Source organism: Corynebacterium pelargi, assembly GCF_014635485.1.
GTDB lineage: Bacteria > Actinomycetota > Actinomycetes > Mycobacteriales > Mycobacteriaceae > Corynebacterium > Corynebacterium pelargi.
This window is the reverse complement of record NZ_BMCX01000005.1, coordinates 43,303-98,451: the sequence shown is the minus strand read 5'-3', so window position 1 is coordinate 98,451 and position 55,149 is coordinate 43,303. Positions and strand designations below refer to the sequence as shown.

Genomic DNA, 55,149 nt, shown 5'->3' with positions numbered 1-55,149 from the left:
CGGCCACTGGCACATTGCTTTTTGCGGCCGCACCTAATAAGAGGCGGTGGATGCCCTGGGCAGCAATGCCCACGAGTGCCGCGAAGCCAAAAAGCAGCAGCACTCCGGCTTGGAGCACCGGGATGTCTTGGGCCTTGGATGCCCCAAGGGTGAGTCGCCCGATGCCGGGAATGGCAAAAATTTCTTCTACCGGCACGGCTCCGCCGGTGACTGCTACGATGACCAAGGCGATCTGATGCACCACAGGGGCAAGGGCGCGCCGAAGCACTGCGGACACAAGGCGCGGGCGTGGGGCGCCGGCATCGAACCAACTGCGCACCCAGGGTTCGCGCATGGCGTGCTGGAGGGAATCGGAAAGCAGGCGAGCGATCACACCGCCGGCGGGTAAGCCGAGCGCGATCGAGGGCAACACGGCATGGCTCCAGGAGCTAAAACCAAGGGGCGGGAAGATCTTGAGCCAGATGCTAAAGACCAAGACCAAGATCACCGCGATGAGAAAGCTCGGAAAGGCTGTGAGCAGGGTCGGCACCGTCAGTGCTGCCTTGCGGGTTGTGCCGGTGCACAGCGCGCGAAGCTGCGGGGCAAGAATGACGAGCACCACGATGAAGGCCACCACCATGGCAAAGCCCATGAGGGTCAGTGACACAAGAAATGCCGACCACGCCGAGCCTGCGACCGGTGTGCCAGACACCCAACTCAAGCCCAGATCACCACGCACCAGGCCAGCGAGCCAGTGGCCGAGCAGATGAAGCGGGCCTTGATCCAGGTGGAGTTCTTTGGCTACCGATTCGAGGTTGGCCTCGGTGGGGGCAAGCTCTGCATAGCGCGAGCGCAACACCATCAGCTCTGCTTTTTCCTGGCTGATCCATGGCAGCAATCCCACCAAGGCCAACATGCCGGCGTAGGCGAGCAGGCGGGAGCACCAGGGGACGAGGTCGATGCGTGGTGAGGGTCGGTGCATTAGTTCAGGCGAGTGTTCTTATCAATGAGGTAGCGGGCGTAAGGGTCGGCCACGACGCCTTCGACCTTATCGCTGCCGATAATGACGCTTTCTTCCACCACGGGGATCACGGCGCCGGTATCTAAGATGGCCTGTTCTGCTGCCACAGCGGCTTGTTGGCGCTGTTCACCTGCCTTGAGGCCTGCTGCCTTGGCAATGAGCTCATCTACCTCGGCATTACAAAGCTGCGCCATGTTGTATTCGCCTTGGCAGGAGAAATCGGAGTTGAAAAAGCCCACCGGATCGCCGCTATCGAGCAAGACGCTGCGCGAGAGCAACACGGCATCGAATTTGCCGTCTAAGGCGTCTTGTTCCAGGTTGGCGTAGGAGCGCACCTCTTGTTCCACCTCAAAACCCGCGGCCTCAAGGTCCGCGGCGATGCGCAGGAGTGCCTCAGGCAATTCCGGGCGATCGGAGTAGGTGGCGATGGTGATCTTCTTCTTGTCCGGATTTCCAGCCTTGGGCAGGGTCACTGGCTTTTGGTACTGCTGAGCCCACGGCACCGCGCTGCTGAGCAGACGATCGGTGGCCGGGTCTTGGTCTAAGAACACCTCTTTGGCGATGGCTTGTTTGTTCATGGCCTCGGCTGCTTTTGAGCGCAGGGCTGGATCGCTAAAGGCGCCGTTGCGGGTGTTGAGTAGGAGTTCCGCAATGCGTGGCTGCTGCACGGTGATGAGTTCTTGGGATTGCAGTTGCTTCATCTGCGCCAGCGGAATGGCTTCTACCACGTTGGTGTTCTGCGAACGCAGCGCGGCGGTGCGGCCATTGCCATCGGGAACAAAGGAGGCCTCAATGCCCTCAGCTTGTACCTCGCCATCCCAGTACTCTTCATTGCGGTCCAAGGTGGCGCTGCTATCGGCGTTGAGTGAGCGAAGAATAAAGGCGCCGGTGCCGTGCTCAATGGGATCTACGCGGGAGCCATAGGCCTCGGGGGCGAGGATGACTAATTGCGAAGAGCTCAAAAGCTCCGGCATCAGGGGTGCTGCCTTATCGGCGCGCACCTGCACAATTTGTTCTTTGTCCGTGGAGACATCGCGGGCCTCAAGGTTGAGGCCATTGATCGGCCGCGGCGCCGGGTTGGCGTTGGCGGCGGCCTGGAGTGCGGTGACCACGGCTGCGGCATCCAGTGCGGAGCCATTGTGGAACTTCACCCCATCGCGGATGGTGAATTCCCAGGTGCGCTCGTCGCGCTGCTCCCAGGAGGTGGCCAGCATGGGGATGATGCTGCCATCGGGTTGCATGGAGGTAAGCGTTTCGGCGCTTTGCCAGCGGGTGAGCATGAAGGCATCGTCGGAGTGTGGCGAAAGCGCAGCTTTGGGCACACCGGCCATGGCCACGTGGATGCGCTGGGCGCTGTTAGCGCTATCGCCGGCATCGCTAAAACAGCCGCTGAGTAGGAGGCAGATGCCGCCGAGGGCGCCGATGCGTAGGGCTGGGGTGCGTGGGTGCATGAGTGTCTCCTAGGGGTGAATGTGTGGGGTTGCGCGCAGCAGTTGTTCCAGGATGGGGCTGCCCTGAGGGCTTAAGAGGTGGTCCCAGTCGCCTTCATCGCTGATGTGACCTTCTTCCATCACAACGGCGCGTTGGCAAAGTTGCTGTGCGGCCAAAAGATCATGGCTAACGAAAAGAATACCAATATCATTAAGGCTTGAGAGCATCTGCACCGTTTCCTCTTTGAGGTCGGGATCAAGGCCGGTCAGGGGCTCGTCGCAAAGCAAAAATTGTGCACCAATGGCGAGCGCGCGGGCGATGGCCACCCGCTGTGCCTGGCCGCCAGAAAGTTCATGGGCTTTGCGGTTGAGCAAGGCAGTACTCAAATCCACCTGCTGCATCGCATCGAGCATCCTTTGGCGATGATCCCCCGGCACCTTCAATTTGGCCAAGGGGCGCGCCAAAAGCGTTTCCACCCGCAGCCTTGGGCTCAAGCTCCCGGCAGCATCCTGGGGAATCAACTGCACCATGCGCGCAAGGCTTTTCGACGCACCCCCACGCACCTCAACCTCACCGGAATCCAAGGGGATGAGCCCCATCACTGCGTGCAGGAGGGTGGTTTTACCGCAGCCGGAACGACCCAGCAGCGCCAACCTTTGCCCAGCGAGCAGACTCAAGCTGACGTTGTGCAGGATACAAGTATCACCTGCGCGCACATTGACCTGCTTGATGTGTAATTCCGGTGTTAGTGGCTGCATCGCGACTCCACATACGAGGCCATGGTGGTATCGGCGATGATCTCGCCATGACGGATCTCCAGCGCACGCTGGCAAATATTCGCAGCCAACGCAATATCGTGACTAATAAATACCAGGGTCTGCGCCTGAGTCAGTGCGTCCACCACCTCGGCTTGGGTAATGGCATCCAAAGCGGTGGTGGATTCATCTGCAATCAGCACCTGTGCCTGGGTGCCAAGCGCCATGGCAATCGCCGCCCTTTGTAATTGCCCACCCGATAACTCACCCGGATAGGCCTGCATAAAACGGGAGGTAGGCCGAAGCCCCACGCGCTCAAGGAGGTCGTGGGCGCAGAGATCACCAAAGCTCAATTGCTGGCCGATGCGAACCAAGGGGTTTAATGCCGTGCGGCACTGTTGCTGAATCAGGGTTACCGGCGCGCTGCGCTCGATCACACCCTCTACACCGATGGTGGCGGGCAAACGCCCGGCAAGCGCTTGGCTGAGCAATGATTTGCCACTGCCGGAAGGTCCGAGAATGGCAAGGGATTCGCCCTGGTCAATATCGACGTTGCCTTGCAGCAAGGTGCAGCTTGGATCCGCCTTGGGGTAGAGGCGAGCATCGAAATGGAGCAGGTGAGACACTTCCGCATTATATGACAAGCAATGTCAGTAACACTAGAGGCGGGTGTACCTGCTAGCTGGCCTTCACCGCACGGCGCAGCATGGAGGCCAAGCGCCCGAAGAACACATCGATGATCCAGGCCAGCACAATCACCAGCACCGATCCGGTGAGCATCTCAATATAATCCCGAGTTTTGAGCCCGTGGAAAATCAAACGCCCAAGGCCGATATCGGCCGTATATGCAGCCAGGGTGGCCGTAGCAATGACCTGCAAGGCGGCGTTGCGCAAGCCGCCCACAATCACCGGCGCGGCAAGGGGCAGTTCAATGCGGCTAATAAGCTGCGCCTCGGTAAAGCCCATCGCCTTGGAGCCATCAATAGTATTGCGATCCACCGCGGCAATACCCGAATACGTACCGGCCAGCACCGAGGGGATGGCCAAGATAACTAAGGCCAAAAGCGGTGCCTGTAACCCGATGCCGAAGATGAGGCCGAAAATGGTGAGCAAGCCAAGGGTGGGTAGGGCGCGAGCAGCACCGGAGACGCCGCCTACCAGCAGCGAGCCTCGGCCGGTGTGGCCGATGGCGGTGCCCGCGGGAATGGCGATCAATGCGGCGATGAGGACGGCCAAAAAAGAGATGCCCAGGTGTTGGATCATGCGCGCGGCATACTCTGGCCAGGCGGTGGTATCTGTTAGGGCCGCGAAAAGGTCATCGATCCATGTCATGCTTTTGCCTCCCAGGGGGCGAGCACGCGGCCGATGAGCAGCGTGAGGGCGTCGAAAAGCAAGGCAAGCAGCACGACTAAGACGATGCCGCTGAGCACCTCGGCATAGATGCCGCGCTGAAAACCATCGGTAAACAGCGTGCCCAGGCTTGGCACACCGATGAGCGCGCCGATGGTGACCAGGCCGATAGTAGAAACGCACACCACGCGAATGCCCGAGATCAGCACGGGAATTGCTAGGGGAAGATCAACCTTCCACAACAACTGCTTTGGGCTCACACCCTGCGCTAATGCCGCGGTGCGAACATGGCTTGGCACGGAGCTAAAGGCATCCGTTGCCGTGCGCACCAAAAGGGCAATGCCATACAGCGCAAGGGCCGTGGTGACGTTGGCAGTGGAACGAAGCGGAAAGCCGACGATGAAGGGCAAGATCACCAGCATGGCCAAAGCCGGCACCGTATAAATCAGCGCCGTGCTCGCCACGAGGATGGAGCCAATGCGCTTGGTGCGAGCCGCCAGCATGCCGAGTGGGGTCGCTACCACCACGGCGATAAGGATCGCCGGCACTGCAAGCGCGAGGTGTTGCAAGAGCAAGCTCCACACCTGCGGCCAGGCATGAGAAAGCCAGGTCATTCGATCACCCCGATTGGTTTGCCGGCGGCGTCGACTACCACGGTGCGCCCGCCGAGGGTGGTGGTGCGAAGTTTGCGCTGGTTGCTATTTGCCCCAACAAATTCGGCCACAAAGTCATTGGCTGGTTGGGCTAATAATTCCGCCGGGGTGCCGGCTTGGGCGATGCGCCCGCCTTTTTCCAATACGATCACTTCATCGCCGAGCCGGAAGGCCTCGTCAATATCGTGGGTGACCAGCACGATCGTCTTATGCAACCTATCTTGCAATTGCAAAAGCTGCGTTTGTAGCGAATCGCGCACAATCGGATCGACGGCACCAAAGGGTTCATCCATGAGCAAAATATCTGGATCCGCCGCCAGTGCCCTGGCCACACCGACGCGCTGCTGCTGGCCGCCGGAAAGTTGGGCGGGGTAGCGCTTATAGAGCTCTTCTCCCAGCCCAACGGCCTCCAGCGCGCGGGTGGCGCGACGATAGGCCTCTTGTTTGGGTTCCTTATTTAATAGCGGCACCGTTTTGGCATTGTCCAGGATGGTTTTATGCGGCAGCAGCCCGCCGGATTGGATGACGTAGCCAATGGAACGTCGAAGGGCAACCGGGTCGGTGCTGGCGATATCTTCTCCTCGCACGGTGATGGTGCCCTCACTGGGCGTGACCATGCGGTTAATCATGCGCAGGAGTGTGGTTTTGCCGCAGCCGGAGGAGCCGACGAGCACGGTGATTTTCCGCTCCGCAAAGCGATAATTGAAGTCTTCCACGGCACGGATTTGGCCATAGTGCTTGCTCACATGCTGGAATTCGATCACGGCGTGTCCCTTCGAAAGCTAGAACCATAAGCGTAGTGGAATTTGTTGAGCTCTCGCAGATCTTCGCCAAAGAATAAATTGTCTGTTACAACTAGACAAAGCGGTATGGTTCATGCTTGGCTATAGCGCATGTCTACTCCAGCAATCGCCGCAAAAGCTTATCGACGCCGCGTGATCGCCACCCTCATGTTCGTCCAAGTAATGGCCGGATTAGGCCACGGCGTGACCTTCTCCATGGGCTCATTATTGATCTCAGAATTGCTGGGTTCCGCCTGGGGCGGCACCGCGCTCGCATTCACCATGGGCGGCGCAGCGCTATGGGCAGTCCCGCTCGGGCGAGTGGTAGCCAATAAAGGCCGCCGCGCATCACTGACCCTAGGGCTGAGCTTGGGCATCCTCGGCGCCATTAGTGCCTTAAGTGGTGCGCAATTAGGATTCGCCCCCTTCGTGCTGCTTGGCTTCTTATTGCTTGGCGGCGAGGTAGCCACCAATTACCAGGCGCGCTTTGCCGCAGTAGACGTAGCGGTGGGCAAACACCGCGGCCGCGACCTTTCTTTGGTGATGTGGGCAACCACCGTCGGTGCAGTCGTAGGCCCGCAGCTTATTGGCCTCACCGAAGGCATCGGCGCCCACTTCGGGCTCGTGCAATTCGCAGGCGCCTACCTGCTGTGCATCACCGTGCAGGCCCTAGGCATTGTGCTGCTGCAATTCGGCCTGCGCCCCGAACTCAAACCAAGCGATGTGCCGCAGCGCCAAAAAATTCGCGTGCGCGACAATGCCCAAGCCGGATTCGCCATGGCTACTGTCGCCGTATCCCACTTCGCCATGATCGGCATCATGTCCATGACGGCAGTGCACCTCCACCACCACGGCGCCGGTCTTGGGTGGATCGGCGTAGTGATCTCCGGCCACGTGGGCGCCATGTATGCGCTCTCCCCACTTTTTGGCATCCTCTCCGACCGCGCCGGCGCATCCAAAGCCATCGGCCTTGGCGTACTGCTCAACGTGACCGCCGCAGCGGTGGTGGTGATCTTTGCCCAAAGCCAGGTCGGCGTCTTAATCGGCTTGATCCTGCTGGGCTTTGGCTGGTCCGCCACCTTGGTGGGCGGCTCAGCGCTGCTGGTGCGCGTCACCCAGCCCGATGAGCGCGCTGCCTACCAAGGCCGCAATGACCTGATTATGAATATCTGCGGCGCCAGCGGCGGCATTCTTGCAGGCCCGATCGTGGCGGCCTTCGGCCTACCCATCCTCGCCGGTGCCATGGGCGTGCTCGTGCTTGGCCTCGCACTGCTTGGCCCAATCTGGGTGAGGGCATCGCTACAGTCGAAGCCATGAGCTTCCACGATCTGCTTATCGACCTCAGCGAACGCCCCCTTGGAGTGCTGCAATCCATCCAGGATGCGAATTGCAGTCTCGAATGCGCCAACGCGCACTTAGGTGGGCACCCCAACTCCATTGTGTGGTTGCTGTGGCACACCGGTAGGGAACTCGATATTCAGCTCGCAGAACTCAACGGCCTCCCGCAGATCTGGCAGGAGCAGGATATAGCGGCACTCACAGGGCTCGATGCCGGCATGGGCTATGGTCACAGCAGGCAAGAGGCCCTCGCGGTGCAGGTGAGCACCCAAGAACAATTCGATGCATTGCTGCGCTATGTGGAATTAACATTGCGCGCAACCAGAAGCTACACCGCGGCATTAGCTGAGGAAGAAGCCTCAAGCATCCTCGAAGGCGAAATTACCTATGGCGTCAGGCTGATATCCATCATCGACGACGCCATCCAGCACCTGGCACAAATTCAGTACATCCTCGGGGCTCAAACAGCAGGCCCGCAGAATCGCTGCACCACTGCATCATAGGCGCGAAGGCTTAAATCCAAATCCTCCAAGTGCAGGTACTCGTCGTGGGAATGCAGTTGCGCATGCACCGCACCAAGGGTGCGCTCAATGGCGTGAGCGGCAAAACCGTAGCCAACCCCACCGGCGCGCCGGGCAAAGCGAAGATCCGAACCACCCGCGGCGATCGTTGGCACCACCTGCGCACCGGGGAAGAGCTCCACGAGCACTGCCTCAAGTGCCTCATAGAGGGGATGATCGGTGGGAGAGATCGTCGCCTCCTCGCAGATGAGGTGCTCAATTTCTACATCGATGCCCTCAAGTGCCTCAAGCAGCATCGCATCCACGTCTTCATCGCTTTGCCCCGGAAGTGTGCGGATATCCAGCTCCAACCAGGCATGGCTTGGCAGCACATTAATGGCCTGACCAGCGCGCAGTACTGTTTGGGCGATGCTGAGATGCGAAATGGCATCACCATAGGCGGCCAATTGCCCAAGTGCCTCGTAGCGCTCACCGCGCAGCACCGCCGCCTCGGTGGCAGCATCAAAGCGGAAGGCCTGCACAAAGCCTTTCCACGTGGAATCTTGGGTCACCTCGGGTTTGATGGCTGCAATACGGGCTGCCACCTGGCCGATCTTCAGAATGGCCGAATCTTTTTCATAGGGCGCGGAACCGTGGCCGGCATCGCCATGCACATGGATTCTGCGCTGCGCCGCACCTTTTTCTCCCACATAGATGGTCAGTGCATCCGAGCCATCGGCGGTGGGCAAGTGGGCGCCACCGGTTTCTGAGAGGCAATGCTGCCAGGAAAAGGCCTCGGGGTGGTGCTTGCGAAACCACGCCGCCCCCAGGCCGCCGCGGGCCTCTTCATCTGCCACACCAACAAAGGTCAGCGTGCCGCCAAGGCCGCCTGCGCGCGCCGCCTTCCTGGTCACCGCAGCCATGATGGCGGTGATAAAGAGCATGTCTACCGCGCCGCGTCCATAAATCTTGCCTTCGCGGATCTCGGCTGCAAAAGGATCCACGCTCCAGCGAGCGCGATCAACTGGCACCACATCGGTATGTCCGAGCAGCGTGAGCGGTTGGGCATCAGGATCGGTGCCGGGGACGGTGGCGACAATACTGACCCTTCCGGGTGCAGATTCATAGCGCTGGATCTGCGCACCTGAACCTGCAAAGAAGGCCTCGAGCGTATCGGCATTGCGAACTTCCTGGCCTGAGGTCGCGGTGAGGTCATTGACGCAGGCGTTGCGAATGAGGTCTTGAAGGAGGGCGAGGGTGTCGTCGAAAAGCTCATGGTGCATACCTTGAAGCCTAACCCGAAGCAAAAAGCTAAACACTGTTCAAGTTTCCGACTAGGATGGCCAAGGAGTGTTGAAACGACAGGCGAAAGGTGACACGAGAATGACTGCCGACATCCTAGAACTTGCACGCGAGAAGGTGCTAGAAAAGGGCGAAGGCCTCAGCAAAGAAGAAGTGCTGGAGGTGCTGCAGCTCGACGAGTCTCGCATTAATGAGTTGCTTGAACTCGCCCACGAAGTACGTCTGAAGTGGTGCGGTGAAGAGGTTGAGGTAGAAGGAATTATCTCGCTGAAGACCGGTGGCTGCCCAGAAGATTGCCACTTCTGCTCCCAGTCGGGCCTGTTCCAATCGCCGGTGCGTTCCGCCTGGCTCGATATTGCCGGCCTGGTGGAAGCTGCAAAGCAGACCCAAAAATCCGGTGCCACGGAATTCTGCATCGTCGCGGCGGTCAAAGGCCCCGATGAGCGCCTGATGAGCCAGTTGGAAGAGGCCGTGGCCGCCATTAAGTCCGAGGTGGATATCGAGGTTGCCGCCTCCGTGGGTATCTTGACCCAAGAGCAGGTCGATCGCCTGGCAGCAGCGGGTGTGCACCGCTATAACCACAACCTTGAAACCGCGCGTTCCTTCTTCCCGAACGTGGTCACCACCCACTCCTGGGAATCACGCCGCGATACCCTGCGCATGGTGGCAGAAGCGGGCATGGAAGTGTGCTCCGGCGGCATCTTGGGCATGGGCGAGACCCTGGAACAGCGCGCAGAATTTGCCGCAGATCTCGCAGAGCTCAACCCCACCGAAGTGCCCATGAACTTCCTGGATCCGCGCCCCGGTACGCCTTTTGAAGATAAAGAGCTGATGGAAACTGCCGACGCTCTGCGCGCCATCGGTGCCTTCCGCCTGGCGCTGCCGAAGACGATCCTGCGCTTTGCTGGTGGCCGCGAGCTCACCCTCGGCGATCTTGGTACTGAGCAGGGCCTTCTCGGCGGTATTAACGCGGTGATCGTGGGTAACTACCTCACCACCTTGGGTCGTCCGATGGAAGAGGACCTGGATATGTTGGGCAAGCTCCGCCTTCCCATCAAGGCCTTGAATTCGAGCGTCTAATGGCTCGCGTAAATAATTCCACCGAGTTGCTTGAGGCACTGCTCGCTGGTGATACCCCGGCGTTTCACCCAAATACCGGCAAGCCTTTCGACGAAGAACAGCGCCTCTCACCATCGGCACGCGCCGGTTTCGAGGCCCCACGCTTTTGCCAACTTTGTGGCCGACGCATGGTGGTGCAGGTGCGCCCCGATGGTTGGGAAGCGCAATGTTCACGTCACGGCAGTGTGGATTCGGTGTATCTAGGTAGGCGCTAAATACCTTCAAGCCTCAAAAGCGTGTGCATCGCGGTTCCTATTTCTTGGGAACCGCGATGTTTCACGTGGAACCTTCCCTGGATCCGCCACAGCGCAGCCCCCAGGGCCGCTAGTGCAAATGACAGCAGTGTGCACTAAGGCGTATCATTGAAAAAACCTTGCTGCCTTGGCACATCGGCGCTATCGCTCATATAAGGTGGCAACCATGAAACTTTCACGCGCAATCCTCGCGGCGGCGGCAACCCTCAGCCTCGCTGCCTGCAGCAATGGTGCTAGCCCGGACAATGACAACGCGTTGGACTTCAAAGAAACTGAGCGTGTCGCAAGTGCTGACGGCACCGCAGCTTCTTCCAAACTCTTTGATGAGAGCAAGAAAGTCTACGTCGCCGGTGATAGCTTGGCCGAACAGTGGGCAGCCGCGAAAAAGGCGGTAGAAGAAGGCGTGCCCATGCTGCAGGGCGACTCCGAAGAAGTAAACAAGGAGATCGACCGCCTAGGTGCCGAAGCTGAGCGCGTGGATGCAGATAAGGCCAAACAAGAAGCGCCCGAAGATCTGAGCGAAGACAATATTGTGCAAAAGATCGTCGAGCTCAAGCCCAAGAAGGATCGCGAAGGTGAGCCGATCCTGATTAACTCCACCACCTCGGTGGCATCGGCTGCTACGGCTCGCGCTATCGGAGCACCCCTGAACCTGCTCATGGGCAGCGATCCCCGCGAATCCGAATTGGTGATGGAAAACCCTGATACCGAGGTGCTCGCCATTGGTCCGGGCTTTGTAGAAGAAGAGGACTTCGATACCCGCCTAGAACTTGCCCACAACGGCGAACTTCCAGGCGGCGGTGGCCTGGTCTTTCCTGGTCGTCGCATGATCGCCCTCTATGGGCACCCCTCCGGTGGAGCCCTCGGCGTGATGGGTGAGTACAAGCCCGAAGATGCCGTAGAGCACGCAAAGGAATTGATTGCGCAATACCAGCCCATGGAATCCCAGCCCGTGATTCCCGCCTTTGAAATCATTGCCACCGTGGCAGCCGCCGAGCCAGGCCCCGATGGTGACTACTCCAATGAGGCTGACCCAGAAGAGCTCATTCCCTATATCGACGCCATTACCGAAGCCGGCGGCTACGCCGTGCTGGACCTGCAATCCGGCCAATCGGACTTCTTAAAGCAGGCCAAGCTGTACGAGGATCTGCTCAAGCGCCCCAATGTTGGCCTGGCGCTGGATCCAGAGTGGCGCATCAACCCAGGTGAGGTGCCCATGCAGCGCGTGGGCAATGTGGAAGCAGAAGAGATCAACGAAACCTCTGAGTGGCTCGCCAACCTCGTGCGCGAGAATAACCTGCCCCAAAAGGCTTTGGTGCTGCACCAATTCCAGGTGCAGATGATCCAAAACCGCGATGACCTCAACGTGAGCTACCCAGAATTGGCCTTCGTGCTCCACGCCGACGGCCACGGCACCCCTGAGCAGAAATTCGATACCTGGAACGTGATTCGCCAGGAACTGCAGCCGGAGATCTTCATGGCTTGGAAGAACTTCTACGACGAAGATCAGCCCATGTTCACCCCAGAGCAGACCTATGAAGACGTCCAACCGCGCCCCTGGTTTGTCTCCTATCAATAATCTCCGCCTAGCTTCGGAGTACCCCGGCCTGAGTGCCGCGAGCCTTCGCACTCCCTGTGGTGATCTGCTCATTGCAGCAGACGATCAGGGGGTGCGCTTTGTGCGTTTTGGCAGCAACTCACCCTTGGCCGCCTGTGTCCATGCGAACCCCTCTGCCACCACCGAGGCGCACCTGCAGGCAGCACTGCAGCAATTGAGGCAGTACTTCCAAGGCGAGCGCCAAGCATTCGATCTGCCCATCGCCATCGACCATGGCACGACGTTTCAGCGCAGCACCTGGCAGGCACTGCGCATGATTGGCTATGGGCAACACTGGACCTATGGCGAAGTAGCCACATATATTGGCAGGCCTCAAGCCACCCGAGCCATCGGTACTGCCTGCGGAGCCAACCCCGTTCCCATCCTTATTCCTTGCCACCGCGTGCTGCCTGCTCATGGAGGAATTGGCGGCTTTGCGGGAGGAACACGCTGGAAACAAGCCCTGCTAGAGCTAGAAAGGTTCAACGGCACTTAGTTGATCTGCAGGTGGTGGAAGTGATCGACAGGGCCATGGCCTTTGCCAACCTGAAGGGCATCGGCGGCTTTCAAGGCGCCGTGTAACCATTCGGTGGCCCACTGCACCGATTGCTCAAGGCTTTGGCCTGCCCCTAAGCGGGTAGCAATCGCAGAGGATAAGGAGCATCCCGTGCCATGGGTATTGCGGGTATGCACCCGCCGATTTTCAATCACATGCACGCTAATCTCGCTGCCATCGTCTGTAGCTTTCAACACCGCATTAAAAGGCTCGCCTGAAAGGTGGCCGCCTTTGACCAGCACGCTGCAACCATAGCGCTGCACCACCTGGCGGCCTTGTTCAATGGCGGTGTGAAGATCCGGTGCAGGATCGCTCGCGCTCAGTACTGCTAGCTCCGGGATATTGGGGGTGATCAGGCTGGCAAGGGGCAGTAAGTGGCGTAGTGCGTCTTCGGCGGCGCGATCGAGTAAGCGGTGGCCGCTGGTGGATACCATCACCGGATCGAGCACCACGGTGGCACAGGGCTGTTGGAGCAGCCAAGTGTGCACGCAATCAATGACCTCACTCGTGCCGAGCATGCCAATTTTGATGGCATCGATGCTCACGTCGTTACTAATGGCCTCAAGCTGTGATTGCACCACCTGTATTGGCGGGCTAAATACATCGATCACGCCTTGAGTATTTTGGCTGACGATGGAGGTGATCACCGACATTGCATAGCCACCAGCAGCGCTGATGGCCTTGATATCGGCTTGGGCACCGGCGCCACCGGTGGGATCGGTGCCGGCAATAGAGACAACGCGCGGTTTTGAGGCGATTGCGGTACTCATGGCCTTAAGGTTAGGCTGCGGCTCCAAAAAGCGCACCGGCTCCATAGGTAAGAGCCAAACCAGCCATACCGCCCACCACCAGGCGCGTGCAGGCACGACGGGGTGAGGTTTGGGCCAACTTGGCAGAGACGAAGCCGGTGATCAACAGCGCCAACATCGTCACCGCCGCCACCGCCAGGGCCGGTTGAGGAGCAAGCCAGGCGGCTAGCAGCGGCAGGAGGGCGCCGAGGATGAAAGAGATGGCGGATGAAAACGCCGCGTGGAGGGGATTGGTGAGGTCTTCGGAATCAATGCCTAGTTCTAGGCGCAGGTGGGCACGGAGGGGATCGGTGCTGCTAATTTCGCGTGCTGCCTGATCGGCAGTGGTTTTGCTGATGCCATAGCTGCTGAGGATCTGCGCCATTTCCTCGCGTTCTTCTTCAGGCAGCTCTGCGAGCTCGCGGCGTTCTTTGGCAATGAGCATGGTTTCAGAATCATGCTGGGCAGATACCGAGACGTATTCTCCAAGAGCCATGGAAACAGCGCCGGCGATGGTAGAGGCAATGCCTGCGGAAAAAACCGCTGTGTCGCTACTGCCAGCAGCAATCACGCCCAGCAGCAGCGCCGCGACTGAGACGATGCCGTCATTTGCACCTAAGACGCCTGCGCGAAGCCAGTTTAATTTGGCGTTGAGTTTGCCATCATGTGGCTCGTTGTGGTCTAGGACGGCCTCGGAGATACCCATGCTTTTAGCTCCTCAACAATGATGTGGTTTAAGCCATAGTCACATGCGGTTGTATTGCTCGCAAGCAATCCGAAGCAACCCTTAGTAATGCAAGGCTGCGCTGCGTTAATGCTGGTGATGGGCCTGCCACGGCGTGTGCTCAAGCCGGGTGATCTCTGCGAGCACCAACTGCCTTGAGCGCGGATCGTAGGGGAGATCCTCGTGGCGCACGATTGCATTGCGATCAACTTGTTGGAGATAAATATTGCGGGCACCATCGAGGAAGCCGGACTCCACCGGCTGGATAATGCTATCGGTGCGCGTGGCAATGCAGCTATAGTGCACCCCTTCTAGGGTTTCGCCCTTGGCGTTCAGCGCCTGGATCAGTTCAGAATCTTTGAGCATCTGAAACCCAGACTGGCCAAAAAATCCACTGATGAGCGAGTCCATGACTTCGCTGCCGCGTTTGGTCTTGCTCAGTGGATTCATCACGCCACCATGCAGTGTGCCGTGGTGGGGCGCGGCGAGGGAAATCAAGTGATGGGTGTGCCTGGCACCGCCTAAATGGTGCATCCAATAACGAGCAATGATGCCTCCTTGGGAATGCCCGACGAGGATCACTTTCTTTGCCTCGCATACCGTGAGCACGGCGTGGATATAGGCCGCTACTTGTTCGGTGGATTCTTCTACCAAGACCGTGGAACGGAAACCAAAGTCTGGGGCGAACACGGCATAGCCTTCTTCGCGCAGGTCTTGGCCAAGCTCCATCCAGTCGCCCTTCGTTACGCCGGTGCCGTGGATGAGAATAACGGGGTAGGGGTGCTGCTTGCTTGGGCGTGCGCGCCAGTCGTCTTCGAATAATCCCCTGGCTGGTAGGCGCGCGGAGATGGGCAAGGTGTGATTCATGATCTCTTTTGGCATGCCCGCTCCTTGTGCTTGAGATGCACGGTCTTAGCCCCCGAGCTTAGTAGCCCACAAGATAGCCCGGTTGAGGCTAACGTCGGGGATAGGATCTATCGCGCTGAAGGCGCGGTGAAAGCACAACAATGCTCAGGCTTGAAGGCTCAAGGAAGGTGAAGCATGACTGGACCGCTGATTTTATCCATCAATGGGAAAACCCCGCGCATTCACAAAGATGCGTATATTGCGCCGACGGCGACGATTATTGGCGACGTGACCATCGAAGCCGATGCCTCGGTGTTTTATGGCTGCGTGCTAAGGGCGGATATCAATAGCATCCATGTAGGCGCGCGCAGCAATATTCAAGATAATTCGGTGCTTCACGTCGATCGGGACGCAGCCTGCGTGCTCGGCAGCGATGTCACCGTCGGACATATGGCATTGGTGCACGGCGCAACCGTCCACGATGGCACCTTGGTGGGCATGAAATCGGCCTTGCTATCGCGCAGCGTGATTGGCCAGGGAAGCTTGATTGCCGCCGGTGCAGTGGTGCTTGAAGGCCAAGAGATTCCAGAGCACAGCCTGGTTGCCGGGGTGCCGGCGAAGGTGCGTCGTGTGCTGGAAGCCGAGCAATATGAGGCCTTTATCCCGCACGCTGGTAGGTACGTCGATATCTCTAAGCTGCATGCGCAGTGTGAGCAGGGCTTAAGCCTGGAGCAGGTGCGCTTTTCTTAGGATTTACGCCAGGATCTACCCCAGGAGCTATGCCAGGATCTATGCCAGGCTCAAGGGGTCTTGCATCAGCCGCTCCATCGCCACTGCTCGCGCTGCTGCCCGGGCATTATCGAGGTGGGCGGGGAAGACCCGAATGGATACCTCTTGGGGTGCTTCTTGGAGCAGGGTGCGGTGAAAGCGCCGCGCTTCGGTGGTGGATTCGAAGGTATCTCCGGCCAGCACCACGGTGTGTGGTGCATGGGTTTTGACCAATTGAATTGAGGCATCGAGCAAGCTGGCGCGGTCGGCCACTTCCAGGGATCGAACCTCTTTATGGTCGATCAAGGCCGCACCGATGGAATCATCGGAGTGCAGTACCACCACATTGCTGGGTTGGTCGGGTTGCTGGCTTTGTAATTCTGCCCCGGCAATGGCCTGGATGGCGGTGCTGATGGAGACGGGGACGTCGAAAAGCTGATGTGCAAGGTCTTGGAGGGCCACGTTGCGCCATCCCAAATTCGGTGCCTGCACATAGCCAAAGCGATTGATGGTTCCCGATGTTGAGATTCCCACGCAGGCCAGGGGGAGCTTGGTTTCGCGTGCTACATGGGCTGCGGCTTCGGCGATGGTGTGGAGGAATTGCTCAGGGGTGTGCTTGGCGGCGGTGATGTGCAGCAGTTGCTCTTTGAGGGCGCTGCCGCGCAAAGAATAGGCGCCGATGTAGGTGGCGTGGGTGCCGATGGCGATGCCTACTTGCACAAAGGGGCTCGGTGCCAGCACCAGGGGGATTTTGGGGCGGCCTGGGCCTTGGACCACGGCGAGATCGGCGCGTTCGCGCACGAGATTTGCATCGAGGAGGGCTGCGATGGCGCGGGTGATGGTGGGCTGGGATTTCCCGGTATAGGTGATGAGATCGCCGCGGGTGATGGGCTGGAAATGCCGGATGAAGTGCAGGCAGGCGGCCGCTGGCAGGGTGGGACGCACGAACTGAGGAGCAGGGTTCGAGCGTGCGAGGGTGTGCATGTGCAAGGATTCTAGCGCCCGATAGACCGCTATGTCTAGTGCCACTGCACCTGTTGGTTTATAGATGGAAAGGGCGCAGCATAAGGCATAGACAAAGCGGTCTGAACAACCTTCCAGGAAGGTAGAAAACCTGCAGCGATAGCGCTAGTGAGACGTGCTCTTTTCGCGCTCGCTTTCATGCTTATTCTTCTTGTTCTTTTTGTGCTTTTGGGTCTTTGAACCACCCAAGGATCCGCGAGCGCGCACAAAGCGGATACCGGAAACCAGCAGCAAACCGCCAGCCATATTGCCCAGCGCAATCCACCACACGAAGCCCAGCCAGGACTGGATCGAGATATCGCCACCGGCAAACATGCCACCAAAGATGTACAAAGTATCAAGCACCGAGTGCAGCATGCCGGTGCCGGCCAGCATGGAACCGCCGATCATCGAGGAGAGCACCTGCGGCATCGTCTCGTCGGAATGCTGGTGCATGCGCGTGACCAAGGTCAGCATCATGCCGCCGAGTGCTGCTAAGAGGAAGCCCGAAAGATCGAGCCCCATCGAGGCATAGTGTTCGCCTTCTTCGATGAAGTAATCGTGGCCACCGGGATAGGCCTTGACCAAAATCCACATGATGATGGCCGCGCCGATGATATTGCCGGCGGCCGTACCAGCCCAGAAGCGCAGAAGGCCTCCCACGGTGGCCTTTCCGGCCACCACCGCGGATACCGGCACTAAGAAGCCCTCGGTAAAAAGCTCTGAGTGTGCGAGCAGCAAAATAACGAAGGCGATGGAAAAGGCAATGGAGCCAAGCAGCTCATTGCCGGTTTCTCGAACCACAATATATTTGGCCAAAAGGCCAATGCCGATTTCTAAACCACCCATGATGCCGGTGGTGATCAAGGCAGTAAATGGGCGCCGAATGCGCGCAGTGCCTTCCTCTACGAGGCGCTCGGTGGCCTCGGATACCGGTGCTTCCTCTTGGGATTGCGACATGGAATCGAGCTGAGACCCCTGGCTCTTCTTGGTGGCGCGGGCGTCGTGGGAGCCCGAGTGATGAACGCTCATGCGAAATCCTTTACTGCTTGAAGCTTAAGATGGTGTGCATATCATACGTGCCAGCGGGCGAGAGCCAAGTTGGCAGAACTGCGGTGGATACTTTTCGTCTATGGTTGCGAGCGTGTTGGGCGTTACACTCAAAAGCCATGAGCGTTCCTGCAACCATGCCACCGATTTCCGAGCTGCGTGCTCGGGCGATGACGTCCGAAGATACCTCACTGCGAGCCGAAGCCTATCTGCGCAACATTAATCGCTTTGGGGCGAATTACACCCTCGACGACGTGGCGGGAGGCCGGCACCGCGAGTATTTGAGCTTTGACCCGGCCCGTGGAGACATCGGCGTGGTATTGCACGACGCCCACAATAAGGTTGTGGGCACCATGTGGGTGACCTTTATTCACGGCTTCGGATTCGTTGCAGACAATGTGCCCGAGATGGTCTTAAATGTGGATCCAGCTTGGCAAGGCCAAGGCGTGGGATCCTGGCTCATCGGGGAGGCCTCCGAGCATGGCCGCACCCACGGCTGGCCAGGCATTACCTTGAATGTGGATACCCGAAGCCCTGCCCGCAAGCTCTATGCGCGCCACGACTTCATTACCCAAACCCATTCCAATGATGCCGCCACGGTGATGGTGAAAGCACTTTCGCCGAAGATCCAAAGCGTGGCCGTGTACTGCGGTTCTGCCCATGGTGCGCGCGGAGAATTCACCCGCGCCGCCAGGGCATTGGGCCAAGGTTTAGCCGAGCGCGAGATCGAGATGGTCTTTGGTGGCGGCAGCGTTGGATTGATGGGAGAGGCGGCCAATGCTTGCCTTGAAGCTGGTGGTCGCGTCCACGGTGTGATGCCTAAAGCCCTGGTGGATCTGGAACTTTCGCACCCAGGTTTAACTGCGCTCGATATCACCGAGACCATGGCCGAGCGCAAAACGCGCATGGAGGAGCTTGCCGACGCCTTCGTGGCCCTACCTGGTGGCATGGGCACATTGGAGGAACTCTTCGAAGTGCTTGTGCGCCAGCAACTCGGGCCTTATACCGGACCGGTTGGGCTTTTAAATACCGAAGAATATTGGGACCCAATGCTGCATGCATTGCGCTCAATGAGTGAGGAAGGATTCATCGCCCCTCGCTACCTCGACGCAATCGTTGTTGCCGATACGGTAGAGGAACTTTTTGAGGCCTTTTCGCACTGGGTAAGCCCAGGGCTGAAGTGGTAATCCTTATCCCCCACAAAGGTACTTCGCAGCATTTGTGCAGTAAATGGGGCTAAAGTACTAGCTACACGTTCTTGCTTTACTTACTTGTGAAGGACCACGACAATGCAGCTTCCTAATAATGAAGAGCGCGTCACCTTCGCGCTCTATCGCGGTTCGCGAGCCTCGCAGCGCCTCTTGCGTTCCTATATGGATGAATACCTCGGTATTACCTATCCGCAACTGCTGGTGCTCAGGCTGCTGTGGGAACGCGATGGGCGAAGCATCAATGGCCTGTGTGCACCTTTAGATCTTGATTCCGGCACCATCTCGCCGCTGCTGCGCCGCATGGAGCACTCAGGCCTGATTCAACGCAGCCGCATTGACCAAGATTCTCGAGTGGTGCGCATCTTCCTTACAGAAAAAGGCAAAGCGCTTGAGGCTCGCTGCGAAGCAATGAGCCAAGAGATGAGCGGAAGCTTAGGGTTTAGCGAGGAAGAAGTGGCGGTATTGGAAAAGATCGTGGATCGCTTTATCCATCCCTAACGCGCAACCCTAGCGCGCAACTCTAGCGCGCGCCCTTGCGGCGTTTGCGCAAATACGGCAAGGCGCTGGCAATAAGCAGCACACCTAAAAGCCTGATGATCTGAATGGCTACTACCACCGGGCCTGCTCCGCCTTCATCCGATAATGCCAAGACCGTCTCAAGCGCACCGGGTGAGGTAGCAAGATAGGCCTCAAAATAGGAGATGTGCAAAAACTGCATCAATGGCCAAGCACTCAACGCACAGCCAAGCAGCAGCACCACAATAAACACCAGCGTGGCGGGAAGCTGGCGGGCAAAAGATTTGAGTGATGCCACCGAAAGCGAACCGCCGCACATCCATCCAATGGATAAAAACGCAAAGGTCCGCACTGCCTCCGGGGGAGTGAAATCAGCCGGCGGAGCCAGCGTGCCCACAAGCAGCATCAACAGCAGCGGCCCTAATACCGAGGGCACGGGGATATGCAGCTTTCTACCGATCACCTCACCAAAAGCAGCAATGAGCAGCACGGCAAGCAGCGCCCACCACGGTTGGTCAAGGTGAGCATGCGTGGCGTTAGCAGGAGAATGCTGCCCGGAAGTCAAAAGCCAGTGGGCAACCAGGGGCAGCGAAAGGCTTACCGCCAACAACCTGAGGTATTGGCTTAAGGCCACATAGCGAAAGTCTGCACCGAATTCCCTGGCCAATAACGGCATGATGGAAGCCCCGCCAGCCAGCATGGACAAGATGCCGGTTTGGGTGGAAATCGCCGCTTGGGAACGCGCCAAGAGCACTCCACCAATCACACCAATGCCTAAGGTGATGATGGTGATAAGGATGCCGGGCAGGATATAGGCACTTAAAGTTGCAGGGTTGCTAGCAAGCAGCGGCAAGGCGGCGAGAATGCCGATAAATCCACGGCCAAAGCTGAAGAGGTGTTTATTCATCACCAGTTCTTTGGCGGTGCTTAAGGCCATCGCCGCCGAGACGACGATGCCACCAAGAATCCAGGCAGCAGGCACATGATAGTGCTGCAGCACCCACCCCAACGCGATTGATGCAGGCACGACGATAGCCCAGCGGAGAGCGAGGTTCGCATCAGGCATGTGAAAGCGGAGGGGCATATGCTCGACAATAGTGCCCGAAAGTCAGGAGGTGGCCATGCTAGAACTTGGAGCTGCAAGCTGGGCGGTACTCATTGCAGGTGCCGCAGTGGCGGGTTGGATCGATGCCATCATCGGCGGCGGTGGGCTCATCTTGATCCCGCTCCTGCTCGCAGTATGCCCTGGTCTTGCGCCTGCCTCAGCGCTGGCCACCAATAAAGTAGCCGGGTTCTTTGGCACCAGTTCTGCTGCGATCAAACTCAGCCGCCACGTCCCACCGCCACGAGGCTTTGCGCTGCGCTTTGTTCCCGTGGCCCTTGTAGCCGCAGGTGCCGGCGCCTTGGTGGCAAGCTCCTTAAGCCGCGAGGTGATGCGCCCGATAATCATCGTGTTGCTGCTGGTAGTAGGCGTGATCGTGGCAAGCAAACCGCAATTCGGCACCAAGGCCGGGGCCATGCGCCCGCGGCTTGCCTTCGTGCTTGCCGCTGCCATTGCGCTTTACGACGGAGCCTTCGGCCCCGGTACCGGCATGTTCTTGCTCTTGGCGTTTAGCAGCTTTTTGGGAGCAAATCTTTTACAGGCCGCACCAATGGCAAAGGTGGTCAATGCCGCCACGAACCTTGGCGCCTTATGTGTGTTCATCATCGGCGGCCATGTGTGGTGGAGCCTCGGGTTAGTGCTGGCACTGGCAAATATCTGCGGCGCCCAACTAGGTGCCCGCACCGTGCTTCGTGGCGGCGATCGCCTGCTAAGGATCGCCCTGCTGGTGACGGTGGTGGTAATGAGCGTGGTCTTAGCCATCCAGCAATGGGGCTAGCAGGGCTTTGGACTTGCGCTTAAGAGCGCAAAGCACGATTGGTTTTGGCCGTGGCTTGGGCCTGCAGCGGATCCTCCGGCCAAGGGTGTTTGGGGTAACGCCCGCGCATCTCTGCACGCACGCCCTGATATGGCCCAGCCCAAAAACTGGCCAAATCATCGGTGAGCGCCAAGGGGCGCCCAGCCGGTGAGAGCAAGTGGAATAACACTCGCTGCCCGCAGATCAGCGGGGTTTGTGTCAGCCCAAAACACTCCTGCAGCTTCGCAGCCACCACAGGGCGGTCTTGATAGTCGATGCTGGCCTGGTTGCCGCTGGGCAACGAAAGCGTGGCTGGCACTAATTCATCCAAATGTGCGGCCTCTGGCCAGGGCAGTATGCGTTTGAGCACCGGCGCCATGGCAATCTTTGCTGGGGGCACGCCTTGAGCCAATTGCGCAATCTCTGCTTCTAAAACGGAGGCGCTCATACGTTCAACATCCGGCCAGGGATCGCCAACGTGCTCGTATAAGAACTTCAGGCGATTCCACAAAGACTTCGCCGCAGGCTCAAAGTGGAAGATATCTAAGCCATGTTCTTGAACATGCTGGGTCAGGGCTGCTTTGGCTTCTTCGGGGTTGAGGCTACACGGGGTGCTGCTGAGCAGAATCGCACCGAGTGCGCGCTCGCGGGTGGCCTTGATGCGGCCTGCTTCAATGGTGGCGGTGGTGCGCTCTTGTACCCCGGCGATTGCCTCTGCTTCAGCTTGTTGCAGTGGTGCTGCAGCGCTGATCAACGCATCGCCTTGAGCATTCAAACGCAGCCCAGCCACCGCAATCCACTCACAGCCGGCCAGTGCAGTGATCTTATCCAGGCGTGCGCGCGTGCCGGAGGCCAAAAGAAATTCACCCTCCTTGGCGCTTGCACGGGCAATGCGTTGGGGAAACGCATGCGCAATCACCTGACCTGGGGTGAAATGTGTGGTGCTCGGCGGTGCCAGCGCAGCCAGGCGCCGGGCCTCGCGTTCGAGCTCCTTACTCGGATTGATACGGCTGAGATCCCCGGCTGCATCTAAGCTGATTGCCGCCACCGTGTCAGCCGCCTTCTCGCCGCATTGGAGTAAGGCGCTGCCAAGCCTGGGGGCAAGCGGCAACGAGGCCAAGGCGCGGCCATGCTCGGTGGCAACGCCAGTGGAACTAAGAGCGCCCAAGACATGCAAGGTATCGCGGGCATCTCGCACGGCTGGTGCTGGGGGAGGGGATAGGAAGGGGAAGGTGCCAAGATCCGTGGTGCCCCAGCAGGCCAGAGTGAGCATGGCTTGGGTGAGATCTGCTGCATTGATCTCTGGGGTGCTGTGAGGAGCAAAGCGGGAAAAATCCTGCTGGCTATAACAGCGGATGACGCTGCCGGGGCCTTCGCGGCCAGCGCGTCCGGCACGCTGCTCGGCAGATGCTTGCGAGGTACTTAAGGTGACCAGGCCGTTGATCCCGCGGGCAGCATCGCGCTTGGGTACTCGAGCAAGCCCAGTATCAATAACGGTGCGCACGCCGGGGACGGTGATAGAAGATTCGGCAATGCTTGTGGCCACCACGATGCGCTGGCCTTCATAGCCGAGTGCTGCATCTTGTTCCCTGCTGGATAATTGCCCGTGCAGGGCAAATACCGCCAAGGATGTGCGCTGCGCTAGCAGTTCGCAGAGGATATGCACCTCGCGCTTGCCGGGAACAAAGACCAACACGCTGTGCTCGCTCTTGTGTGCTGCCTGCGCACTTAGCGTGGCTACCTCTTGGAGAAAATCACGGCTCACGGCCGTGCGAGGATGCGTGCTGGGAACATAGCGGATGCTGAGCTCATGAATGGGGGCATGAGCCTGCACAATGGGGGCATCCATGAGCCGGGCAAGCGTCTGTGCCTCTAGCGTTGCAGACATCGCTACTATCACCAGGTCATCGCGGAGCTCACGCAGCTCAATGAGCATGCCCAAGGCAAGATCGGTATCGAGTTGGCGTTCGTGGACCTCGTCGAGCACCACCGCCGAAACCCCTGCAAGCTCCGGGTCGTGCAAGAGGCGGCGAAGCAACACACCAGGGGTGAGAAATTCCACGCGGCTACCGGGGTGCGATTCGCCGCGGATACGAAAACCAACACGATCGCCAATGCGCGAGCCGTCTAGGTGTGCAAGGCGCCTGGCTGCAGCGCGCACCGCCACCCTGCGTGGGGCTACCACAAGGACGAGCCCTTCTACCTCGTTAGCCAACAGCGGTGGCACAAGTGTGGTCTTGCCGGTGCCCGGCGGGGCTTGCACTACTGCGGCGTGGTGCTGCGCGCAGGCAGCTTGCAGTTTTCCTATGACATCTGCAACCGGTAGCCCTGTGCCGATGCGCTCGAGATGAAAAGGACTCACTAGTGCTTCTGTACTTCCTTGGCGCCTCGCGCGCGCAGATCATTGCTTTGTCGTGTGAGTGTGCGCATGAGTGCTCCCATCGGAATCTAGTCGAGGCAATTCTAACCCTATGATCAAGGGCGTGCCTACGCTGTTTCATACCCCACTACCTGCGCGCCAACCTGCCCAGATCAAAGAAGGCCTGGTGTTTTTACCCGAAGCGCTTGGTATTTCGGTGCAGGCACAACTGGTGCATGAGGCCCGCGAGTATGCAAGAAGTTTGCAGCGCACACCTTTTGCCATGCAGCGTCCACACACCCGCACCGGGCAGATGAAGGTATATATGTTTCAACTCGGCAGGCACTGGGGCTATGAGTATGGGCGATATGCAAGTGAAGTCGAAGGCCAATCAGTGCCGCCGGTGCCCAAGCATTGGGTCACACTTGCCCAGGGGTTGTTGGCGAAGGCGGCTGCGCTCGATGAGGCGCTAGCTGCATGGGTTGGGCACTATCGAATCGAAGCGGCCTTGGTTAACTTCTACCCAGAGGGTGCCTCCATGGGAATGCACCAGGATGCCTTTGAGCACTCCAATGCCCCGGTGGTGTCGCTTTCCATCGGCGACGAGGCGATTTTTCGCGCAGGCAACAATGAAACCCGCACCAAGCCCTATGAAGATCTGCGGCTGATGAGCGGCGATGTGGTGATCTTCGGCGGCCCATCGAGGGCGATGTTTCATGGTGTGCCCAAGCTTTTCCCAGACACGGCACCAAGCGATTGTGGGTTGCAGTCCGGGCGAATCAATATCACCTTCCGCCAGGTTGAGGTGTAGTACCGGGCGCACGCAAGCGTATTGCCGTGCAATAGTAGAGCCATGATCTACGCAATCACCATGGGCAACAATCCCGCCGAGCAAGCAGCCAAGGCGGCAGCAGGTGGCGCGGCATTGCTGCAGGTGCGGCTGAAAGACGTCAGCACCCGCGAACTGCTCGACGTGACCTTAGCGGTGGCCAAGGCAGTAGAGCAGGCCAATCCTGCCACCAGGGTGCTTGTCGACGACCGCGCCGACGTCGCCTTCGCCGCCATGCAAGCGGGAGGCCACGTGCATGGTGTGCACCTCGGACAGGACGATCTTCCCGCCCACCATGCGCGCGCATTATTAGGTGCCGATGCCATCATCGGGCTGACCACCGGCACGCTTGCATTGGTAGAGCAAGCGCAGCGCTACCACGAGCAACACCCAGGTGTGCTGGATTATCTGGGCGCTGGCCCATTTCGGCCTACTCCCACCAAAGACTCCGGGCGCCCGCCGCTTGGTGTTGCAGGCTACCCGCCGCTGGTGGCTGCCACGCAGCTACCCATTGTGGCCATTGGTGATGTGCGCGTGGGGGACGTCGAAAAGCTAGCTGGCACAGGCATTGCCGGGGTGGCGATGGTGCGAGAAATCATGCAGGCGGACGATCCCGCAGCCGTGACTTCGCAGGCCATGGCCGCTTTTCGCGCCGGGCAGCCTAACGCAGACGATACTGCTTGGTGGTTGCGCTCAACGCATCGTAAACGTTGAGCTGGGCGGGCTGGCCAAGGTCAAGGGCCAATTTGAGCGTTTCCACCGCCATCATGGAGCCGATCACATGCGCCACGGGACCTAGCACCCCAATGGCATTGGAAGGGGGATTGCTGGGCGGCTCGGGGTAGAGATCGCGCAAGGAATGCCCAGGTGGGAACACCCCAACTTGTCCGCCGTATTGCAGCACGCTGCCCCATACGCAGGGCATATCCAGGGAAGCATCGGCGATAAGATAGCGAGTGCGGAAATTATCGCTGGCGTCGATCATGATGTCGGCATCAATGCGGGTATCTGGCTCGAAAGTGCCGGCGAGATCAATGGTGGTATCGCCTAATGCCTGCAGTTTCTTCTTTGCCGTTTCGGCCTTGGGCTGGCCCACATCTGGCCTGGAGTAGAGGATCTGCCGATTAAGATTGTGCAATTCAATGGTGTCGTGCTCGTACAAGGTGATGCGCCCAATGCCGGAGGCAACCAGGCCAAGCAGCAGGGGAGAACCAAGCCCGCCGCTGCCAACGATGGCAACGTGGGTCTGCGCTACCTTTTCGGCATCCCAACCAGACAAGACGGTGGTGCGCTCAAGGCGTTTGGCCTCAAGGTCGCTGACGTTCTTAGTGGCGTTTGGGTTGTGTGCGGGGCTTGCTTGATTAGAGGACGGCATCGCGCCAGGCCCTTCCTTCCATGGGAGAACTTGCTTGGGCGTGATCGCGCACGGGAATTCTTCCTGCTCCTGCGGCGTATTCGCCTGCTTGGATTGCAAGGCGCATGGCGTGGGCCATGGCCGTGGGGTTTTGGGCTCGCGTGACGGCACTGGCGAGTAGGACGCCATCGCAACCCAATTCAATTGCGCGGCAGGCTTCTGAGGCGGTGCCAATGCCGGCATCAACGAGTACCGGCACCTCAAGCTGTGTGATCAACTGGATATTGTGCGGATTCAAAATGCCCATCCCGGTGCCGATGGGAGCACCCGCAGGCATCACGGCACTGGCACCGGCGCTTACTAGCCGGCGCGCTGCCACCGGATCATCGGAGGTATAGGCCAATACGTGCATGCCTTCTGCTGCGAGCGTTTCGCAGGCAATGAGCAGCTCGTTGGTATCGGGTAAGAGGGTATCGTCATCGGCGATTACCTCAAGTTTGACCCAATCGCAGCCCAAAGCCTCGGCAGCTAAACGGGCGGTGAGCACGGCCTCGCGTGCGGTATGGCAGCCAGCGGTATTGGGCAAAATATGCACCCCGGCATTGCGCAGCATGCCATAGAGATCGCCCTTGGCGGGGGTGTGCCGGCGCATGGCTACCGTGGCAACTTCTGCACCGGAGGCAATGAGTGCCTTTTCCATGGAATCCACGCTGCTCATGCCGCCGGTGCCAAGTAGCAGGCGGGAAGTAAGCGTGCGTCCTGCAAGCTCCCAGGTCATGGCATTAGCCTCCTTGGACGGCGGTGAGGATCTCTACCGCATCGCCTTCACGCAAACTATATTGAGCCCAATTTGCTTTGGGTACTACTTCCTCATTCACCGCCGCCGCTGTTCCCGCGGTATCAGCAGTAATCAGCGCCACCACCTGCTCTAGCGTGGCATTTGCATCTACATCGTGGGTGTTGCCATTGAGTTGAATCTTCATAGGAATCGCTCCGGGTTCATCGCTTGGATAAATGCTTGGTCTTGTTCACTCGGTTCTACGCCGGTGAGCTGATCGGCACCAAGGCGCGCAGCCAATGCCGCCAATAAGATGCCGTGGCGGAAATAGCCCGTAGAAATCACCGAGGAAGTCTTTGGATCACGCCCAAATAAGGGCACATCATCCGGTGTGCCGGGGCGTGCTCCCGCTGCAACCTCTTTGATGCTCAACAGTTGAATATCGGGCAATACCCGCGCAGCATCGCGTAGTAGATCTAATACGCCGCCTGCAAGCGGCAGCGGCTCTCTATCCTCGCGGCTGGTGGCACCTAGGACCAACTCGTCGCCGCGCGGTACGAGGTACACGGGCCGGTCCAGCACAAAGCCACGTACCACCTTTTCTAGCAACGGCTCCGCGCCTTTGGTGCGTGGCATATTCAGGCGCAAAATATCGCCATACACAGGGCGAAGCGGCAGATCGAATAGCTCAGCAGCACCAAGACCTGCGCACACGATGGTCTGAGGCCCAAGGTCACCAGGCTGTGCTTTTCTTCGCTCCACCTGCACCTGCTGCAGGAGCCGGGCCATGAGCACGCGAGGGTTGATTTGATGATCCCCCGGAATTGCCACCGCACCGGCAATGCCAGGCGATAGTGCCGGTTCAAGTTTGCGAGCCTGGCTTGGGGTGAGCTTTTCGGCTTCGGCCCCATAGCGCTGCTGCAAATCGAATACATCGTGGAGGTGCCCCAGATCGGCGCGATCGCCAGCAACCACCAAGGTGCCGGAAGCAATCAGCGCATCCTCAGCGCCGATCAGGGCGAGGAATTCTGGGTACTCATCCGCCGAGGCAAACATGAGCGGATAGAGGGGATCTTGCTCAAATTGCATTTCTGCCGTTGGGGCTAGCATGCCCGCGGCAAAATGCGAGGCCTGCGAGGCAGGATCGGGGTCAATCACGCGGACTTCATGGCCGCGTTGCTGCAAGAGCGCAGCGGTAGCTAGGCCGATGAGGCCAGCACCAATAACGGTGTACATCAGATACCTTTCCTCCGGCGGGGGTGCCGCATCAGGTTCGAACGGTCGGCAATGGCATTGCCCTCTCAGCCCTTGGCGGGCTCCCGTAGGTGTGCGATTGCCAGCATAGCGCGCCTTGGTATTTGCCGCGCCAGCCCCCAGATACCCCCACCAAATACCCCCGTTGCGTGCACGAGCGGGAGGCGACGTGCCTACACTCGTGGAGGAAAGTAACCGGGAGCTCCGATCATGCGAGGAGCTGAGAGGACGCTGGAGCATACGAGGCGTCGACCGGATGAACCTGTCCGGGTAATGCCGGCGAAGGGAAAGGATAACCTCTCATGGGTGCAGTGACCCCACCATCAGCAAAAAAGAACGCCTCTACCAAGGACACCGCTCCAGATACGGTGACTACGGGGCCGATCTATCGCAGCCACAAGCACTATGAAGAAGTCACCTTCGATGGCCAAACGCTTCGTATTCCGAGCCGTCGAATCGAGCTGACCACCGGCGATCATTTCGATGTCTATGACACCTCGGGTATCTACACCGAGGAATCGCCCGAAATTGATCTTGAGCGCGGCCTGCCAAAAACGCGAGCGCAATGGAATTACCCGCCGGCTTCGCCTGCGAGCGAGGCGCAGCCAGAAACGCTGGTGCGTACACAATTGGCGTGGGCTCGTGCAGGCCACATCACCCCGGAGATGGCCTTTATTGCCGCGCGCGAAGGTTTTGCACCTGAGTTCGTTCGAGATGAGGTTGCCGCAGGTCGGGCGGTGATTTGTGCGAATCATAACCACCCGGAGATCGAGCCGATGATCATTGGCAAGGCCTTCGCGGTGAAGGTGAATGCCAATATTGGTAATTCTGCCGTGAGCTCTTCTATTGCCGAGGAAGTAGAGAAGATGGTGTGGGCTACCCGTTGGGGTGCCGATACCGTGATGGACCTTTCCACCGGCAAGGATATCCACGAAACCCGCGAATGGGTTTTGCGCAATTCACCTGTGCCCATCGGCACGGTGCCGATCTATCAGGCACTGGAAAAGGTCAAGGGCGACCCGAACCAACTCACCTGGGAAATCTTCCGCGATACCGTCATTGAGCAGGCAGAACAGGGCGTGGACTACATGACGGTGCACGCCGGCGTGCTTCTGCGCTACGTGCCCCTGGCCGCCGAGCGCATCACCGGCATCGTCTCTCGCGGCGGCTCCATCATGGCCGCGTGGTGCCTCAAAGAACACCGCGAATCCTTCCTCTACGAGCGCTTTGCTGAGCTTTGCCAAATCCTCGCCAAATATGACATCACCTTTTCGCTTGGCGACGGCCTGCGCCCCGGTTCCATCGCCGATGCCAACGATGAGGCGCAATTCGCCGAGCTGCGCACCCTTGGCGAGCTAACCAAGATCGCCCAAGACCACGGCGTGCAGGTGATGATCGAAGGCCCAGGCCATGTGCCCATGCACAAGGTGGCGGTGAACGTTGAAGAAGAAGAAAAGTACTGTGCCGAAGCCCCCTTCTACACACTCGGACCACTGACCACCGACATCGCTCCAGGTTATGACCACATCACCTCGGCTATCGGTGCGGCCATGATCGCCCAAGCCGGTACCGCGATGCTGTGCTACGTCACCCCCAAAGAACACCTGGGTCTGCCCAACCGCGACGATGTGAAGGTGGGCGTGATCACCTACAAGATCGCAGCTCACGCGGCAGATCTGGCCAAGGGGCTGCCCGGTGCCCAAGATCGCGATGATGAGCTTTCGCGCGCACGCTTTGAGTTCCGTTGGCACGACCAATTCGCCCTGGCACTTGATCCGGACACCGCGCTGGAATACCACGATGAAACCTTGCCGGCGGAACCCGCAAAAACCGCGCACTTCTGTTCCATGTGCGGACCGAAGTTCTGCTCCATGCGCATCAGCCAGGATGTTCGCGACTACGCTGCTGCGCACGGGTTGGAGACCGTGGAGGCCATCGAGGCGGGGATGAAGGAGAAATCCCAAGAATTCGTGGCCGAAGGATCAAAGGTCTACGTGCCACTGACAGAAAAGCCTGCGGATTAGTTTGGTTTGAGAGGATCGGGGAGAGTCCGGCGAGGATCGCGGCGAAGATGGCCTTGCCGGACTTCGCGTTCATACCAAGCCCCAAAGGAAGGATCGCCAGCTCTGCGTTCCAAAGCAGGGCAGAAGCTGATTCCTCGGTGGAGAGCGTAGAGGATGCGATGCGAGGAGCGTAGAGTCCTACACTCCAGCAGCTCCATGTGCGTGCAGAACAGCACAACCTGTACAAGCCACCGCGAGAAGGAAAGAGCATGAGCAAACGCCGTATCATCGCCACCGTCGCTTTCGTGCTTGGCATGCTCGCCGCTGGGTGGTTGTGGATGCAGGGCCACCACCTTGCAGCAGCCGGGGTGTTACTTATTCCGGCTGCATGGAACCTTTTTAGCTCTGTGCCTAGCTCTAAGGAAATCAAGGAACTCGAGCAGCTTCGCTATCGAGACAATCCGAGCCCGGATGAGGTCAAGCGCTATCGCGAAGCTCACCCGGGCTCATCAATCACTGAGGCAATCGCAGCGCTTAAGCGCCAGCAGAAACCACCTCAGCACTAGCTCGCGCACTGCAGATCGGCATTAGTGCGCCCAGTTCTTCAGCGGCACGCCCTATTCGTGTATCCAGCTCCCCGCCGGTGCCAAGGCTTGCCAAGTCCTCGGCTGTGGCGAACACTCCGGTGGGCACCACGGTGGCGCGCATGAAGTTCAGCAGTGGGCGCATTGCATGATCCAGCATGAGCGCGTGCCTGCCTGAACCGCCGGTGGCTGCGAGTACCACGGGCTTGCCCTGCAGCAAGCTTGGGTCCAGCACGTCAAAGAATAGCTTCAGCATGCCGGAGTAGCTGGCCTTCATCACGGGTGTGGCGATGATGAGGGCGTGGGCGTCGACAAGCTTGGCAATGGCCTGCTCCAACGGGGCAGTGAGGCCTTGACCAGCCATCGCCTGGGCCAAATCCGGCAGCAGCTCGCGGATCTCCACGGTGCTGATCTTCTCGCCGGGGAATTGGGCGGCGATGGCTTCGGCGAGACGCAGGGTTGAGGAGGGCTGCGAGAGCCCTGCGCTCACGATGGTGATGGCGTTCATGCTGAGTGCTGTGCCGGGTGGATCTGGAAGTGAGGGTTGGATTCACCAGCCTCGCGTGCGGCCACCAGGCTTGCGTGGGTGGGCGGATCGGAAGGCACGTGATCGGGGCGGCGCTCCTCCATGCGGCGGCGAAGCTCCGGCACGACCTGGGTACCCAGAATCTCGATCTGGTTGAGCACCACCTCAAGTGGCAGGCCGGCGTGGTCCACCAGGAAGAGCTGGCGCTGGTAGTCGCCAACCCAATCCGCGAACTGCATGGTGCGCTCGATCACCTGCTCCACGGTGCCCACCGTCAGCGGAGTCATCTCGGTGAACTGCTCCAGGGAGGGGCCGCCGCCGTAGACGGGTGCGTTATCGAAGAAGGGGCGGAACTGCTTCTTGGCCTCAGCCTCGGTATCAGCGATAAAGGTCTGCCCGCCCAGGCCCACAATGGCCTGATCAGCCTGGCCATGGCCGTATTGCTCGAAGCGCTTGCGGTAGATCTGCACCATCTTGGCGGTGTGCTCTTTGTTCCAGAAGATGTTGTTGTGGAAGAAGCCATCGCCGTAGAAGGCGGCCTGATCAGCGATTTCCACCGATCGGATGGAGCCGTGCCAGACGAAGGGGGCGACGTTGTCCAGCGGGCGCGGGGTAGCGGTAAAGCCTTGCAGCGGGGTGCGGAACTTGCCCTGCCAGTTCACGTCCTTCTCGCGCCACAGGCGACGCAGCAGGTCGTAGTTTTCCAGTGCCAGTGGGATGCCCTGGGTGATGTCCTTGCCAAACCAGGGGTAGACCGGCCCGAAGTTGCCGCGGCCCATCATGAGGTCCACGCGGCCATCGGCCAGGTGTTGCAGGAAGGAGTAATCCTCGGCGATCTTCACCGGATCATTGGTGGTGATCAGCGTGGTGGAGGTGGAAAGCTGCAGCTTCTTCGTCTTTGCGGCGATATAACCCAGGTGCGTGGTGGGCGAAGAGGGCACGAAGGGTTCGTTGTGGTGTTCGCCGGTGGCAAATACGTCTAAACCGACCTCTTCGGCCTTGAGTGCGATCTGCGTCATGGCGTTAATGCGCTCGTGCTCGCTTGGGGTTTGCCCGGTGACGGGGTTTTTGGTGACGTCGCCGACGCTAAAAATTCCGAATTGCATGCTGTGCTCCTCCAGTTGTTGTTGATATGACAACAAGTTAGCGCTGCGACGCCAGTTTGTCAATACCCCTTGTAGCTTTGCCCTTCCTCTACTGCGTTCCGCGCGCAATCACCGCTGCGTTGTAATGCCCTAAGACATAGCTGATCGCGTTGGGCTCAGCGCACATTTCCCACATGTATAAGGAGATATCCCATGAGGCAGAACCGAGCCATTCGTTTGTTGCTCAAATGGATCTTCGGCGTCCTCGGCTTGTATGCGTACTCGTGGGTTTCCGTGAACTACCTCGGGTTCTTGGACGAACACACCAACGTGACAGAAAAATGGCTAGAGCTTTCCGGCCTTTTCACATTGTTGTTCGTTCTTTGGGAAATCTACAAGCCTCGTAATTCAAAAAAGCCCGAGAGCTAAACCCCAAGCGCAACGCCCCTCCAACCACGTTTGTGGGGAAGGGCGTTGGTGCGTCGAAAAGCGAATTACTCGTAGGTAGATCGCAGATCCTTGTGGGCGGGGTCGTGCCAGTCGACGTTCACCTCGTCCTTGGTGGCCAGACCCTGGTCGGGCTGGTGAGGAACCTTGGCCACAATATTCTTGCGGGCGCGGCCTGCGCGGAGCTGGTTTTCCACGCGTTCGGCCAGGCGAGAGAGCAGGAAGTTAATGATGATCATGATGATTGCCACTACCACCATCGCCGCAAGGTAATTGCGATACCAGGAGGCGGCCTGCAGGCCAGAGCGCACGACCTCGACATAGCCGATGAGGTAGCCCAGGGCGGAGTCTTTCAGGGCGATGACCATCTGGCTAATCAACGCCGGCAGCATGGAGGCGATGGCCTGCGGCAGGAGGATCTTGATCATCGTCTGCGAACGCGAAAGGCCAAGGGCCATCGCTGCCTCACTTTGACCCTTGGGCAAGGCATTGATGCCAGAGCGCAGAATTTCTGCGATCACCGAGCCGTTATACATGGTCAAGCCGAATACCACTGCAGCAAAGGCGAGGTGCTGGGTTGGCACCAGGCCGTAGATGGCAAAGAGTTGGTAGGCGAAGATCATCAAGATCAGCACGGGGATGGCGCGGAAGAATTCCACGATCACAGCGCAGGGAATGCGGATGGCCTTGTTGTGGCTTAAACGCCCGATGCCGAGCAAACCACCGATCAGCAGCGCCAAGAGGATCGAGACCACTGCTGCTTTGATGGTGCCCAGCAGGCCTGGCAGCAGGTAGGTGGTCCACATATCCGAGGTGCTAAATGGCTTCCACAGCTCTGCTGCGAATTGGCCATTGGCATTCATGGTGGAGATCACCCACCAACCAACCAGCAGCAACATCACCACGGTGAGGGCGGTGAGGATCTTATTAAAACGTTCGCCTTTAGGGCCTGGAGTGTCATAGAGAACTGTTGCGCGGGTACTCATTAGCGCTTCACCTTCAATCGCTGAGCGGCGGCACCGAAGATCAGGCCAGTGGGCAAGGTTAGGATGATAAAGCCAAGGGCAATCACGCCGAAGATCACAAATACCTGGTCAGCGTGGCTTTCCACTGAGGACTTCATCAGCAAGGAGGCCTCAGCCACACCAATCACCGAGGCGATGGTGGTGTTCTTAGTCAGCGCGATCAAGGTATTGCCCAAGGGGACGATCGCGCCGCGCAGCGCCTGAGGGAAGATGATGTGGCGGAAGTTTTGCATGAAGCTTAGCCCCAAGGATCGTGCGGCTTCTGCCTGGCCAAAGGGCACGGTATTGATACCGGAACGCAAGGACTCTGCCACGAAGCTCGATGTGTAGATCACAAATGCCAAGACCGCGAGGCGGAAATTGTTCTGCGAGGTAAAGCTTGGCCCTTCAGGTGCGAGGGTGACGTTGAGGTTCACATAGAGGCCAAGGGAGGCAAAGAGCACGATCAACGTCAGCGGGGTATTGCGCGTGATGTCGATGTAGATGGTGGCGATGGTGCGCAAGATTGCTACGGGGGAGACGCGCATGGCCGTCAAGATGGTGCCAAGGATCATCGAACCAATGGCAGAGGCCACGGTGAGTTTGATCGTCATCCAAAAAGCCGGCAACAGATTTGGTGCCATATCGGCCCAGAGTTCTGCACTCATGAAATGTCCTCCTTCCTACTTCTTTTCTTCGGTGAAGGACAAATCACCGATCTTGGGCTTGGTACCTGGGTCGATGGCATCGCCGAGGTTGTTGTGAATGATCTTTTCGTACTCGCCAGAATCATGCAGGGCGTTTAATGCCTCATTGATTTCCGCAATGGCTTCGGGCTGGCCTTGAGCGATACCAATGCCATAGTTCTCATTGGTCCAATACGAACCATCCTCATTTTTCAGCTCAATCACTTTCATGGTGCCCGGGTATTGCTGGGCAAAGCCGGCCAGGATGGTGGCGTCGGTACTCAAAGCATCCACCTTGCCGCGGGCAAGGGCTTCCACGCAGGCGGAGTAGGTATCGAATTCTTGAAGCTGCACCTCAGGCAGTGCCTTTTTAATCTTCTGCGCTGGCGTAGAGCCGGTGACAGAGCAGAGCTTGGTGTCGGCATTCATGTCTTTTAAGCCGCTGATCGGATCATCGGCGCGCACCAAAATAGCTTGGTGCGTGAGCAGGTAGGGGCCTGCAAAATCCACGGCACGAAGCCGCGATGCGCTAATAGAGTAGGTAGCGGCAATCATGTCTACTTCGCCGTTATTAATCAGCGTCTCGCGTTGCGCCGAAGGGGTCTCGCGCCAGGTAATCTCCGGTTCTTCCCAGCCGTGCTTGTTGGCAATGTAGCTGACCACAAAGCGAGAAACATCCGGGTCTACACCCACAAATTCCTTTTGGGGTGTGCGTGCACCCAGGCCTGGCTGGTCAAATTTGGTACCAAGCACCACATGGCCTGCCTCAATATCTTGCAGTAGATTGCGCGGCCCGGAATCAGAGCAGGCGCTCAGTGCTGCGGTGCAGGCTAGCGCCAGCGCTGCGGCGATGCTGCTTTTTGCTAGTCGTTTCACAAGTTCACCTTCCCCTGGCTGCTAGTGGCCAAGGATCTTGCCCAGGAAGTCCTTGGCGCGATCCGATTCGGGGTTATTAAAGAAATCTTCGGGCGAGCGGTCTTCAACGATTTCGCCATCGGCCATGAACAGGATGCGGTCGGCTGCCTTGCGGGCAAAGCCCATTTCGTGCGTCACACACACCATGGTCATGCCCTCGCGGGCTAGATCATCCATCACCTCAAGCACCTCATTGATCATCTCGGGGTCGAGGGCGGAGGTTGGTTCGTCGAAAAGCATCACTTTCGGATCCATGGCCAGGGCGCGCGCAATAGCCACGCGCTGCTGCTGCCCGCCGGAAAGCTGCGCGGGGTATTTTTCGGCCTGCTGCGCGATGCCCACGCGCTCGAGCAGTTCCATGGCGCGTTTGCGTGCGGCTTCTTTGGATTTGCCACGCACTTTGATCGGGGCGAGCGTGACGTTATCCAGGATGGTCATGTGGCTAAACAGGTTGAATTGCTGGAACACCATGCCCACCTCGGCGCGAAGTTTGGCCAGGTCTTTGCCTTCTTCTGGCAGGAGTTCGCCGTTGATGCGAATTTCGCCTTCATCAATGGTTTCAAGGCGGTTGATGGTGCGGCAGAGGGTGGATTTGCCGGAACCCGAGGGGCCAAGCAGCACAACAACCTGGCGGGAGGGAATTTCCAGGTTGATGTTGCGCAGCGCGTGGTAATCGCCAAAGTGCTTATTCACGCCCCGAAGGGAAATCATCGAAGTGGATGTGTTCTCTGTCATACTGGCATCCTAGGGTAAGAGCGCTCACAGACAAAGTGCCTTGGATCTTTTTGCTTTTCGACGCCCCTCCAACGCATCCGCGATGCCCCTGATAACTTCGCCCAAGGTACTAAAAGGTATAGAATCTGCCGGGGTTTCTGATGGACGTTGATGTAGAACAAGTGCTCAAGCGCCTCGGGGCACCCGAGAGGGCACCGAGTCTGGCTGAGGTGCGCTTGCTTCCAGAACACTATTTTGCGCAACATTGGCCCAAGGCAGAACAACACTTGCCTGTTCTAGCTGGTGAAACGCCGAAGCGTTCGGTGTGCCGCGAGGATCTTTTTGCCCTTGGTGCCGCAGCCAGCGGACCGGAAGATATGCGCAATTTTTATGTGGCCGTCTGCGCCTGGGGTGCGGGAACCAGTGCCTTGAGCGCCTATCGCCTCGCCCGGCCACTGCGCCAGCCTGACCTGGAGGAACGCTTATGGGCGGGGCTGTGTTTAGCCCAACGCGGCGATGCTCTTGGTGCTTATGAGGCACTCAGTGGAAGCCATCGCGTGAAATTTCTAGGGCCTGCGTTTTTTAGCAAGCTCATGCACTTCGTGGCGCCGCCACCTGAGGTGGGCGATGTGCGCCCGCCGATCATCCTGGATTCACGCGTGGCCCAGGCGCTGGGGTGGAGAAAAACGGCCTCGTGGACGCCCGCGGAATACCTGGCCTACCTGGATGCAGCCGAGCAACTGCGGCTTCGCTGGCGCCCCGATCTGCCGCTCGACGTGGTGGAATACCAGCTTTTTGCCGTGGGCAAGCTTGTCTAGTTTGGCCGGATGAGCATGGCCTAGCCCACGCTCCAGGTGGCTTGAGGATCGCGCTTGTTACGCCCATGCCACTGCACCAGGCCTTGTTTGCGCAAGGCATTGAGGTGGCGAAGCACTGTCGGCCGCGCCAAGCCCAAAAGTGCGGTGAGCTGACCGGTGCCCAGGGGCTGCTTGGCAAGTTTAAGCTCGTGCACAATCCTTGTGGCAGTAGCCCCCATCTGATCCGGCACTGCCTTGGCCGGGGCAGTCTCACTAAAAAGCGTCAGCCGTACAGCCTCGGTGAATTGCTGATAATGCGGATCCGCAAAACCTGCCTCGCGCATGGCTTGGCACATCCTGCGAATCCCCGCACCACGTGCCTCACTGACACCCAGATCGGCGCACACCCTGGCTACCCGCGGGTTGCGGGCATTACGAAACAGCCTGCTCACAGTATGCGGATTGGTGTTATTGGGAAAACGACCAGGGCTGGTGATTTCAATGCGGTTATCAAATACCCGCACGCGCACATGATCGCCTGCCATGGCATAAGAACGGTGAATCACCGCATTGCGTAAGCCCTCCAACCAGGCCTCACGGGGAATGGAGGTGCCGAGATGCTCTATAGCTTTTGCCGCTGCTTTGATCTGCTCAGGAATGGAACCTTCGCAACGAATCACCTCGTGTTCACCACGGACCTCTACATAGGCATAAGGGAACATCGTCTGGGGGCGCTTGGCTAGCAGTAAGTAAGCGGCCACGCACACATTGCCCTCAACGCTTAAAAGATCGCGTGCACGCAGCGCCTTTTTCGGCGAGGAAGTACCCAGTGCGCGCTGAAATCCTCCCAAGAGCTTTTGGTCTAGCAGCACCCGAAAATGCGCGGTGTTTTGCAAAGCGCGGGCAGTAAACCCTTCTACCTCACGATCCCAGCACAGCTCCTGGCGCTGGTTCATATTCAGCTTCTTATTGCGCGTGCCCACACGCACATAGCATTCGCCGCTGGCGAGCTCGTGGTAGAAGTGCCAAGGGTCTACATAGACCAGGCAGAAATCGGGGTAATCGCGGAAGTGGGCATGGAAGTCTGGGTGAATGAGCAGGCAGGCTTCGTGATAAAGCTCTTCGTCGCCAGAGTAGATGAGGGTGCCGCCTTCGGCGTTGTGGAAGGCCAAGAGGGTGATGGCAAGATCGCGTGCGGTGCTGCCTTCTGGGAGTTTGGAAAACCACTGGCTCTCACGCAGTTTTGGCAATTCTGCGCTGGCGAATTTCTTACCCTGCGACACCACTCGGGCTGCCTGGGCAGAAGCACTCATGGGGGAGGGATTGTGGCGCACAGACATGCTCTAACTCTAACACTGCCTAAACCTCAGAGCTGGAACGAAGGGTAACTTGAAAGGCTATGAGCACTGCACTAGATCAACGCTGCGAAGACTATATCCACGCACTGGTTCGCCTGAGCCCGCTCAGCGCCACCGCATGGGGCATGGATCAAGAAAACGCCACCCAGATCGACGCCTTTACGCCCGAATACCACCAACAACTGGCGCATCTGGCCCAAAACCTGCGCGATTTTGCGCTGCAATACCAGGCCGAAAACACCCAAGACGAGGTCACGCGCACCACGCTGATTGATCGCCTCGGTGTGGAACTTGAGGCCTTTGAGGCAGGCGAGCACCTGCGCCACGTCAATAACATCACCAGCCCGGTGCAGTGGATCCGCGACACGCTGTTTCAGATGCCAGCCGACACAGATCAGCAGCGCGAAGTACTCGCTGCGCGTGTGGCGCAGATTCCTCAGGCACTCAAGGGCTATCAGCAGAGCCTAGAACTTGGTCAATCGCGCGGCCTGCTGCCTGCTGCTCGTCAGGTGGCCGGGGTACAGGAGGATCTTCGTGCCTTCGCATCCAAGCTGCCCGCAGAAAACCCAGAGGTCAGCGCCTATCTGGAAGAATTCGCCACCTGGATGGGCACGCTCAAAACAACCCAAGACGATGCGGTGGGAAGGCAACGCTATGAGCTTGCCAGCCGCCAGTGGGTCGGGGCATCGCTAGACCTCGAAGAGGCCTATGCCTGGGGCAAGCAGCGCCTGGCTGCCATTGTAGCCGAACAAGAGCGCATCGCCGCTGAGCTTTATGGCGAGGGCACCAGCGTAGAAGAAGCGATGGCGAGGTTAAATGAGGAACAGCGCTACACCATCGATGGCGTCGAGGCCCTCCGACAGTGGATGCAACAACGATCCGATGAGGCACTTGCAGCCCTAGCCGGTGAGCACTTCGATATTGAAGGCCCTGCCCGCGAGCTCGAATGCTGCATTGATCCGGCAGGCACCGGCGGCATCTTCTACACCCCGCCGAGCGCGGATTTCTCGCGCCCTGGCCGCATGTGGTGGTCCGTTCCTGCAGGCCAGGAGCAATTCCACACCTGGCAAGAACTCACCACCGTCTATCACGAGGGCGTGCCAGGTCACCACCTCCAATGCACCGCCGCCATGCAGCAGCCACTGAATACCTTCCGCCGGATCGCCTGCTGGAATTCCGGCCATGGTGAAGGCTGGGCGCTCTATGCCGAACAGCTCATGGCCGAGCTTGGCTTCCATGAAGATCCCGCTACTCGTATGGGGCTTCTCGACGCCCAACGTCTGCGCGCCGCACGCGTGGTCTTGGATATCGGCTTCCACCTGGGCCTGCCCAACCCAGATGGCGGCGAGTGGAGCTACGAGTACGCCTGGGAATTTTTGGCTGCCAATTCCTCCATGGACGTGCCCAATAGACAATTCGAGCTCATGCGCTACCTGGGCTGGCCCGGCCAAGCACCCTCCTATGCGCTCGGCCAAAGGCTGTGGGAAGAACTCCGCGATGATGCCCTCGCCCAAGGCATGAGCCTGCGCGAATTCCACACCAAGGCCCTGGCGGTAGGCAGCGTGCCCATGAGCATTCTGCATAAGGCGGTGCTAGGCCAAGACCAGGCCTAGCGGCATTCCCTAGTGCGGGCTCGTGCTTCTAGCAGGTGAGGCTAGTGCCCGCGCGCAATCCATTCTTGGAGGTGCGGTGCCTCCTTGCCAATCTCCGTGGCATCACCGTGGCCGGTATAGACCTCGGTTTCGCCCGGCAGCGTGAGCAGCTTGTGACGGATCGAATCGATGATCGTGTCAAAGGAGCTGTACTTGCGGCCAGTCGCGCCGGGCCCGCCGGCAAAAAGGGTGTCGCCGGAGAAGAGCACCTTGGCGTCGGGAAGATAGAAGGCGCAAGAACCGGGGGAGTGCCCTGGGGTGTTGATCACCTGCAACTTCGAGCCTGAGATAGCAAAGGCCGAGTCCTGCTCAAGTTCCTCGAAGGGCAGGTCTTGGTGGGTTTCTTGCCACAGGGGAGCATCGCCTGGGTGCAGGAAGATGCGCGTATCAAAGTGACGTGCAAGCTCAGGGGCGACATTGACGTGGTCATTATGCGCATGGGAGCACAACACGCCCAGCACATTGCGATTGCCCACCGCCTCAATGATCGGCTCGGCATCGTGGGCTGCGTCGATGATGTAGCAGTCGTGGTCGTCGCCAAGCACCCAAATATTGTTATCTACTTCCCACTCGCCACCGTCGAGGGCGAAGATGCCGTGGGTGACGACGCGGTCGATACGCAGGCCAGATTCAGATGTGCTCATGCTTGCTCCATTTCTACGACAGATCGCAAGACCTTGCCTTGCTTCATGGTGTCAAAGGCGGCATCGACATCGCCTAAGCCGATGCGCTCATCTACGAAGGAATCCAAGGGGAAACGCCCCTGCTGGAAGAGGTCGGTGTACATGGGGAAGTCGCGCTCAGGCAAGCAATCGCCATACCAAGAAGACTTCAAAGCGCCACCGCGGCCAAAGACATCCAGCAATGGCAATTCGAGTTTCATATCGGGCGAAGGTACACCCACCAGCACCACACGGCCGGCAAGATCACGGATATAGAAGGCCTGCTCATAGGTTTCGGGGCGGCCCACCGCATCCACTGCTACATCCACGCCAACACCGCCGGTGAGGTCTTGGACCTTTGCTACTAATTCATCGCGGCTTAGACCCTTGGAATTAATGGTGTGCGTTGCGCCGAATTCCTTCCGGGCCCTTTCCAACTTCTCCTCGGAGATGTCGATAGCGATGATGGTGCTGGCACCGGCTAAGGCTGCACCTGCAATCGCGGCCATGCCAACACCGCCCACGCCGATCACGGCAATGGATTCGCCGCGCTTGATTTCGCCGGTATTCACGGCGGCACCAAGGCCGGCCATAATGCCGCAGCCAAGCAGGCCGACGGCGCCGGGATCAGCGTCGGCATCCACGCGGGTGCACTGCTTTTCATGCACCAAGGTCTTTTCTGCAAAAGCACCAATGCCCAGTGCTGCCTCAAGCTCAGTGCCGTCTTCTAAGGTCATGGGCTTGGAAGCATTGTGGGTATCAAAGCAATACTTCGGCTCGCCCTTCTTGCATGCACGGCACTCGCCGCACACCGCACGCCAATTCAGCACCACAAAATCGCCTTCTTGGACGTGCTCTACTGCCGAGCCGGTGGCCTCTACTACGCCGGCGGCCTCGTGGCCGAGCAGGAAGGGGAAATTATCGCTGATATTGCCTTCGCAATAGGCAAGATCGGTATGGCATACACCGCAGGCTTGGATCTTGACCACCACATCATGCGGGCCTGGTTCGGGAATGCAGATGGTGGTGGAAGTAGTGGGGGCGTTGGCCTCGGTAGCGATGATGCCTTGGACTCGTGCGTATTCAGCCACGGTGCTCCTTCGATCTTGTACGTAGCTTTCAGGGTTGTAGGCGCCATGGTACTGACTTCCGGGCGCAACGTGCCTGGTAGAAAGCATTTTCAATAGCTTTGGGGCTGGGGATTCACCTGAGCAAACAAGCAGCAAAGGCGTGCGGCTCTCAAGGATTCATAGCAAGCAGCATTGCGGGCGCTGAGCTCTTCCGGGCATCCTGCTCACGCCTTTGGTCTTAGGTAGCCGAGGGCAGTTGGGCGCTAAGAAAGCGAAAAACAGAAGGCATCAGGGCATCAACATCATTGGCCATCGAAGCAAAGGCCTCTGCCGGTTGGCCGATGGGATCAGCTAAGTCACTTTCAAAACCAGGCGGAAGCTGCTGCTGTATGCCGCCGGTGTATGCGCCGACCGGATCCTTGCTACCCAAGTAGGCGGCCTGTTTCAGCGTGAGCGTGTGCCTGAGGCTTGGGGCGTAGAGGCGGGCAATGTGTGTGATGTGGCTTCTGCTGGCCACCAGGATCAATTGGGCGGATCGCAATTGCTGCACGCCCAGGTGTGAGGATCTACCGGCACGAGCGTCAATGCCGCGAAGCTGTAATTGATCGAGCGTGAACTCGTGATAAGGATTCCCATTGACGGCATGGGTGCCAGCACTGCGAACCTCCACGTCAATCCCGCGAGAAAAAGCCTCACCCGCAAGCCGGTACTGGATGTAGGGGGAGCGGCAAACGTTTCCCGTGCAGACAGTTAGGATTGAGAAGGTCATATGACCATTAAACAGTACGGCCAAGCCGTAAGGATCGACTGGATTTAAAGCAGGTACACACCAGATGCGCAGCTCAAAGTTCAAGCAATTGTGCGCCATGGGGTTTGGCCTAGGTCCGGGGCTCTTGCTTTCTTTTGTCCTGGCAGCAGTCCTTGGGCGCGAGGCCTCCGACCGTGTGATCCTGCTGTTGTCCATGAGCATTTTGGGCACCGCGATCGTGACCCAAGCTGCAGAAGCATTTGCAGTAGCCGAGTTATCCAAATACCTCCAACACGGAATCAAAGCTACAGAGGCGCTGAAAAAGACCCTCGCCAAATTGGCCATCCCATCGGCTGTTGGTGTCATCGCAGTCGCGGTGATTACCTTCGGCTCGTTTAGGATCAGCGGTGCCTTTATCAACCTCGACGCCGTCTGGTTGGCCATCATTGCGCTTTCGGTGTACTTGAGCTGCGTGATCAGCCCCTTAGCGGCACTGCTGATCGTGGCGGGCAAATCCTATATCCCTTTAGGCACACAGGGGTTTCGCTATCTAGCAGTGATCATCGCAGTGGTGATCCTGCCCCAACTAGGTGCGGCCGCAGTACTGTTTTTCCTTCTAGGTGACGTGCTGCGCGCCATTGTGTTGTTCAAGGCCCAACAGGCCACGGTGGTTGAATTCGACGCCAGCGAGGCGCAGCCTTCGCAGCAACAAGAGCACCAAAGCGGTGCGGGGTCGCTCTACCAGCAATTTAGCTCCAACGGCATTACTCAGGCATCGGTGTTAGTAGAACGAGCCGCCATTTCTTCTGGGCCTACCGGTGCGATCACCTACTACGAAATTGCCGACAAAATTGCCTATATCTTGATCCAGGCGGCCTACGCCTTTGGCATCTTGCCCGCGATGGCGGCCTGGGCAAAGCTTTCGGGAGCAGCCAATTTGCGCGGTGCCTATGCGCAGTTCCACCGAGATATGCGCAAACTGCTGATGTATTGCGCCGTGCTAGCTATCCCCGGAGCGGTGGCAGCGTTTGTGATCTCCGAGCAGACTTCCCTGCCCCAAGGCGTGCAAGACATCGGGCTATATGCAGCGGTGCTGCTCATCGCGGCCTTACCCATCACGTATGTGTTCGGCGCCATGCGCTTCCTGGTCATGCTTGGTGGCCAGCGCTACTTCATCCCGGTAGCCATCGTCTCCATTGTGATCATGGTCGTGGTGGGTTTCAGCCTCTTTAGCGTGCTTGGAGTCGTTGGCATGCTCCTGGCTCGCCTGCTCAGTAGAACAGTCACGGCACTGTTGTACTGGGGAGCCATCCGCAAACTCGTCGCAGCAGAGCCCGCGGAGGCAGCCTAAACCGGTTTATCTAAGCCCGTTTGGACCGAGCGAGGCTGCTCAGCGAACCCTTGACACCCTTGGCCCAGCCAATGGCGCGGCGGATGCGAAACTGCATGGAAAGCGGTAGCCGCGCGGCCATCCGGGCAGCGCTTGTCCGCGCTCCCTTTTTGTCATAGGCCTGAACAAGCGGCTCAATTGCCTTAATAAAGCCGCGCACATCGTCGTTGCGCTTGGCGGATTGGAAGAGCGCAATCGAGGAGGCGCTGAGTTTGCGGCGCTGGCGGATTAACCACACTCTTGCTTCATCGACGTGCTCATAGCTTGGCTGCACTCGTCGTTGCGGCACGGGCAGCCCCTGAGCAACATCGTCTGCCAATCGAACCTCCAGCCCACGGCGGCGATGGCGCACATTGCCGGCCTGGGACTGCACTGCCTCTGCAGCTTCGAGAGGGGTGGTGGAAATCGCGCCTGATTGGGTGGCCTCATCCACGATCTGTTGAATCAGCGGGGAGCGAACCACCACCACGTTGTGGCCGAGGGGATCGCTGGTGAATTGAGGCAGCCACGCATCGCCGAAGACGATATCGGCTGTTTCGGCAAAAATGTCATCGCAGAAATTGCAGGCATTGGGTTGGAAGAAGCCGTGGCCCCAGTTCGTTCCAATGAGCTCGAAGGTTTTTCTGCTCTTCAGCTTGCCGTCCTTGCTGCGCACCGCGGTGGCGTAGCGGTTGGCAGAGCCCTCGGTCGCCTTGACGCGGAAATCAATGGCGGCCACATCCCGAGGCGGAACCCCAAGCTGCCAACTTAAGAATTCTGCGAAGCCGGTGGTTTTCATGTGCCCGCACACCAGACCCAGGGTGAATGGGACGAGCTCTTGGAGGTCCGGTTGCTGTTCTTGGAGGAGGCGAAGTGCTTGAATATGGCAGGGGATGCCGATGAATGCGTACCTGCCGCCCTGCTCGCGGGCTTGAGCCAGTGCCTGTGAAAACTCCACGGGGTAGTAGGCAGATTTGCGGTGGGCGGTGAACTCTTCCAGCGAATCTGAGACTCCGTAGGCGATGAGCTGGCCTTGATGCTGGTTCTTGGCGTGGATCACGCCGTCGACTTCGCCCCTGCGGAGCAATTCGGCTGCGACGAATGACACCATTCCGCCTGAAGAAGAACCGAAGCGGTAGCCATCGTCATTGACCTTGCATGCAGCAACGCTGCGATGAAAGCCCAGCACATCGTCGTGCGGGAGGTCTGTTCCAAAAAGCTTCGTGCTCAGGGCATCAATGCCGGTGGAGGCATCGCTGAAGGGACACACCGTATCGGCGGGGTCCTGAGCCTTTTGCGGCATCGTTGGCCGGTATTGCCCATCACCATCCAACCCCATGCTCACCTGGGTCGGGTTAGCAAAGGCACAGCCACCGCAGCCGATGCACATGTCGCGGTCGAGCACATTCTTCACGGTGAAAGGAAGCGTTAATCCGGCCATACTCATCTCCTATGAGTGTGTTATGAGTCAGTTTTGGGCGTGTTCTAGCTATTTGCGAAGCAAGGATGCGATGACCACAAGAATGAACATCGGTCCGACAACCAGATAGCGTTTTGCTAGCCTTCGGGGTTCTTGAAGGAGTCGGTAGAACCATTCAAGCCCAAGCTTTTGCATGAGCTTCGGTGCCCTATTTACAGCGCCCGCGGCGAAATCCACGGCGGCGCCGGCGCCCACATAAAAAGCTGGGGGCAGATGTTCTTGATTCGCCTGGAACCATTGCTCCTGTTTTGGCGAGCCGAGGCAGATAAACACAAGCTGCGGTGCGAGTGCAGCTAGTTGCTCAGCAATATCTTCGTTGGCTTCGGGCGTTGCTTGGAAGGGGATGGAGATGCCTTCGAAGCGCGCATCGGGGTTTTGCGCCCTTAATTGCTCAATGGCAGCCTCGCGCACTTCGTCCTTGCCGCCGAGGATGACGATGGTGTGCTCCTTGGTGGCTCGTTTTGCAGCCGTGGGCAGGAGATCTGCGCCGGTGACCCGGTGGAAGCCTTTGGCTCCTAGGAGTTTGAGTAGCCCGAGGACAGGGGCTCCGTCGATAAGGTAAAAATCCCCCGAGCGAAAGGTTGCTCGCCACTGCGCATCCGTGATGAGCCGATTGACCTGATCCACATTGGGGGTGATGAGCAACTGGGCGCACGCAGGCGCTTTGCCAAGGAACGTGTCGAGCGCATCCTCAACGCTGCCGCGGAAAAGCGTTTGGCCATCAAGCTCGGCATGGTGTCCGGATGAATCTACAGAGATGGTTGGAATGTGCATGGTTTAAGCCTTTCCAGCTCGTTTCCTTGTATGCAGGACCGATGGTGTTGCTTCTTGGCTTTTCGACGTCCCACGTTGTGCATCTTTCACGCCCTGGTTGGGTAGAAGGTAAGCCGCTAGCACAATGGCGGGGATGGCAACGATCGAGCCGAAAATCGCCTCGGAAAATAGTGAGGCACAAAACCAGGAGGTGAACACAGCCAGGCCGATGGGGTGCAGCTTCGGCAGGACGAAATACAGCACCAGGCCAAGCAACACCACGCCGATGATGCCGGTTTGATACACGAAGGTGCCGAGTGCACTTTCGGCACCGGTGCTCAGCCAATCATGGCGGGAAATTTCAGGATTGTAGAGCCGGTAGAAGTTGCCTCCGCTACCCACCCCATGACCAAAGGGTGCTTCTGCCAATGAGTACACACCCTCTAATAGGCCGGCGATGTGGATACTCGTAGACTCGCCACCCGATCTGCCAATCGGATCGGACCACACGCCTGCAAGATAGCTCGCGCCTTGGACCGTCGCTGTGTACACAAAGGTCGACACCGTGCCGAATGCCATTGTGAGGCCGAATGCCACCCTGGGAGACTGCGGCCACTTGCTGATGAGCAAGTAACACACCACAGCGGTGGCCACAACCAGCAGCGAATTCTTGGTGGCTGCAAGGAAGATGGTGCTCAGCGCTGCGATGCAGCCCAAAAGGAGGCCGAATATCACCAACAACTGGCCTTGCCTTGGGTGCCAAAGGCGGTCGATTAAGACGAGCAAGAGGTAGCTCAGCAGGAAGCTTGCTACATAACCGGCATTAATTGGTTCCACCAGGAATCCGCCTACGCGAAGGGCGGATCGACCAAAGACCATGGTCTGTTCTGAAAGCGCATTCAGGCCAGCCAAGGTGTCCACATTCATGATGCGTTTCCATGAACGTGAACCGATTTGGGCTTCAAGGATGGAGCCGATTGCAAGGAAGATCGCCAAGCCGACGGCCATGAGGTAGAGGCGGATTTTCAGCAATACTTGATTGCTTCGGGGGCTGGCGATAATCGCAATCAGCAATAAGAAGGGCAGGATAAAGTTCCTTGCATTCGCTGCAAAGCTCTGGTCAATCTGTGCGGCAAGCGCTACCACGCCCAGGGCGTAGGCAATGGCCAAAAGGAACCAATAGCGGCCGAAGCGGGTAGTAAAGACGGCGCGTAAGAGCATCACCCCGGCGAGGATGACCAGGATGATGGACTTGGTCTCGCTGACTGCAACCGGAATGGCGCCATCGTCGCCGTGGACTAATCCAAGGATGGTGTTTTGGGTAACGGCCGTGGTGATAGCCAGCAACAGGGCCGTGTATTCAGACCAGATCGACAGCGCCAAGGTGACGATGCCAACCAGCAGCAGCGAGTAGAAGGTGGCAGCGTTGCCGGAGCCCTGCGGGAACAGGGCGAGGGGGACGATGTAGAGAAACAGCGTGACAACCACCACGCCTACCAGACGAAGCAGCTCGCGGCTGACGATCCGGTTGAGCTGCGCGTGTGGCAATTCTTTCACCACGGTCTTCGCTCGGGGCTGCGTATCAGGCATACTCGAAACCTTCATAGTTGCCTAGGGAACGCTCATGCATCCGGGGGAGGCTAAGCGAAAGCTGCTGCTGGACCGACTCGCGGTTGGCGTCGAGCTGCTTGAGCGATTGCACGATTGCTTGACCCATGGATGCACCTGGTTCAACCAGGAGAAATTCAAGGCCGAGATCCTTGAGCAGGCCTTCGACTTTGCCTTGAGTGCCCAACACCACGGCTGGGGTGGATTGGATGAAGCTGATGATGGACAAGTGCATCCTGCCGGTGACCACCACATCCGCTGCGTTGGCGTAGGCGGCAATCTGCGCCGGCCTCAGCAGCGTGTCGATCACGGCATAGTCGATGCCCCGAGCCTGCAAGTGCGAGGCGAGGGCTTCAATGGCGAGGTGATCGTTGCCGCCACTATTGGCCACATGTGGCGTAAGCACAATGCGGCGCCCGGTTGAGGCGAGGTATTGGCATACTTCCACATACTCTTTGACTAGCCCATGGCGAGATTCGATCAGCCCAGACACATTGAGTAGGGCGTAGGGCTGCTCAAAGAAGCGCTGCGGTTGTGCAGAGGCAATGTGGTCGGCGCTGAAGACCAAGTCGGCTGAAAGCGTTGCACTGGCTTCGGTAGAAGATTGGAAGCGCTGCCAGGACACGCTATCCCTGCACAAAGCCCTGACACCTGCGCCGACTGCACGTTGAGCAACGCCACTAATGAGCGGGCTGATCGAGGTTCCCCAGCTAAAACCAAAGACTCTGGTGTCGATGCCGTTTTCGGCACTGGCCTTGGCCAAAGACCACAACCTATAAGCAGAACCACGGTGGTAGCCGCCGTCGATAATGTCTGCGCCGATGATGGCGAGGTACTTGTGCTCTGCGATGCATTCCGCCAATGCCTGCAAGGTGTCGGTGACCTTGGATCCGCGACCATAGATTACGTCGCCAAGCTCGCGCACACGCACCGAAGGATCGTCGATAACGTAGGTCGATGATTTCCGGGTGATGACGGTGACGGGCTTGGGGCCATGCTGGATCGCAGCCTCCAGCATGGCTTGATCGCCAATATTGTTCGATCCGGTGGAAGCAATAATGACGGTGCCAGCGCCTTGCTTTGGCTGCTGCTTGAACACTTGAGCAAACAAGGTCTGATCGCGCTGTTCTACTCTGCGCAAGGAGCGCTCAGAATCGAGGTACTCAAGGCCTTGTTTGCGGGCAGATTTCAGTACTCGGACGACGGGGGAGGGCAGTTTCGACAGCAGGTGGTGTAGTTGATGAGCCATGCCGTTGCGCTTACTTTCCGTTCTCAGGTTCGTCTTCCCGAGCTCCAGGAGGTACTTGCGCCCCGTTGGAATCAGCGTCGGATACCTTAGCGTCCTCCACCTCAGGCTGAGCGTCGTTCACCTCAGGCTTAGCGTCGTTCACCTGCGAACCCTCGCCGGGTAAAGCGACTTGCTGGCTGGTGGTGCTGTTTTTCCCAGCGTAATAGTAGTGGTTATAGGCGCCGGGACGAGAAGAGCTCCGCGTATGGGTAATGACGGTGCCGAGCAAGTGAGCACCAACCTGCTCAAGCGACTTGATGCACTCGGTGAAGTTCTCGCGGGTGGTGGAGTTCCATTTCACCACGACGACGGTTCCGTCGACCACGCGCGCCAACAAAGCAGCATCGGTTACGGGCAGTACCGGGGTGGAGTCGACGATCACGAAGTCATAGTGCTCCTTGAGCTCGGCGATGAGCTTGCTAAGCGCTTTGGAGCCGATGATCTCTGCTGGGTTCGGAGGAATAGAGCCTGCCAAGAGCACGTCGACGCCGCCATCGAGGGTGGCTACGGCATCGGCGAAAGGAATGTTGTGAAGCAGGACGTCCGTTGCGCCAAGCGGTGCATCGACCTGGAGATATTCGCTCAGGCGGGGGCGACGGAGATCGGCTTCCACCAGGCAGACGGAGGCTCCCAATTCTGCCAGCGATGTGGCGAGGTTGATCGAAACGACGGACTTACCCGAGCCTGCCAGCGGGCTGGTGATCTGGATAACCTTCGGTTGATCGTCGATCGCGCAGAACTGCAGGTTTGTTCGCAGCGTCCTGAAAGTTTCAGTGGTGTGGGAGTAGCCCTGGGCAAAGTCGAGTGCACGGCGCGTGTTGAGCGACTTGTCCATCGGGATAGAGCCCAGGTGCGGAAGGGTGCTGAGTGCTTCCAGATCTTCCTTATCGCGCAGGCGCCTATCCGCCAGGTGGAGGGCCGAAGCGATCAGCAGGCCGATGAACAGGCCCACAATGGTGCCGGCGATGATGAAGGCAACCTTGCCGGGGCCTACCGGGGTGGCAGCGATCGTTGGTGCTGCAATCACCGAGGTTTGGATCGTGGGAACTTCCTTCGCTTCCTCGGTGTAAGTTTCAGGCACTTCTTGGGTGGAAGTCTCACGCACTAAGTCCTGGAACACGCTGAGTGCATCTTCCAGTATGCGCTGTGCTTGATAGGCATCTTCTTGCACAGCGGAGACTTCAAGCAGTACCGAATTAGGTGCAATAGATGCGCTCAGGCTATCGGCTACATCTTCTTGGCTAATATCTGGGCCCATACGGTTGGCCACTTTTTCAGTCACTGCCGGGTTGGTGATCAACTCGGCATAGGACTTTGCCATCTGTTGGCTGGTGAGGTTGGCCTGATAGGGGTTCGTTGTTTCTCCCGCAACCTGATTGGTGGAGATATACACCGTTGCCGATGAGCGGTACTCGGGAGTGCGAAATTGGAAGACCCCGAAGCCCAATAATGCGCCAATGAGCGTGGCGATAAGGAGAACGGGCCAGCGGTGCCGAAGAAAGCCAAAGAGTTTGTCGGTTTGCATGTTATTGCCTTGAAAATAGAGGGTTGATGTGGGTCGGCACTAGTATGCGCCTTCTTTAGAGATTACGGCTCGCGCGGTGTTCCAAAGAATGTACAAGTCTCCAAGTAGTGACCAGTTTTCCACATAGGAAAGGTCGAGCCGGACGGACTGCTCCCAGGAAAGATTTGATCGGCCGGAGACTTGCCACAGCCCAGTCATGCCGGGTTTTACTAGCATTCTGCGAGCAACCATTGAGTCGTAGCGAACCACTTCCTCTCTCAGGGGCGGGCGCGGTCCCACCAGGCTCATGGTGCCACCGAGCACATTAAAGAGCTGGGGGAGCTCATCCAGGCTGAAACGGCGCAGGAAGCGACCCACTTTGGTGACGCGGGGATCTTCTCGCATCTTAAACAGCACGCCGCCCTCGCTTTCGTTTTGAGAGCTGAGCTGCTCTTTCATCCGGTCTGCGCCTGGAACCATCGTGCGGAATTTGATCATGCCGAAGGGTTCATTCTGCAGTCCGATCCTCTCGGAGACGTAGAAGACAGGTCCGCGGCTCGTCAGCTTCACCACGAGCGCGCAAAGCAGCAGCACCGGAGAGAACAGGATGATCAGCAGGAAGGCGCCAATCCGGTCGAGCAGCACCTTCGAGATGCGGTTGGCGCCCTCGTAACGGGGTTTGTCGATGTGAATCAAGGGCACGCCTGCGGCCGGGCGCATGTGCATGCGAGGCCCCGAGACGTCGATGAGGCCAGGTGAAACGAGCAGATCGACTTCCGTGGCCTCAAGCTCCCACGTCAATTCGCGCATGCCGGTGTGGCCGAGGGATTGGGTTTCATAGATCGCCACAGTGTCGGCGCCGGTAGCCTCGACGAGTTGGCACACCTCTTTCCAGGAGTTCACTACGGGAACATCGGGCGAGATCTCTTCGGAAAGGGCCAGTGGTACATTTTCGGTTTTGCAAATCCCGACGATGCTCCATGGGGTGCCGGCGCCGTGGCCGAGGAGTGGGAGCACATCGCTGGTGGCTTTGCCGCCGACGACGATGACGCGCCTGCGGCAGCGTCCTTCGCGGTATTCCTTGAGCAGTTTGTGCCGCCAGAACCAGTGGTTCGCCAGAAGCAATATCAGACCCAAGCTGAAAGAGACGGCGAGGTATCCACGCGAGAGGTCGGTTTCGGTGAGCACGCTAATGATGGCGACGACACCGAAGACAATGAATGTTGCGTTAAAAACTTTCGAGTACTCATCGGGGCCGATGCCGAGGATTCTCTCATCTGAGGTGTGGAGCACCCGCAGCGTAATGAGCCAAATGATGATGATGACTGGCGTAATAACTAAATAGGAGAGCTTGGTGTTGCCGGCCACCGCGAAGGAGGGGTCGGTGCCGAATCGGGCCAGGTTGCCGACCGTCACAGCGATCGTGACGGAAAGGGCGTCAAAGAGCCTGACAAAGGTCCTGAGTTGCTTGCGTCGAAGCTTCACGCTGATCGCCTGCGGTGACGCTGTAGCTTTTGCGTGCTTGGCGCCTGAGCGTCGAGGGTTTCGAGGTTCTAGACCGTGTTGGGCGGAGGAGGAAGCCATGAAATTTATTCGCTAATCGGAGGGTTGGCAAACGATTTATCGAGGTATTCGGTCGGAGGGATTGGCTAGGTAACGAAAGTTGAATTCTAACCGCACCGGCGTGTTGGAGCAATCGTTTCACTGGCTAATCAGTGACTCATATCATTGCGCTGGTTAGTGATAAGCGTTTACTAAATCTGAGTTTATGCCGTTAAGCAGCGCCGATGTCCGACACTTTTGGTGGGCGATGTATTGAGCGCAAAACGGAGGATTTATTGAACGAAACGCAGCACCAGATTTCCTTGCTGAACATGAATATCCGAGTCGGGTTTGAACGTACCTAAAGCGCTAGACATGTTATGCATTGAAATAAAAAATATAAAACGGTTAGGTTTGTCTATTCCTCACCATGTTTGGCTGTGGTCTACGCACAATATTCTACTAGAGATTGTCCAGGTGGGCGCCGGCGTTATTTGTGATTTAGCAAAACTATATTTTGCAATAGAAAAAAGATTTGAGCCTATCCGAACTGCCAAATCCCACGCTAGGTTCCTGGAGCCTTGCCAGAGATTGTTTCAGCGCAACGTTGTGGTGGCAGTCGGTCTTTTCTTGTAGGAATTTCGCCCCAAGGCATTGCTAACAACGATTGTCAATTACACAAATAGGGGTAATCCTTGTGGGATTCATTCGCTAATGAAAGTTCGCAGATGGGGAGTTAATGAAAAACCCCAGCACAATAAGCTCCGATATTGCTGCCCTGAGGGATAAGCAAAAACTGTGGCCTGTAATTCGCTGCAAGCTTTTGCTCTATTGCTTTAGCTCGTGGACACTATAAAGGCAGCGCACGCTCAAATTTTGTGCTGTTCAATGGAAGCCGTGCAATACCAAATGGTGCGCCGAAGGAGATAGGCAAGAAATGCGCGAATTGGCAATGTTGGCGGGCGCCTTAAGGCGTAAATGGTGGGTCATCCTGCTTACCGCAGTCGTTATTGCCGGGCTGGTCGGAGGCTGGGGAACGCTTCGGCAACAGGAGTACAGGGCCAGCGCGAGGCTCACCGTCACCATGACCGGAGACGCCTCATCTTCCAACGCCGTCTATCAAAACAACCTGGCGGCGGAAACCCGCATCGCCTCCTATGTTGAACTGGTTCGTTCCAACTTGGTGCTCGACCGCGTCTCGGAAGTCACGGGAATCCCCTTGGGGCAGTTAAGGGGCATGGTCAATGCCTCTGAGGTGAAAAACACGGTGCTTTTCGACGTCTCCGCCACCGCCAAGAACCCAGAGACTGCCTCGAAGGCAGCTCGGGGGCTCGCGGAGGTATATCCGGAGGTTATTGAGGAGCTAGAGACCCCGAAATGGGGACCTGAAGGCCCGCCCGTTGTCTTTGATGAGAATGGCAAGACCATTCCTTTTCGCACCGGACCTCAGGCATTCGCAACGATCGTTTCCGATAACACCCAGAACCCCTCAGTAGTGCCACCTACACGCACTCAGATGATCGCCCTTGGCCTCTTCGTCGGCATCATCGCCGGTTTGCTCATGGGCATTCTGGCGGACCTGCTTGATCGACGAGTGCGTCGCCCCGAAGAACTTATCTCCCTGGCTCCGGGCGTTCCGATCCTTGGCGAAGTACCTCAATCCCGATCCAGGGGAGAAAAGAAGGGCGTGTTGCTGGACTTCCGTTCCGGCCACTCTGCTTCCGCTGAGGCGCTGCGCGCAGCCCGCACATCCATGAGCTTCGTGGGAGGCGATCAAGAATCGCGAGTATTCCTCATTACCTCTGCGCTGCCAAGCGAGGGCAAAACCTTTGTGTCTGCCAATATCGCACGTGCTTACTCAGAGGCGGGAAGCCGAGTCTTGGTTATCGGCGCCGATCTACGCTCGCCCAAGATCGGTGCTGCTTTCGAAGTGCCGGAAGACGTCGGTTTATCAAACGTCCTCGCGGGCCAAATCGAGTTTGAAGATGTGATTTTCTCTGGTGGCGCCATGGAGCCCGACGTGATCCCATCGGGTCCAACGCCCCCGAATCCCTCCGAGCTTCTATCGAGCAAGCGAATGCAAGCGCTGCTGGAATGGGCTCGCGAGCACTATGACATCACCATCATCGACACCCCACCGGTCGATGCCGTCACCGACGCCGTGGTGCTGGCGCCGGCGGCAGACGCCGTGGTGCTGGTCGCTCGCGTCAATGTGGTGACCCGTACCGCTCTTGCCCGCACCCTGGAAAACCTCTCCATCGCAAATGTCACCCCCTCCGGTGTCATCGTGAACAGCGTGCGCAGCGGTGGCGGCTCGGGGTATGGCAAATACGGCTACGGCTATGGCTACGGCAATACCAAGAAATCCAATTCAACGGATGCCACTAAAGCTGCTGTTGCTCAAAACAAGGTGCTTCCAGAGGCACCCCAAAGCGAAGCAGTCGCTGCAGTTGCTACTGAAAAGCCACAGCCTGATCACCACCCTGACACCCACGAATTCCCGCCTGTTGTTGCTGAACAAGCACCGAAACCTCAGCATGAACCTGGGGCTGGCAACAATGCTGAGGGTAGATAACAGCAAGGCCCACGGCCTTAAAAGCTGTGGCGGAAGATCCTAGGTGGCGTGAGCTTCAATGATGTCGAGTAGAGCACTAATGCTTGTAGCGCAGGCACGGAAATCTTCCACCGTGCCACCGATGGGGTCTGCAATATCTGGCGCTTGGTATCCCCGACGTTTTCGGTGCGCTTCTCGGGTGCTGATCCCAGGATGGTCTTGGAGGATCGCTGCATACTCGCCCAAGGTAAAGGTCTTGGATACCGATGCCGGTGACATTGCTAGCACTTTCGAGCGTTGTGTTGCTTCCATGCACAACACCACAGAAGCATTAGTAATCTCGACTGGTGTAACCAACGTTGAAGAAAAGTCTTGTGCAACGATGCCCTGCTCTTTGAGTACCAAGGCCGAAAATTCGTGCATGGGTGTCCCGTTGAGGGCAGCTATACCGGCACTAGAGGCTTCAAAGCCTCTGGCTTGCCACAAAGCCTCGGCCAGAGGTGAACGGCAGATATTAGCCGTACAAATAAAAAGCACTGAGGACATGAGCCAAGTCTACGTTGGGAGGAATCGTCGATGAATACATTCGCATGGCGCCGCATGCTATTGGATGTGTGCATGTGGATGCCAGCGCTGATTTCGGCCATCTGGCTTCGGCTCGACTTTGAGCCAGTCACGATCAAACTTGGCCATTCCTATTGGCCGGTGATCGTGGCAGCGATCATGATTGGGCACGCGGTTTGTGGCTTGGCGTTCGGGGTGTACCGCCGCGGTAGTGGGGAACAA

General features: G+C 58.4%; 56 protein-coding genes and 2 riboswitches (1 of these 58 only partly in view). Of the genes, 20 read left to right on the top strand and 36 right to left on the bottom strand.

Annotated features, from left to right (window positions below):
- The 7 genes in view from IEU99_RS10180 to IEU99_RS10150 are tightly spaced (at most 52 nt apart) and all read right to left on the bottom strand, a layout consistent with a single transcriptional unit that may run on beyond the window.
- On the bottom strand, positions 1-961 hold the 5' portion of the coding sequence (locus IEU99_RS10180) for an ABC transporter permease subunit (protein WP_128888943.1). It extends 833 nt beyond the left edge of the window; 961 of the gene's 1,794 nt are visible here — the first part of the coding sequence; its start codon is at positions 959-961; its stop codon lies off the left edge, out of view.
- A complete protein-coding gene (locus IEU99_RS10175) occupies positions 961-2,451 on the bottom strand; it encodes an ABC transporter substrate-binding protein (RefSeq protein WP_128888944.1) in 1,491 nt (496 codons plus the stop codon). Before IEU99_RS10175 ends, IEU99_RS10180 begins: the two co-directional genes overlap by 1 nt.
- A gap of 9 nt (positions 2,452-2,460) precedes the next feature.
- A complete protein-coding gene (locus IEU99_RS10170) occupies positions 2,461-3,189 on the bottom strand; it encodes an ABC transporter ATP-binding protein (RefSeq protein ID WP_128888945.1) in 729 nt (242 codons plus the stop codon).
- Entirely contained in the window at positions 3,177-3,812 is a 636-nt protein-coding gene (locus IEU99_RS10165; RefSeq protein ID WP_164931113.1) for an ATP-binding cassette domain-containing protein, read from the bottom strand. Before IEU99_RS10165 ends, IEU99_RS10170 begins: the two co-directional genes overlap by 13 nt.
- Positions 3,813-3,864: 52 nt before the next feature.
- On the bottom strand, positions 3,865-4,518 hold the full coding sequence (locus tag IEU99_RS10160) for an ABC transporter permease (protein WP_128888947.1): 654 nt from the start codon (positions 4,516-4,518) through the stop codon (positions 3,865-3,867).
- Positions 4,515-5,150, bottom strand: a complete 636-nt coding sequence (locus IEU99_RS10155; protein WP_128888948.1) for an ABC transporter permease — start codon at positions 5,148-5,150, stop codon at positions 4,515-4,517. Before IEU99_RS10155 ends, IEU99_RS10160 begins: the two co-directional genes overlap by 4 nt.
- A complete protein-coding gene (locus IEU99_RS10150; RefSeq protein WP_128888949.1) occupies positions 5,147-5,953 on the bottom strand; it encodes an ABC transporter ATP-binding protein in 807 nt (268 codons plus the stop codon). The genes IEU99_RS10155 and IEU99_RS10150 overlap by 4 nt, the downstream gene beginning before the upstream one ends.
- Positions 5,954-6,082: 129 nt before the next feature.
- Here IEU99_RS10150 and IEU99_RS10145 point away from each other — a divergent pair, with 129 nt between their 5' ends.
- Together IEU99_RS10145 and IEU99_RS10140 are read left to right on the top strand one after the other, a co-directional pair.
- Positions 6,083-7,288: an MFS transporter gene (locus tag IEU99_RS10145; protein WP_128888950.1), complete on the top strand. Its 1,206-nt coding sequence runs from the start codon at positions 6,083-6,085 to the stop codon at positions 7,286-7,288.
- Positions 7,285-7,812, top strand: a complete 528-nt coding sequence (locus IEU99_RS10140; protein WP_188358308.1) for an aspartate/tyrosine/aromatic aminotransferase — start codon at positions 7,285-7,287, stop codon at positions 7,810-7,812. The genes IEU99_RS10145 and IEU99_RS10140 overlap by 4 nt, the downstream gene beginning before the upstream one ends.
- On the opposite strand, the gene IEU99_RS10135 is transcribed toward IEU99_RS10140, so the two are convergent.
- The gene (locus IEU99_RS10135) at positions 7,770-9,092 is read right to left on the bottom strand and encodes a M20/M25/M40 family metallo-hydrolase (RefSeq protein WP_128888951.1); all 1,323 of its coding nucleotides are present in this window, start codon (positions 9,090-9,092) and stop codon (positions 7,770-7,772) included. The two genes, IEU99_RS10140 and IEU99_RS10135, sit on opposite strands and share 43 nt — an antisense overlap.
- Before the next feature lie 100 nt (positions 9,093-9,192).
- Between IEU99_RS10135 and bioB the strand changes: the two genes are divergently transcribed.
- The 4 genes from bioB to IEU99_RS10115 all read left to right on the top strand — a co-directional run bounded on the left by bioB (position 9,193) and on the right by IEU99_RS10115 (position 12,577).
- Complete coding sequence (gene bioB / locus IEU99_RS10130; protein ID WP_123959019.1) at positions 9,193-10,191, top strand: biotin synthase BioB; 999 nt, start codon at positions 9,193-9,195, stop codon at positions 10,189-10,191.
- Positions 10,191-10,445 carry a biotin synthase auxiliary protein BsaP gene (gene bsaP / locus IEU99_RS10125; RefSeq protein ID WP_128888952.1) on the top strand — a complete coding sequence of 85 codons (255 nt, stop codon included), beginning with the start codon at positions 10,191-10,193 and terminating at the stop codon, positions 10,443-10,445. The genes bioB and bsaP overlap by 1 nt, the downstream gene beginning before the upstream one ends.
- A gap of 205 nt (positions 10,446-10,650) precedes the next feature.
- Positions 10,651-12,063, top strand: a complete 1,413-nt coding sequence (locus IEU99_RS10120; RefSeq protein WP_128888953.1) for a hypothetical protein — start codon at positions 10,651-10,653, stop codon at positions 12,061-12,063.
- Positions 12,020-12,577 (top strand): methylated-DNA--[protein]-cysteine S-methyltransferase, encoded by a 558-nt coding sequence (locus IEU99_RS10115; protein ID WP_206731208.1) that lies wholly within the window; start codon positions 12,020-12,022, stop codon positions 12,575-12,577. The genes IEU99_RS10120 and IEU99_RS10115 overlap by 44 nt, the downstream gene beginning before the upstream one ends.
- Here the strand turns inward: IEU99_RS10115 and thiD are convergent.
- The 3 genes from thiD to IEU99_RS10100 all read right to left on the bottom strand — a co-directional run bounded on the left by thiD (position 12,574) and on the right by IEU99_RS10100 (position 15,031).
- Complete coding sequence (gene thiD, locus IEU99_RS10110; protein ID WP_164931114.1) at positions 12,574-13,407, bottom strand: bifunctional hydroxymethylpyrimidine kinase/phosphomethylpyrimidine kinase; 834 nt, start codon at positions 13,405-13,407, stop codon at positions 12,574-12,576. The genes IEU99_RS10115 and thiD overlap by 4 nt on opposite strands.
- Before the next feature lie 10 nt (positions 13,408-13,417).
- Positions 13,418-14,131 (bottom strand): VIT1/CCC1 transporter family protein, encoded by a 714-nt coding sequence (locus tag IEU99_RS10105; RefSeq protein WP_128888955.1) that lies wholly within the window; start codon positions 14,129-14,131, stop codon positions 13,418-13,420.
- A 105-nt stretch (positions 14,132-14,236) separates the two neighbouring features.
- The gene (locus tag IEU99_RS10100; protein ID WP_128888956.1) at positions 14,237-15,031 is read right to left on the bottom strand and encodes an esterase/lipase family protein; all 795 of its coding nucleotides are present in this window, start codon (positions 15,029-15,031) and stop codon (positions 14,237-14,239) included.
- A 159-nt stretch (positions 15,032-15,190) separates the two neighbouring features.
- Here IEU99_RS10100 and IEU99_RS10095 point away from each other — a divergent pair, with 159 nt between their 5' ends.
- Entirely contained in the window at positions 15,191-15,745 is a 555-nt protein-coding gene (locus IEU99_RS10095) for a gamma carbonic anhydrase family protein (RefSeq protein ID WP_128888957.1), read from the top strand.
- A 39-nt stretch (positions 15,746-15,784) separates the two neighbouring features.
- On the opposite strand, the gene IEU99_RS10090 is transcribed toward IEU99_RS10095, so the two are convergent.
- Positions 15,785-16,747 (bottom strand): ROK family transcriptional regulator, encoded by a 963-nt coding sequence (locus IEU99_RS10090; RefSeq protein WP_128888958.1) that lies wholly within the window; start codon positions 16,745-16,747, stop codon positions 15,785-15,787.
- 144 nt (positions 16,748-16,891) lie between these two features.
- Positions 16,892-17,797, bottom strand: a complete 906-nt coding sequence (locus IEU99_RS10085) for a formate/nitrite transporter family protein (RefSeq protein ID WP_128888959.1) — start codon at positions 17,795-17,797, stop codon at positions 16,892-16,894.
- 137 nt (positions 17,798-17,934) lie between these two features.
- On the opposite strand from IEU99_RS10085, the gene IEU99_RS10080 reads away from it, so the two are divergent.
- Both IEU99_RS10080 and IEU99_RS10075 read left to right on the top strand, forming a co-directional pair.
- On the top strand, positions 17,935-19,002 hold the full coding sequence (locus IEU99_RS10080) for a TIGR00730 family Rossman fold protein (protein WP_128888960.1): 1,068 nt from the start codon (positions 17,935-17,937) through the stop codon (positions 19,000-19,002).
- A 102-nt stretch (positions 19,003-19,104) separates the two neighbouring features.
- Positions 19,105-19,524, top strand: coding sequence for a MarR family winged helix-turn-helix transcriptional regulator (locus IEU99_RS10075; protein ID WP_128888961.1), 420 nt, complete (start codon positions 19,105-19,107; stop codon positions 19,522-19,524).
- A 22-nt stretch (positions 19,525-19,546) separates the two neighbouring features.
- On the opposite strand, the gene IEU99_RS10070 is transcribed toward IEU99_RS10075, so the two are convergent.
- Positions 19,547-20,608 carry an AbrB family transcriptional regulator gene (locus IEU99_RS10070; RefSeq protein ID WP_128888962.1) on the bottom strand — a complete coding sequence of 354 codons (1,062 nt, stop codon included), beginning with the start codon at positions 20,606-20,608 and terminating at the stop codon, positions 19,547-19,549.
- A gap of 55 nt (positions 20,609-20,663) precedes the next feature.
- Here IEU99_RS10070 and IEU99_RS10065 point away from each other — a divergent pair, with 55 nt between their 5' ends.
- Entirely contained in the window at positions 20,664-21,422 is a 759-nt protein-coding gene (locus tag IEU99_RS10065) for a TSUP family transporter (RefSeq protein ID WP_128890746.1), read from the top strand.
- A gap of 19 nt (positions 21,423-21,441) precedes the next feature.
- On the opposite strand, the gene IEU99_RS10060 is transcribed toward IEU99_RS10065, so the two are convergent.
- Entirely contained in the window at positions 21,442-23,802 is a 2,361-nt protein-coding gene (locus IEU99_RS10060) for an ATP-dependent RNA helicase (RefSeq protein WP_128888963.1), read from the bottom strand.
- A gap of 109 nt (positions 23,803-23,911) precedes the next feature.
- On the opposite strand from IEU99_RS10060, the gene IEU99_RS10055 reads away from it, so the two are divergent.
- Together IEU99_RS10055 and IEU99_RS10050 are read left to right on the top strand one after the other, a co-directional pair.
- Positions 23,912-24,610: an alpha-ketoglutarate-dependent dioxygenase AlkB gene (locus IEU99_RS10055; protein ID WP_128888964.1), complete on the top strand. Its 699-nt coding sequence runs from the start codon at positions 23,912-23,914 to the stop codon at positions 24,608-24,610.
- A gap of 42 nt (positions 24,611-24,652) precedes the next feature.
- Positions 24,653-25,342, top strand: coding sequence for a thiamine phosphate synthase (locus IEU99_RS10050; RefSeq protein ID WP_128888965.1), 690 nt, complete (start codon positions 24,653-24,655; stop codon positions 25,340-25,342).
- On the opposite strand, the gene IEU99_RS10045 is transcribed toward IEU99_RS10050, so the two are convergent.
- The 4 genes from IEU99_RS10045 to thiO all read right to left on the bottom strand — a co-directional run bounded on the left by IEU99_RS10045 (position 25,290) and on the right by thiO (position 27,996).
- On the bottom strand, positions 25,290-26,003 hold the full coding sequence (locus IEU99_RS10045) for a HesA/MoeB/ThiF family protein (RefSeq protein WP_128888966.1): 714 nt from the start codon (positions 26,001-26,003) through the stop codon (positions 25,290-25,292). The genes IEU99_RS10050 and IEU99_RS10045 overlap by 53 nt on opposite strands.
- Positions 25,990-26,760, bottom strand: coding sequence for a thiazole synthase (locus IEU99_RS10040; protein ID WP_128888967.1), 771 nt, complete (start codon positions 26,758-26,760; stop codon positions 25,990-25,992). Before IEU99_RS10040 ends, IEU99_RS10045 begins: the two co-directional genes overlap by 14 nt.
- A gap of 4 nt (positions 26,761-26,764) precedes the next feature.
- The gene (gene thiS, locus IEU99_RS10035; protein WP_128888968.1) at positions 26,765-26,965 is read right to left on the bottom strand and encodes a sulfur carrier protein ThiS; all 201 of its coding nucleotides are present in this window, start codon (positions 26,963-26,965) and stop codon (positions 26,765-26,767) included.
- A complete protein-coding gene (gene thiO / locus IEU99_RS10030) occupies positions 26,962-27,996 on the bottom strand; it encodes a glycine oxidase ThiO (protein ID WP_128888969.1) in 1,035 nt (344 codons plus the stop codon). Before thiO ends, thiS begins: the two co-directional genes overlap by 4 nt.
- Positions 27,989-28,093, bottom strand: a riboswitch (TPP riboswitch). It overlaps the preceding gene by 8 nt.
- Before the next feature lie 106 nt (positions 28,094-28,199).
- Positions 28,200-28,319: riboswitch (TPP riboswitch) on the top strand.
- Here thiO and thiC point away from each other — a divergent pair.
- Positions 28,317-30,038: a phosphomethylpyrimidine synthase ThiC gene (gene thiC, locus IEU99_RS10025; protein ID WP_123959059.1), complete on the top strand. Its 1,722-nt coding sequence runs from the start codon at positions 28,317-28,319 to the stop codon at positions 30,036-30,038. (Overlaps the previous riboswitch by 3 nt.)
- Before the next feature lie 248 nt (positions 30,039-30,286).
- A complete protein-coding gene (locus IEU99_RS10020; protein WP_128888970.1) occupies positions 30,287-30,583 on the top strand; it encodes a hypothetical protein in 297 nt (98 codons plus the stop codon).
- On the opposite strand, the gene IEU99_RS10015 is transcribed toward IEU99_RS10020, so the two are convergent.
- Complete coding sequence (locus tag IEU99_RS10015; RefSeq protein ID WP_128888971.1) at positions 30,552-31,109, bottom strand: CE1759 family FMN reductase; 558 nt, start codon at positions 31,107-31,109, stop codon at positions 30,552-30,554. The two genes, IEU99_RS10020 and IEU99_RS10015, sit on opposite strands and share 32 nt — an antisense overlap.
- Complete coding sequence (locus IEU99_RS10010) at positions 31,106-32,233, bottom strand: CE1758 family FMN-dependent luciferase-like monooxygenase (protein ID WP_128888972.1); 1,128 nt, start codon at positions 32,231-32,233, stop codon at positions 31,106-31,108. The genes IEU99_RS10015 and IEU99_RS10010 overlap by 4 nt, the downstream gene beginning before the upstream one ends.
- Positions 32,234-32,425: 192 nt before the next feature.
- Here IEU99_RS10010 and IEU99_RS10005 point away from each other — a divergent pair, with 192 nt between their 5' ends.
- Positions 32,426-32,641, top strand: a complete 216-nt coding sequence (locus tag IEU99_RS10005; RefSeq protein WP_128888973.1) for a hypothetical protein — start codon at positions 32,426-32,428, stop codon at positions 32,639-32,641.
- A gap of 65 nt (positions 32,642-32,706) precedes the next feature.
- Here IEU99_RS10005 and IEU99_RS10000 read toward each other — a convergent pair whose 3' ends face one another.
- From IEU99_RS10000 to IEU99_RS09985, 4 genes are read right to left on the bottom strand one after another with little or no spacing between them, the layout of a single operon-like run.
- A complete protein-coding gene (locus IEU99_RS10000) occupies positions 32,707-33,645 on the bottom strand; it encodes an amino acid ABC transporter permease (protein WP_128888974.1) in 939 nt (312 codons plus the stop codon).
- Entirely contained in the window at positions 33,645-34,331 is a 687-nt protein-coding gene (locus IEU99_RS09995; protein WP_123959077.1) for an amino acid ABC transporter permease, read from the bottom strand. The genes IEU99_RS10000 and IEU99_RS09995 overlap by 1 nt, the downstream gene beginning before the upstream one ends.
- Before the next feature lie 15 nt (positions 34,332-34,346).
- A complete protein-coding gene (locus IEU99_RS09990) occupies positions 34,347-35,225 on the bottom strand; it encodes a glutamate ABC transporter substrate-binding protein (protein WP_128888975.1) in 879 nt (292 codons plus the stop codon).
- A gap of 21 nt (positions 35,226-35,246) precedes the next feature.
- Positions 35,247-35,975, bottom strand: a complete 729-nt coding sequence (locus IEU99_RS09985; RefSeq protein WP_164931209.1) for an amino acid ABC transporter ATP-binding protein — start codon at positions 35,973-35,975, stop codon at positions 35,247-35,249.
- A 164-nt stretch (positions 35,976-36,139) separates the two neighbouring features.
- Between IEU99_RS09985 and IEU99_RS09980 the strand changes: the two genes are divergently transcribed.
- Positions 36,140-36,796 (top strand): 8-oxoguanine DNA glycosylase OGG fold protein, encoded by a 657-nt coding sequence (locus tag IEU99_RS09980; protein WP_128888977.1) that lies wholly within the window; start codon positions 36,140-36,142, stop codon positions 36,794-36,796.
- 20 nt (positions 36,797-36,816) lie between these two features.
- On the opposite strand, the gene IEU99_RS09975 is transcribed toward IEU99_RS09980, so the two are convergent.
- On the bottom strand, positions 36,817-38,115 hold the full coding sequence (locus IEU99_RS09975; protein WP_128888978.1) for an ATP-binding protein: 1,299 nt from the start codon (positions 38,113-38,115) through the stop codon (positions 36,817-36,819).
- Between the two features lie 59 nt (positions 38,116-38,174).
- Here IEU99_RS09975 and IEU99_RS09970 point away from each other — a divergent pair, with 59 nt between their 5' ends.
- Positions 38,175-39,746: a DUF885 domain-containing protein gene (locus IEU99_RS09970; protein WP_128888979.1), complete on the top strand. Its 1,572-nt coding sequence runs from the start codon at positions 38,175-38,177 to the stop codon at positions 39,744-39,746.
- 41 nt (positions 39,747-39,787) lie between these two features.
- Here the strand turns inward: IEU99_RS09970 and IEU99_RS09965 are convergent, their stop codons facing one another.
- From IEU99_RS09965 to IEU99_RS09955, 3 genes are all read right to left on the bottom strand, one after another.
- The gene (locus IEU99_RS09965) at positions 39,788-40,429 is read right to left on the bottom strand and encodes an MBL fold metallo-hydrolase (RefSeq protein ID WP_128888980.1); all 642 of its coding nucleotides are present in this window, start codon (positions 40,427-40,429) and stop codon (positions 39,788-39,790) included.
- On the bottom strand, positions 40,426-41,538 hold the full coding sequence (locus IEU99_RS09960) for an S-(hydroxymethyl)mycothiol dehydrogenase (protein WP_229718479.1): 1,113 nt from the start codon (positions 41,536-41,538) through the stop codon (positions 40,426-40,428). The genes IEU99_RS09965 and IEU99_RS09960 overlap by 4 nt, the downstream gene beginning before the upstream one ends.
- A gap of 217 nt (positions 41,539-41,755) precedes the next feature.
- Positions 41,756-42,286 carry an arsenate reductase/protein-tyrosine-phosphatase family protein gene (locus IEU99_RS09955; RefSeq protein WP_164931115.1) on the bottom strand — a complete coding sequence of 177 codons (531 nt, stop codon included), beginning with the start codon at positions 42,284-42,286 and terminating at the stop codon, positions 41,756-41,758.
- A gap of 64 nt (positions 42,287-42,350) precedes the next feature.
- On the opposite strand from IEU99_RS09955, the gene IEU99_RS09950 reads away from it, so the two are divergent.
- Complete coding sequence (locus IEU99_RS09950; RefSeq protein WP_164931116.1) at positions 42,351-43,616, top strand: hypothetical protein; 1,266 nt, start codon at positions 42,351-42,353, stop codon at positions 43,614-43,616.
- A 10-nt stretch (positions 43,617-43,626) separates the two neighbouring features.
- Here the strand turns inward: IEU99_RS09950 and IEU99_RS09945 are convergent, their stop codons facing one another.
- Genes IEU99_RS09945 through IEU99_RS09920 form a run of 6 tightly spaced genes read right to left on the bottom strand, consistent with a single transcriptional unit; the run spans position 43,627 to position 51,851 of the window.
- On the bottom strand, positions 43,627-45,075 hold the full coding sequence (locus IEU99_RS09945; RefSeq protein ID WP_164931117.1) for a Coenzyme F420 hydrogenase/dehydrogenase, beta subunit C-terminal domain: 1,449 nt from the start codon (positions 45,073-45,075) through the stop codon (positions 43,627-43,629).
- Positions 45,076-45,123: 48 nt separating this feature from the next.
- Positions 45,124-45,888, bottom strand: coding sequence for a WecB/TagA/CpsF family glycosyltransferase (locus tag IEU99_RS09940; protein ID WP_128888985.1), 765 nt, complete (start codon positions 45,886-45,888; stop codon positions 45,124-45,126).
- A 3-nt stretch (positions 45,889-45,891) separates the two neighbouring features.
- Positions 45,892-47,457 carry a hypothetical protein gene (locus tag IEU99_RS09935; protein ID WP_128888986.1) on the bottom strand — a complete coding sequence of 522 codons (1,566 nt, stop codon included), beginning with the start codon at positions 47,455-47,457 and terminating at the stop codon, positions 45,892-45,894.
- Positions 47,450-48,724, bottom strand: coding sequence for a polysaccharide pyruvyl transferase family protein (locus IEU99_RS09930; protein ID WP_128888987.1), 1,275 nt, complete (start codon positions 48,722-48,724; stop codon positions 47,450-47,452). Before IEU99_RS09930 ends, IEU99_RS09935 begins: the two co-directional genes overlap by 8 nt.
- A gap of 10 nt (positions 48,725-48,734) precedes the next feature.
- Complete coding sequence (locus tag IEU99_RS09925) at positions 48,735-50,288, bottom strand: tyrosine-protein kinase domain-containing protein (RefSeq protein ID WP_128888988.1); 1,554 nt, start codon at positions 50,286-50,288, stop codon at positions 48,735-48,737.
- A 39-nt stretch (positions 50,289-50,327) separates the two neighbouring features.
- Positions 50,328-51,851 carry a sugar transferase gene (locus tag IEU99_RS09920; protein WP_128888989.1) on the bottom strand — a complete coding sequence of 508 codons (1,524 nt, stop codon included), beginning with the start codon at positions 51,849-51,851 and terminating at the stop codon, positions 50,328-50,330.
- An 895-nt stretch (positions 51,852-52,746) separates the two neighbouring features.
- Here IEU99_RS09920 and IEU99_RS09915 point away from each other — a divergent pair.
- Positions 52,747-54,384 (top strand): tyrosine-protein kinase domain-containing protein, encoded by a 1,638-nt coding sequence (locus IEU99_RS09915; protein WP_128888990.1) that lies wholly within the window; start codon positions 52,747-52,749, stop codon positions 54,382-54,384.
- Between the two features lie 39 nt (positions 54,385-54,423).
- On the opposite strand, the gene IEU99_RS09910 is transcribed toward IEU99_RS09915, so the two are convergent.
- A complete protein-coding gene (locus tag IEU99_RS09910) occupies positions 54,424-54,909 on the bottom strand; it encodes an arsenate reductase/protein-tyrosine-phosphatase family protein (protein WP_128888991.1) in 486 nt (161 codons plus the stop codon).
- Positions 54,910-54,939: 30 nt separating this feature from the next.
- Between IEU99_RS09910 and IEU99_RS09905 the strand changes: the two genes are divergently transcribed.
- On the top strand, positions 54,940-55,149 hold a 210-nt coding region (locus IEU99_RS09905; RefSeq protein ID WP_188358307.1), incomplete at its 3' end, for a hypothetical protein.

Excerpts from the sequence above, each read along its gene's own strand:
- IEU99_RS09970 (WP_128888979.1), top strand. The coding sequence starts at position 38,175 with ATGAGCACTGCACTAGATCAACGCTGCGAAGACTATATCCACGCACTG.
- IEU99_RS09930 (WP_128888987.1), bottom strand. The coding sequence starts at position 48,724 with ATGGCTCATCAACTACACCACCTGCTGTCGAAACTGCCCTCCCCCGTC.
- IEU99_RS10085 (WP_128888959.1), bottom strand. The coding sequence starts at position 17,797 with ATGAGCGTTCATCACTCGGGCTCCCACGACGCCCGCGCCACCAAGAAG.
- IEU99_RS10100 (WP_128888956.1), bottom strand. The coding sequence starts at position 15,031 with ATGCCAAAAGAGATCATGAATCACACCTTGCCCATCTCCGCGCGCCTA.
- IEU99_RS09975 (WP_128888978.1), bottom strand. The coding sequence starts at position 38,115 with ATGTCTGTGCGCCACAATCCCTCCCCCATGAGTGCTTCTGCCCAGGCA.
- IEU99_RS10105 (WP_128888955.1), bottom strand. The coding sequence starts at position 14,131 with ATGGGTATCTCCGAGGCCGTCCTAGACCACAACGAGCCACATGATGGC.
- IEU99_RS10160 (WP_128888947.1), bottom strand. The coding sequence starts at position 4,518 with ATGACATGGATCGATGACCTTTTCGCGGCCCTAACAGATACCACCGCC.
- IEU99_RS10155 (WP_128888948.1), bottom strand. The coding sequence starts at position 5,150 with ATGACCTGGCTTTCTCATGCCTGGCCGCAGGTGTGGAGCTTGCTCTTG.
- IEU99_RS10120 (WP_128888953.1), top strand. The coding sequence starts at position 10,651 with ATGAAACTTTCACGCGCAATCCTCGCGGCGGCGGCAACCCTCAGCCTC.
- IEU99_RS09920 (WP_128888989.1), bottom strand. The coding sequence starts at position 51,851 with ATGGCTTCCTCCTCCGCCCAACACGGTCTAGAACCTCGAAACCCTCGA.
- bioB (WP_123959019.1), top strand. The coding sequence starts at position 9,193 with ATGACTGCCGACATCCTAGAACTTGCACGCGAGAAGGTGCTAGAAAAG.
- thiC (WP_123959059.1), top strand. The coding sequence starts at position 28,317 with ATGGGTGCAGTGACCCCACCATCAGCAAAAAAGAACGCCTCTACCAAG.
- IEU99_RS09945 (WP_164931117.1), bottom strand. The coding sequence starts at position 45,075 with ATGGCCGGATTAACGCTTCCTTTCACCGTGAAGAATGTGCTCGACCGC.
- IEU99_RS09925 (WP_128888988.1), bottom strand. The coding sequence starts at position 50,288 with ATGCAAACCGACAAACTCTTTGGCTTTCTTCGGCACCGCTGGCCCGTT.
- IEU99_RS10135 (WP_128888951.1), bottom strand. The coding sequence starts at position 9,092 with ATGCACCATGAGCTTTTCGACGACACCCTCGCCCTCCTTCAAGACCTC.
- IEU99_RS10000 (WP_128888974.1), bottom strand. The coding sequence starts at position 33,645 with ATGAGTACCCGCGCAACAGTTCTCTATGACACTCCAGGCCCTAAAGGC.
- IEU99_RS10070 (WP_128888962.1), bottom strand. The coding sequence starts at position 20,608 with ATGCCTGATGCGAACCTCGCTCTCCGCTGGGCTATCGTCGTGCCTGCA.
- IEU99_RS09955 (WP_164931115.1), bottom strand. The coding sequence starts at position 42,286 with ATGACCTTCTCAATCCTAACTGTCTGCACGGGAAACGTTTGCCGCTCC.
- IEU99_RS09995 (WP_123959077.1), bottom strand. The coding sequence starts at position 34,331 with ATGAGTGCAGAACTCTGGGCCGATATGGCACCAAATCTGTTGCCGGCT.
- thiO (WP_128888969.1), bottom strand. The coding sequence starts at position 27,996 with ATGTACACCGTTATTGGTGCTGGCCTCATCGGCCTAGCTACCGCTGCG.
- IEU99_RS10175 (WP_128888944.1), bottom strand. The coding sequence starts at position 2,451 with ATGCACCCACGCACCCCAGCCCTACGCATCGGCGCCCTCGGCGGCATC.
- IEU99_RS10075 (WP_128888961.1), top strand. The coding sequence starts at position 19,105 with ATGCAGCTTCCTAATAATGAAGAGCGCGTCACCTTCGCGCTCTATCGC.
- IEU99_RS10055 (WP_128888964.1), top strand. The coding sequence starts at position 23,912 with ATGATCAAGGGCGTGCCTACGCTGTTTCATACCCCACTACCTGCGCGC.
- IEU99_RS09950 (WP_164931116.1), top strand. The coding sequence starts at position 42,351 with ATGCGCAGCTCAAAGTTCAAGCAATTGTGCGCCATGGGGTTTGGCCTA.
- thiD (WP_164931114.1), bottom strand. The coding sequence starts at position 13,407 with ATGAGTACCGCAATCGCCTCAAAACCGCGCGTTGTCTCTATTGCCGGC.
- IEU99_RS09940 (WP_128888985.1), bottom strand. The coding sequence starts at position 45,888 with ATGCACATTCCAACCATCTCTGTAGATTCATCCGGACACCATGCCGAG.
- IEU99_RS10065 (WP_128890746.1), top strand. The coding sequence starts at position 20,664 with ATGCTAGAACTTGGAGCTGCAAGCTGGGCGGTACTCATTGCAGGTGCC.
- IEU99_RS10050 (WP_128888965.1), top strand. The coding sequence starts at position 24,653 with ATGATCTACGCAATCACCATGGGCAACAATCCCGCCGAGCAAGCAGCC.
- bsaP (WP_128888952.1), top strand. The coding sequence starts at position 10,191 with ATGGCTCGCGTAAATAATTCCACCGAGTTGCTTGAGGCACTGCTCGCT.
- IEU99_RS10090 (WP_128888958.1), bottom strand. The coding sequence starts at position 16,747 with ATGCACACCCTCGCACGCTCGAACCCTGCTCCTCAGTTCGTGCGTCCC.
- IEU99_RS10015 (WP_128888971.1), bottom strand. The coding sequence starts at position 31,109 with ATGAACGCCATCACCATCGTGAGCGCAGGGCTCTCGCAGCCCTCCTCA.
- IEU99_RS10115 (WP_206731208.1), top strand. The coding sequence starts at position 12,020 with ATGAAGACGTCCAACCGCGCCCCTGGTTTGTCTCCTATCAATAATCTC.
- IEU99_RS09910 (WP_128888991.1), bottom strand. The coding sequence starts at position 54,909 with ATGTCCTCAGTGCTTTTTATTTGTACGGCTAATATCTGCCGTTCACCT.
- IEU99_RS09965 (WP_128888980.1), bottom strand. The coding sequence starts at position 40,429 with ATGAGCACATCTGAATCTGGCCTGCGTATCGACCGCGTCGTCACCCAC.
- IEU99_RS10010 (WP_128888972.1), bottom strand. The coding sequence starts at position 32,233 with ATGCAATTCGGAATTTTTAGCGTCGGCGACGTCACCAAAAACCCCGTC.
- IEU99_RS10080 (WP_128888960.1), top strand. The coding sequence starts at position 17,935 with ATGAGCGTTCCTGCAACCATGCCACCGATTTCCGAGCTGCGTGCTCGG.
- thiS (WP_128888968.1), bottom strand. The coding sequence starts at position 26,965 with ATGAAGATTCAACTCAATGGCAACACCCACGATGTAGATGCAAATGCC.
- IEU99_RS10170 (WP_128888945.1), bottom strand. The coding sequence starts at position 3,189 with ATGCAGCCACTAACACCGGAATTACACATCAAGCAGGTCAATGTGCGC.
- IEU99_RS09980 (WP_128888977.1), top strand. The coding sequence starts at position 36,140 with ATGGACGTTGATGTAGAACAAGTGCTCAAGCGCCTCGGGGCACCCGAG.
- IEU99_RS10140 (WP_188358308.1), top strand. The coding sequence starts at position 7,285 with ATGAGCTTCCACGATCTGCTTATCGACCTCAGCGAACGCCCCCTTGGA.
- IEU99_RS10145 (WP_128888950.1), top strand. The coding sequence starts at position 6,083 with ATGTCTACTCCAGCAATCGCCGCAAAAGCTTATCGACGCCGCGTGATC.
- IEU99_RS10020 (WP_128888970.1), top strand. The coding sequence starts at position 30,287 with ATGAGCAAACGCCGTATCATCGCCACCGTCGCTTTCGTGCTTGGCATG.
- IEU99_RS09985 (WP_164931209.1), bottom strand. The coding sequence starts at position 35,975 with ATGATTTCCCTTCGGGGCGTGAATAAGCACTTTGGCGATTACCACGCG.
- IEU99_RS09935 (WP_128888986.1), bottom strand. The coding sequence starts at position 47,457 with ATGCCTGATACGCAGCCCCGAGCGAAGACCGTGGTGAAAGAATTGCCA.
- IEU99_RS10045 (WP_128888966.1), bottom strand. The coding sequence starts at position 26,003 with ATGCCGTCCTCTAATCAAGCAAGCCCCGCACACAACCCAAACGCCACT.
- IEU99_RS09915 (WP_128888990.1), top strand. The coding sequence starts at position 52,747 with ATGCGCGAATTGGCAATGTTGGCGGGCGCCTTAAGGCGTAAATGGTGG.
- IEU99_RS10095 (WP_128888957.1), top strand. The coding sequence starts at position 15,191 with ATGACTGGACCGCTGATTTTATCCATCAATGGGAAAACCCCGCGCATT.
- IEU99_RS10040 (WP_128888967.1), bottom strand. The coding sequence starts at position 26,760 with ATGACCTGGGAGCTTGCAGGACGCACGCTTACTTCCCGCCTGCTACTT.
- IEU99_RS10005 (WP_128888973.1), top strand. The coding sequence starts at position 32,426 with ATGAGGCAGAACCGAGCCATTCGTTTGTTGCTCAAATGGATCTTCGGC.